Origin of the sequence: Streptomyces sp. NPDC046215 (genome assembly GCF_040646215.1) — a bacterium.
Taxonomy (GTDB): domain Bacteria; phylum Actinomycetota; class Actinomycetes; order Streptomycetales; family Streptomycetaceae; genus Streptomyces; species Streptomyces stramineus.
This window is the reverse complement of sequence record NZ_JBEYZW010000041.1, coordinates 1-57,671: the sequence shown is the minus strand read 5'-3', so window position 1 is coordinate 57,671 and position 57,671 is coordinate 1. Positions and strand designations below refer to the sequence as shown.

Annotated in this window: 44 protein-coding genes (1 of these 44 running past the window's edge); 23 read left to right on the top strand and 21 right to left on the bottom strand. The window is 74.1% G+C overall.

The features are described 5' to 3' along the window. The 3 genes from ABZ951_RS19290 to ABZ951_RS19280 all read left to right on the top strand — a co-directional run. Positions 1-1,103, top strand: the 3' portion of a protein-coding gene (locus ABZ951_RS19290) for a serine/threonine-protein kinase (RefSeq protein ID WP_344087607.1). Its footprint begins 340 nt before the window's first position; only the last 1,103 of its 1,443 coding nucleotides appear in the window; the start codon falls outside the window, past its left edge; it ends in the stop codon at positions 1,101-1,103. A 68-nt stretch (positions 1,104-1,171) separates the two neighbouring features. Then, a complete protein-coding gene (locus ABZ951_RS19285; protein WP_361280318.1) occupies positions 1,172-2,743 on the top strand; it encodes a DUF6777 domain-containing protein in 1,572 nt (523 codons plus the stop codon). 123 nt (positions 2,744-2,866) lie between these two features. Continuing rightward, positions 2,867-4,153 (top strand): TerD family protein, encoded by a 1,287-nt coding sequence (locus tag ABZ951_RS19280; protein ID WP_344087601.1) that lies wholly within the window; start codon positions 2,867-2,869, stop codon positions 4,151-4,153. 13 nt (positions 4,154-4,166) lie between these two features. Here ABZ951_RS19280 and ABZ951_RS19275 read toward each other — a convergent pair whose 3' ends face one another. Beyond that, a complete protein-coding gene (locus ABZ951_RS19275; RefSeq protein ID WP_344087598.1) occupies positions 4,167-5,387 on the bottom strand; it encodes a glycosyltransferase in 1,221 nt (406 codons plus the stop codon). Positions 5,388-5,403: 16 nt separating this feature from the next. Here ABZ951_RS19275 and ABZ951_RS19270 point away from each other — a divergent pair, with 16 nt between their 5' ends. The 3 genes from ABZ951_RS19270 (at position 5,404) to ABZ951_RS19260 (ending at position 7,658) form a co-directional block, all read left to right on the top strand. Beyond that, on the top strand, positions 5,404-6,201 hold the full coding sequence (locus ABZ951_RS19270) for an aspartate/glutamate racemase family protein (RefSeq protein ID WP_344087595.1): 798 nt from the start codon (positions 5,404-5,406) through the stop codon (positions 6,199-6,201). A gap of 80 nt (positions 6,202-6,281) precedes the next feature. Continuing rightward, positions 6,282-6,887 (top strand): hypothetical protein, encoded by a 606-nt coding sequence (locus ABZ951_RS19265; RefSeq protein WP_344087593.1) that lies wholly within the window; start codon positions 6,282-6,284, stop codon positions 6,885-6,887. Between the two features lie 237 nt (positions 6,888-7,124). Then, entirely contained in the window at positions 7,125-7,658 is a 534-nt protein-coding gene (locus ABZ951_RS19260) for an NUDIX domain-containing protein (protein WP_344087591.1), read from the top strand. Between the two features lie 46 nt (positions 7,659-7,704). Here ABZ951_RS19260 and ABZ951_RS19255 read toward each other — a convergent pair whose 3' ends face one another. From ABZ951_RS19255 to ABZ951_RS19235, 5 genes are all read right to left on the bottom strand, one after another. Further along, a complete protein-coding gene (locus ABZ951_RS19255; RefSeq protein ID WP_361280315.1) occupies positions 7,705-8,898 on the bottom strand; it encodes a GDSL-type esterase/lipase family protein in 1,194 nt (397 codons plus the stop codon). Between the two features lie 103 nt (positions 8,899-9,001). Next, positions 9,002-10,372: an erythromycin esterase family protein gene (locus tag ABZ951_RS19250; RefSeq protein ID WP_344087587.1), complete on the bottom strand. Its 1,371-nt coding sequence runs from the start codon at positions 10,370-10,372 to the stop codon at positions 9,002-9,004. Between the two features lie 67 nt (positions 10,373-10,439). Next, entirely contained in the window at positions 10,440-11,540 is a 1,101-nt protein-coding gene (locus ABZ951_RS19245; RefSeq protein ID WP_344087585.1) for an ionic transporter y4hA, read from the bottom strand. Positions 11,541-11,957: 417 nt separating this feature from the next. Beyond that, on the bottom strand, positions 11,958-12,194 hold the full coding sequence (locus ABZ951_RS19240; RefSeq protein ID WP_344087673.1) for a DUF5133 domain-containing protein: 237 nt from the start codon (positions 12,192-12,194) through the stop codon (positions 11,958-11,960). Positions 12,195-12,330: 136 nt separating this feature from the next. After that, on the bottom strand, positions 12,331-12,768 hold the full coding sequence (locus ABZ951_RS19235) for a hypothetical protein (protein ID WP_344087582.1): 438 nt from the start codon (positions 12,766-12,768) through the stop codon (positions 12,331-12,333). A 378-nt stretch (positions 12,769-13,146) separates the two neighbouring features. On the opposite strand from ABZ951_RS19235, the gene ABZ951_RS19230 reads away from it, so the two are divergent. After that, a complete protein-coding gene (locus ABZ951_RS19230; RefSeq protein ID WP_361280312.1) occupies positions 13,147-17,439 on the top strand; it encodes a HAMP domain-containing protein in 4,293 nt (1,430 codons plus the stop codon). A 277-nt stretch (positions 17,440-17,716) separates the two neighbouring features. After that, positions 17,717-20,068 carry a SpoIIE family protein phosphatase gene (locus ABZ951_RS19225; RefSeq protein WP_344087670.1) on the top strand — a complete coding sequence of 784 codons (2,352 nt, stop codon included), beginning with the start codon at positions 17,717-17,719 and terminating at the stop codon, positions 20,066-20,068. Between the two features lie 15 nt (positions 20,069-20,083). On the opposite strand, the gene ABZ951_RS19220 is transcribed toward ABZ951_RS19225, so the two are convergent. Both ABZ951_RS19220 and ABZ951_RS19215 read right to left on the bottom strand, forming a co-directional pair. Beyond that, the gene (locus tag ABZ951_RS19220) at positions 20,084-21,019 is read right to left on the bottom strand and encodes a sensor histidine kinase (RefSeq protein WP_344087576.1); all 936 of its coding nucleotides are present in this window, start codon (positions 21,017-21,019) and stop codon (positions 20,084-20,086) included. Further along, positions 21,016-21,363 carry an STAS domain-containing protein gene (locus tag ABZ951_RS19215; RefSeq protein WP_344087572.1) on the bottom strand — a complete coding sequence of 116 codons (348 nt, stop codon included), beginning with the start codon at positions 21,361-21,363 and terminating at the stop codon, positions 21,016-21,018. The genes ABZ951_RS19220 and ABZ951_RS19215 overlap by 4 nt, the downstream gene beginning before the upstream one ends. A gap of 88 nt (positions 21,364-21,451) precedes the next feature. Here ABZ951_RS19215 and ABZ951_RS19210 point away from each other — a divergent pair, with 88 nt between their 5' ends. Genes ABZ951_RS19210 through ABZ951_RS19200 form a run of 3 tightly spaced genes read left to right on the top strand, consistent with a single transcriptional unit; the run spans position 21,452 to position 22,802 of the window. After that, positions 21,452-21,793, top strand: a complete 342-nt coding sequence (locus tag ABZ951_RS19210) for a hypothetical protein (RefSeq protein ID WP_344087569.1) — start codon at positions 21,452-21,454, stop codon at positions 21,791-21,793. Then, positions 21,790-22,383 carry a PRC-barrel domain-containing protein gene (locus ABZ951_RS19205; RefSeq protein WP_344087566.1) on the top strand — a complete coding sequence of 198 codons (594 nt, stop codon included), beginning with the start codon at positions 21,790-21,792 and terminating at the stop codon, positions 22,381-22,383. Before ABZ951_RS19210 ends, ABZ951_RS19205 begins: the two co-directional genes overlap by 4 nt. Continuing rightward, the gene (locus ABZ951_RS19200; protein ID WP_344087667.1) at positions 22,383-22,802 is read left to right on the top strand and encodes a PRC-barrel domain-containing protein; all 420 of its coding nucleotides are present in this window, start codon (positions 22,383-22,385) and stop codon (positions 22,800-22,802) included. Before ABZ951_RS19205 ends, ABZ951_RS19200 begins: the two co-directional genes overlap by 1 nt. 63 nt (positions 22,803-22,865) lie before the next feature. Here ABZ951_RS19200 and ABZ951_RS19195 read toward each other — a convergent pair whose 3' ends face one another. Both ABZ951_RS19195 and ABZ951_RS19190 read right to left on the bottom strand, forming a co-directional pair. Then, entirely contained in the window at positions 22,866-25,211 is a 2,346-nt protein-coding gene (locus ABZ951_RS19195; RefSeq protein ID WP_344087564.1) for a glycosyl hydrolase family 65 protein, read from the bottom strand. Further along, positions 25,208-25,948 (bottom strand): beta-phosphoglucomutase family hydrolase, encoded by a 741-nt coding sequence (locus ABZ951_RS19190; protein ID WP_344087664.1) that lies wholly within the window; start codon positions 25,946-25,948, stop codon positions 25,208-25,210. The genes ABZ951_RS19195 and ABZ951_RS19190 overlap by 4 nt, the downstream gene beginning before the upstream one ends. A gap of 262 nt (positions 25,949-26,210) precedes the next feature. Between ABZ951_RS19190 and ABZ951_RS19185 the strand changes: the two genes are divergently transcribed. Continuing rightward, positions 26,211-26,756, top strand: coding sequence for a ferritin-like domain-containing protein (locus ABZ951_RS19185; RefSeq protein ID WP_344087562.1), 546 nt, complete (start codon positions 26,211-26,213; stop codon positions 26,754-26,756). Positions 26,757-26,771: 15 nt separating this feature from the next. Here the strand turns inward: ABZ951_RS19185 and ABZ951_RS19180 are convergent, their stop codons facing one another. The 3 genes from ABZ951_RS19180 to ABZ951_RS19170 all read right to left on the bottom strand — a co-directional run bounded on the left by ABZ951_RS19180 (position 26,772) and on the right by ABZ951_RS19170 (position 29,429). Continuing rightward, complete coding sequence (locus ABZ951_RS19180) at positions 26,772-27,536, bottom strand: SDR family oxidoreductase (protein ID WP_344087559.1); 765 nt, start codon at positions 27,534-27,536, stop codon at positions 26,772-26,774. A 161-nt stretch (positions 27,537-27,697) separates the two neighbouring features. Beyond that, a complete protein-coding gene (locus ABZ951_RS19175) occupies positions 27,698-29,146 on the bottom strand; it encodes a pyridoxal-phosphate dependent enzyme (protein WP_344087556.1) in 1,449 nt (482 codons plus the stop codon). A gap of 112 nt (positions 29,147-29,258) precedes the next feature. Then, on the bottom strand, positions 29,259-29,429 hold the full coding sequence (locus ABZ951_RS19170; protein WP_344087553.1) for a hydrophobic protein: 171 nt from the start codon (positions 29,427-29,429) through the stop codon (positions 29,259-29,261). A gap of 278 nt (positions 29,430-29,707) precedes the next feature. Here ABZ951_RS19170 and ABZ951_RS19165 point away from each other — a divergent pair, with 278 nt between their 5' ends. From ABZ951_RS19165 to ABZ951_RS19115, 11 genes are all read left to right on the top strand, one after another. Next, positions 29,708-31,330 (top strand): MFS transporter, encoded by a 1,623-nt coding sequence (locus tag ABZ951_RS19165; protein WP_344087550.1) that lies wholly within the window; start codon positions 29,708-29,710, stop codon positions 31,328-31,330. A gap of 295 nt (positions 31,331-31,625) precedes the next feature. Then, entirely contained in the window at positions 31,626-32,882 is a 1,257-nt protein-coding gene (locus ABZ951_RS19160; protein ID WP_344087547.1) for an MFS transporter, read from the top strand. Positions 32,883-32,937: 55 nt separating this feature from the next. Continuing rightward, positions 32,938-34,233, top strand: a complete 1,296-nt coding sequence (locus ABZ951_RS19155) for a non-ribosomal peptide synthetase (protein ID WP_361280307.1) — start codon at positions 32,938-32,940, stop codon at positions 34,231-34,233. An 83-nt stretch (positions 34,234-34,316) separates the two neighbouring features. Next, positions 34,317-37,421, top strand: coding sequence for an amino acid adenylation domain-containing protein (locus ABZ951_RS19150; protein ID WP_344087541.1), 3,105 nt, complete (start codon positions 34,317-34,319; stop codon positions 37,419-37,421). Continuing rightward, a complete protein-coding gene (locus ABZ951_RS19145; protein ID WP_344087538.1) occupies positions 37,418-38,584 on the top strand; it encodes an acyl-CoA dehydrogenase family protein in 1,167 nt (388 codons plus the stop codon). The genes ABZ951_RS19150 and ABZ951_RS19145 overlap by 4 nt, the downstream gene beginning before the upstream one ends. A 72-nt stretch (positions 38,585-38,656) precedes the next feature. Then, positions 38,657-40,495: an amino acid adenylation domain-containing protein gene (locus tag ABZ951_RS19140; protein ID WP_344087535.1), complete on the top strand. Its 1,839-nt coding sequence runs from the start codon at positions 38,657-38,659 to the stop codon at positions 40,493-40,495. 3 nt (positions 40,496-40,498) lie between these two features. Next, the gene (locus tag ABZ951_RS19135; RefSeq protein WP_344087532.1) at positions 40,499-42,379 is read left to right on the top strand and encodes a non-ribosomal peptide synthetase; all 1,881 of its coding nucleotides are present in this window, start codon (positions 40,499-40,501) and stop codon (positions 42,377-42,379) included. After that, positions 42,376-45,210 carry a condensation domain-containing protein gene (locus ABZ951_RS19130; protein ID WP_344087529.1) on the top strand — a complete coding sequence of 945 codons (2,835 nt, stop codon included), beginning with the start codon at positions 42,376-42,378 and terminating at the stop codon, positions 45,208-45,210. The genes ABZ951_RS19135 and ABZ951_RS19130 overlap by 4 nt, the downstream gene beginning before the upstream one ends. Before the next feature lie 221 nt (positions 45,211-45,431). After that, complete coding sequence (locus tag ABZ951_RS19125; protein WP_344087526.1) at positions 45,432-47,027, top strand: APC family permease; 1,596 nt, start codon at positions 45,432-45,434, stop codon at positions 47,025-47,027. Positions 47,028-47,175: 148 nt separating this feature from the next. Further along, a complete protein-coding gene (locus tag ABZ951_RS19120; protein WP_344087523.1) occupies positions 47,176-47,733 on the top strand; it encodes a PadR family transcriptional regulator in 558 nt (185 codons plus the stop codon). A 99-nt stretch (positions 47,734-47,832) separates the two neighbouring features. After that, the gene (locus ABZ951_RS19115) at positions 47,833-49,557 is read left to right on the top strand and encodes an acyl-CoA dehydrogenase family protein (RefSeq protein ID WP_344087520.1); all 1,725 of its coding nucleotides are present in this window, start codon (positions 47,833-47,835) and stop codon (positions 49,555-49,557) included. Positions 49,558-49,715: 158 nt separating this feature from the next. On the opposite strand, the gene ABZ951_RS19110 is transcribed toward ABZ951_RS19115, so the two are convergent. The 8 genes from ABZ951_RS19110 to ABZ951_RS19075 form a co-directional block, all read right to left on the bottom strand. Then, positions 49,716-50,954, bottom strand: a complete 1,239-nt coding sequence (locus tag ABZ951_RS19110; protein WP_344087517.1) for a cytochrome P450 — start codon at positions 50,952-50,954, stop codon at positions 49,716-49,718. A gap of 53 nt (positions 50,955-51,007) precedes the next feature. After that, a complete protein-coding gene (locus tag ABZ951_RS19105) occupies positions 51,008-51,535 on the bottom strand; it encodes a DUF6125 family protein (RefSeq protein ID WP_344087513.1) in 528 nt (175 codons plus the stop codon). A gap of 4 nt (positions 51,536-51,539) precedes the next feature. Then, positions 51,540-53,240 (bottom strand): AMP-binding protein, encoded by a 1,701-nt coding sequence (locus ABZ951_RS19100; protein ID WP_344087510.1) that lies wholly within the window; start codon positions 53,238-53,240, stop codon positions 51,540-51,542. Further along, entirely contained in the window at positions 53,237-53,485 is a 249-nt protein-coding gene (locus tag ABZ951_RS19095; protein ID WP_344087507.1) for a phosphopantetheine-binding protein, read from the bottom strand. Before ABZ951_RS19095 ends, ABZ951_RS19100 begins: the two co-directional genes overlap by 4 nt. A gap of 6 nt (positions 53,486-53,491) precedes the next feature. Beyond that, complete coding sequence (locus ABZ951_RS19090; protein ID WP_344087504.1) at positions 53,492-53,989, bottom strand: PaaI family thioesterase; 498 nt, start codon at positions 53,987-53,989, stop codon at positions 53,492-53,494. Between the two features lie 156 nt (positions 53,990-54,145). Continuing rightward, positions 54,146-55,351, bottom strand: coding sequence for a ferritin family protein (locus ABZ951_RS19085; RefSeq protein WP_344087501.1), 1,206 nt, complete (start codon positions 55,349-55,351; stop codon positions 54,146-54,148). A 29-nt stretch (positions 55,352-55,380) separates the two neighbouring features. Next, a complete protein-coding gene (locus tag ABZ951_RS19080) occupies positions 55,381-56,784 on the bottom strand; it encodes an MFS transporter (protein WP_344087499.1) in 1,404 nt (467 codons plus the stop codon). A gap of 479 nt (positions 56,785-57,263) precedes the next feature. Then, positions 57,264-57,488 carry a hypothetical protein gene (locus tag ABZ951_RS19075; protein WP_344087496.1) on the bottom strand — a complete coding sequence of 75 codons (225 nt, stop codon included), beginning with the start codon at positions 57,486-57,488 and terminating at the stop codon, positions 57,264-57,266. Between the last annotated feature and the right edge of the window lie 183 nt (positions 57,489-57,671).

Here is a 57,671-nt window from a genome sequence, read left to right as displayed (position 1 = left end):
CGCCCAAGGAGGCGGCCAAGGTCGGCGCGATGGTGCTGCGGGCACTGCGCAGCGCGCACGCCTCCGGAGTGCTGCACCGCGACGTCAAACCGGCGAACGTCCTGATCGAAGGCGACGGGCGGGTGGTCCTCACCGACTTCGGCATCGCCCTGGTCGAAGGCTCCGGCACCCTCACCCGCACCGGCGATCTGGTCGGCTCGCCCGACTTCCTCGCGCCCGAGCGGGCGGTGGGGGACCGCCCCGGCGCGCCGTCCGACCTGTGGTCGCTGGGCGCCACCCTCTACGCGGCGATCGAGGGCGTCTCGCCCTTCCGGCGCACGTCCGCGCTCGGCACGCTCCAGGCCGTCGTCCACGACGAGCTGCCCACGCCCCGGCGGGCCGGGCCCCTCACCCCCCTGCTCGAAGGGCTGCTCCGCAAGGACCCGCGGACCCGCATGGGCTCGGCCGAGGCCCAGCGGCTGCTCGACGCCGTCGCGGCCGGACACCTGACCACGCAGCCGGGGTGGGCCGGGAGCCGGGGCTACGTCCCCACCGAGGTGAGCGCGGGCCCGGCGCCGACACCGCCGCCCGCGCCCGCGGGGCCGTCCCCCGGCTTCGTCCCGGCACCCGGACCCGGACCGGCCCCGGGTGCCGGATCCGGCGCCGGGCTCGGGGCCGTGGCCGTCTCGGGCTCCGTGTCCGGGCCCGCGGTGCCGCTCTACGGCAGGCCCACGCACTCCGGCGCGTTCCCGGCACCCGGCGGCACGCCCGCCGCCACCGGGCCGAGCGCCGGATTTCCCGTGGCGCGCCCGGCTTCCGAGCCCGGCCGCCTGCGGACCAAAGTGATGCCGTTCCTCGGCCCGCTGCTGGCCCTGCTCCTCATCGCCGGCGGAACCACCGCCGCGATCCTGTCCGTCCAGGACGCGGGGAACGACCGGCCGGGGACCTCCGGCGGACAGTCCGGCGCGACGACATCGCCCACGGACGACGCCGCCGGACCCGACAGCGGCACCGGCCCCACGGCGAACCCCTCAGCAGGCACCGCCACGCCCGGCGGGGTACCGGCGGGCAGCACGCCGGGATCCTGCAACGGCGGCTGGCTGTCGACCTGCGGGCCCGAGTAGCGCACTGAACCTGAACCATCAGACAAACGGGGTAGATCACAACTTTCGGGGGTGCTTGTATGCGGCTGGTGTCTGTTCCGTCGGCGCGAGCGGTGCCTGAGCCCGGCACACCGGACGCCCGGCGGGCCCGGGTGCGGCTCCGTCGGCTCCGGCTCGTCGCGCTGCTCACCGTGTCCGTGCTGTTAGGGGGCGCGGCCCTCGCGGGGTGCAGCTCGGCGCAGAAGAAGAAGGCCGTCGAACTCATGCTGGAGGCGGCGGGGGTGATAGCCGCCAACCCGTTCATGAAGGCCCCCGACACCGACCTCCAGGGCGTCAACTCCGCCACCCGGGGCGGCGGCGAGCAGGCGGCCGACGCGCGCGGCGCCTTCGGCGGAACCCGCAGCACCACGCAGTGCGACAAGGCATTCCTGATCAAGGAGCTTGCCCGGGACGCGGTCAAGGCCCGGGCCTGGAGCCGGGACCGGGGCATCGACGAGAACCGGATCACCGCCCACATCGACAGCCTGACCTCGGTGATCCTCCTCCACGACACCCTGGTCAAGAACCACAACTACCAGGGCGAGGGGCGCTCGCTCGCCTACCTGTCGGTCCTGCAGGCGGGGGTGGCCGTGCTGGTCGACGCCTACGGGCGGCCGGCGGTCAAGTGCAACTGCGGCAACCCGCTGCGGCAACCGGAGACCCAGGTGGACCTCCAGGCGTCCACCTACAAGGGGACGCGCTGGGAGACCTTCCAAAAGACGGAGGTCACGGTCATCAAGGCCGTGCCCGAGAGCAAGGGCCCGATGAAGGAGATCCCGCTCGTCGACCCCTTCCAGAGCGACAAGGCGTTCAACCGCGGGGTCGGCACCGACGGCAAGCAGGACTCCCCGGCGTTCACGTGGGAGCCGCCGGCGCGCTCCACACCGTCGGCGACAACGGGATCCCGTCCCTCCGGCCCGCCCAGCTCCCCCTCCACGGCCACCGACCCGCCCACTGCTTCCGCGACGGAGACGGACGGATCCGCCGGGCCCGTGCCGCCGACAGGCGGCACCAAGCCCGCGTCGCCGCCGTCGACGCGTCCGGTGCCGCCGCCGACCACGGCCCGGCCGACGACGGCCACGGTCAGGCCACCGGCCACGACCAAGCCGCCCGAGGCCACGACGAAGCCACCGGTGGCCACGGTCAGGCCACCGGTGGCCACCACCCGCTCGTCGGCCCCGCGGACGGCCTCCCCGCGCTCTCCCGGCGTGCGCACGGCCGGGCCCGCCACCCGGCCGGCCGGCCCGTCCCCGGCCACCGAGGGCAAGCCGTCGTACGCACCGCCGCCGACGCGCGCCAGGTCCGCGCCGCCCGCCTCCTCCGCCGTGGTGAAGCCGGTACCGCCACCGGTCACGGCCAAGCCCCCGCCGACGGCCCCCAAGCCGGTGGAGCCGAAACCGGTGCCGCCGAAACCGGTGGAGCCCAAGCCGGTGCCGCCGAAGGCCACGGTCCCCAAGCCCGTAGAACCCAAGCCCGTAGAACCCAAGCCGGTAGAACCCAAACCTGTGGCACCCAAGCCCGTGCAACCCAAGCCCGTAGACCCCGAACCCGCGCAGCCCAAGCCCCTGCCGCCCACGGCGGCCGGCCCGCCGCCGGCTCCGCGGCCCGGTACCCCGGGCTGACCGAGGCGCCCCTCCACCCCTGAGCGGCCGCGCGCGGCGTCTCAATCCGCGTGAAGCCGGGACAAACGGCCGTCAGGGTACGTTGGTCCCCTGCAACCACGGGATTGTTCACAGGGGTGGAATATGGGGATGCTGAAAGGCACCAACGTCCGGATTCCGGCATCGGTGGTGCGCATCGAGCTGGGCTGGCGCGCCGGCCCCGGGATACCGGACGTCGACGCGTCCGCGCTGCTGCTGCAGGCGACGGGCAAGGTCCGCTCCGACGCGGACTTCGTCTTTTACAACCAGGCCGTCCACGGCTCCGGCGCGGTGCGCCACGAGGGCAAGCGCCCGGCCGGTGACACGGTGAGCGACACCCTCACCGTCGACCTCGCGGCCGTCGAGCCCGCGGTCGAGACCGTGGTCCTCGCCGCCTCCGCCGACGGCGGCGCCTTCGGCCAGGTCCCCGGGCTGCACATCCGGGTCCTCGACGCGGCCGGCGGCGCGGAGCTGGCCCGGTTCGACGCCACGGACGCCACGGTCGAGACCGCCTTCGTCCTCGGCGAGCTCTACCGCCGCCAGGGCGAGTGGAAGTTCCGGGCGGTCGGCCAGGGCTACAGCAGCGGCCTCGCGGGCCTGGCCACCGACTTCGGCATCAGCGTCGACGAGCCCCAGGACGCCCCTGCCGCCGCCCCCGTCGCTCCCGCCCCCGCACCGCGGCAGGCGCCGCCGGCTCAGCCCGTCGCCCCGCCGCCGCCCCCGCCGGCCGCACCGCCCGTCGCGCCGCAGCCGGTGCGCCTGACGAAGGTGACGCTCACCAAGGAGTCGCCGACCGTCTCCCTCACCAAGCAGGGCGGCACGTCCGGATCGCTGCGCGTCAACCTCAACTGGGAGGTGCGCAAGCAGTTCAAGGGCTGGCAGCAGAAGCTCGGCAAGGCCATGGCGCTCCACTCCGACCTCGACCTCGACCTCGGTGCCCTGTTCGAGCTCAGAGACGGCAGCAAGGGCGTGGTGCAGGCGCTCGGCAACTCCTTCGGCTCGCTCCACCAGCCGCCGTTCATCCACCTCGACGGCGACGACCGGACCGGCGCGGTGGCCTCCGGCGAGAACCTCACCGTCAACCTCGACCACATCGCCGACTTCAAGCGCATCCTCGTCTTCGTCACCATCTACGAAGGCGCCCGCAGCTTCGCCAACCTCAACGCCACCGTCACGCTCCAGCCGCAGCACGGCGCCCCCGTCGACTTCTCCCTCGACGAGTGCACCGTCCCATCCAACACCTGCGCCCTGGCCCTCATCACCAACAACGGCGGCGACCTCGTCGTCCAGCGCGAGGCCCGCTACCTCGTCCCGGACCGCGGCGTCAGCCCCCAGCGCACCCTCGACCGCGAGTACGGCTGGGGCATGAACTGGACACCCGGCCGCAAGTGATCCCCTGCCCGGCTCAGGGCGCGGCCTCCGGGCGGGCGTACGTCCGCCCCTTCCAGGCCGCGCCCCGGCCGCGGTAGTGCTGCACCGCCGAATCCACGGTCATCAGCAGATACAGCAGCGCCGTGAACGGCAGCACCACGGCCAGGGCCGGCGGCTGCCGGTAGTAGCGCAGCATCGGGACGAACGTGCCCGCCATCACCGCCCACGCGGCCGCCCCCGCGACCAGCGGTACGACGTCCCCCGTCAGCGCCCCCGCCACCACGGCCACCGGCGGCACGAGGTACACCACCGCCAGCCCCGCGACTGTCCCGGCCATCACCAGCGGACGGTGCCGCAGCTGCGCGTAGGCGCTGCGCGAGACCATCCGCCACAGCGGGCCCAGCCCCGGGTACGGCCGCACGCTGTGCACCCGGTCGGCGAGCCCCAGCCAGATCCGGCCGCCGGCGCGCCGCACCGCCCGCGCCAGCGCCACGTCGTCGATCACCGCCCCCCGGATGCGCTCCGGGACCCCGGCCCGCTCCGCCGCCTCCCGCCGCAGCAGCACGCACCCGCCCGCCGCCGCGGTGGTCCGCGCGCCCGGGCGGTTGATCCGGCGGAAGGGGTAGAGCTGCGCGAAGAAGTACACGAACGCAGGGACGATCAACCGCTCCCAGAAGGCCGCCACCCGCAGCCGCGCCATCTGGGACACGAGGTCCAGCTCGCCCGACCACGCCGCCGACACCAGCTCCCGCAGGCTGTCCGGCGCGTGGGCGATGTCCGCGTCCGTCAGCAGGTAGTACTGCGCGTCGGTACGGGCCCGGGCGAGCGCCATGCCGTGCCGCACCGCCCACAGCTTGCCCGTCCAGCCGGGCTGCGGCTCGCCGGGGGAGTCGACCGTCAGGCTCAGCCCGCCGTGCTCCTCGGCCAGAGCGCGGGCCAGCTCCCCGGTGCCGTCCGTACTGCCGTCGTCGACGAGGAAGATCTCCGCCCGGCCCGGGTAGTCCTGGGCGAGCAGGGACGGCAGGCTCGACCGCAGCGCCTCCGCCTCGTCCCGGGCCGGGACCACGATCGCCACCGACGGCCACTGCCCGGGCGGCACGCGAGGCGGCAGCCGTACGTCCGTACGCCAGAAGAGGCCCTGGCCGAACAGCAGCCACACCCACGCGGCCAGGGAACCGGCAGTGATCCAAGTCAGCGCGTCCACCCGCCGCAGTCTGCCGCACCGACACCGCTCGCGCGGGGGACCGACGCCCATCCATTAAAGTGACCGGGTGAAGATCGCGCTCATTGACTCCGGAATCGGCCTGCTGGCGGCGGCCGCCGCCGTGCACCGGCTGCGGCCCGACGCCGATCTCGTCCTCTCCTCGGACCCCGACGGCATGCCCTGGGGCCCCCGCACCACCGACGACATCGTCGCGCACGCCCTGGCCTGCGCCCGGGCCGCCGCCGCGCACCGGCCCGACGCGCTGATCGTCGCCTGCAACACCGCCTCCGTGCACGCGCTGGCCGCGATACGGGCCGAGCTGGAGCCCGGCCTGCCGGTCGTCGGGACCGTACCGGCGATCAAGCCCGCCGCGCTCGGCGGCGGCCCGGTCGCCATCTGGGCCACCCCGGCCACCACGGGCAGCCCCTACCAGCGCGGCCTCATCCGCGACTTCGCGGCCGGCGTCGAGGTCACCGAGGTGCCCTGCCCCGGCCTCGCCGAGGCCGTGGAGCGCGCCGACGCCGCAGCCATCGACGCCGCCGTGACGGCCGCCGCCGCCCTGACCCCGCCCGATGTAAGGGCCGTCGTCCTGGGCTGCACCCATTACGAGCTCGTCGACGAACGGATCCGGGCGGCCGTGCGGAGCCGGCTGCTCCCCTCGGCACCCCCCGTGGCCTTCTACGGGTCCGCCACGGCCGTCGCCACCCAGGCCCTGCGCCGCGTCGGCGCGGTCCCGGCCCCCGGCGCCGAGCCGTCGGGCGGTCTCACGGTGCTGCTGAGCGGCCGCGAGGAGAGCCTGGAGCCGGCCTTCCTGGCGTACCCCGAAGGGCGCTCGCTCGTCGCGGTCGGCGCCGCGCGCCCCTGACCCCCTCTCTCTCTACAGGTTCCGGTTCTGTCCGCGCAGCACCCCTGCCACGGTGGCGGAAGGTGAGTAGGCTGCCAGGTATGAGGGACCACTCCAAGGGCCCACAGGGCCACGCGGATGACGGGCACGACGGCGCAGCCGGATCACCGTCCCCGGCCGGGAACGGCACGGAGCTCGCGGTCTGGACGGGCCGGGCCACCAATCGCATCCAGTGGCTGCTGGCCGCCGTGGGCGCCGCGTGTCTGGCGCTGGGCGTCGAGCTGGCGGTCGACAGCGCGTGGACCTCCGGCCTGGCTCCCCTCGTCATGGCGGTCGTCGGGTGTGTCGCGGCGGGGCTGCTGATGCTCTACGGCACCCTCGCGTTCGTCCATGTGGCGGTACGGGTCGACACCGAAGCCCTTGAAGTGCGCTGCGGTCACATCGGGGTGCCGCGCACGCGCATCCCCCTCTCGCACGTGGTCGGCGCGGACTTCGCCCCTCGCGTGACCCCCCGGCAGTGGGGTGGCTGGGGTTACCGCTGGCGCCCCGAGCAGGGCACCGCCGTCGTCGTCCGCCGCGGCGAGGGCTTCGTGCTCCGCCTGGGGGACGGCCGCTCGTTCACCGTCACCGTCGACGACGCGGAAGCCGCCGTCCAGATGATCCGCAAGGGCCTCAGCCGGGCGGCGGGGCGCCGGGCGACGGCCTGACGTCGGCCTTCTGGTTGTGGGGGTGCACCTCCGCTGCCCGGCGGTGTCCTCAATCGCCGGACGGGCTGGTGGGGGCTGACCTCAGCCAAGACAGCCCGTCTGGGGGCACCTCCCAGCGGTAGCTGGGGGAGTTTGAGGACGCGCCCGCAGGGCGCTCGCCGCCGCAGGCGGCAACGACAGCCCGCCGCAGGCGACCCGCAGCCGAAAACCAACCGGCCAACCCCTAGGCTGACCCGCATGGCCACCCCCGACTTCATCCGAGAAATCCGCGCCTCCGTCGGCCACCACCTCCTGTGGATGCCCGGCGTGAGCGCCATCGTCCTCGACGAGGAGGGCCGGGTCCTCCTGGGCCGCCGCGCCGACAGCGGCGAGTGGTCGATCATCGGCGGCATCCCCGAACCGGGCGAGCAGCCCGCGGCCGCGGTGGTGCGCGAGGTGTTCGAGGAGACGGCGGTCCACTGCGTGCCGGAGCGAGTCCTCCTCGTCCAGGCCCTCCAGCGCGTCACCTACCCCAACGGCGACCGGTGCCAGTACATGGACATCTGCTTCCTCTGCCGCGCGGTGGGCGGGGAAGCGCGGGTCAACGACGACGAGTCGCTGGAGGTGGGGTGGTTCGAGGTGGACGCGCTGCCGCCGATGGAGGAGTTCGCCGTATCGCGCGTCAAACAGGCCACGGAGGGCGGCCCCACGTGGTTCGAGGGGATCGAGGACGGCCGCAGCGGCGGCCTCTGCGCCGCGCCGGGCGGCGTGCCGAGGCCGGCGGCGTCCTGACGGGCGCGCGGCCCCGGCCCCGGAAGGCGGCCCGCCGCCTCGCCGCTCAGCCGCCTCCGGGGGCGAGCGGGCCGCCGGCGGCGAAGGCCCGCTCGGCGAAGCGCTCGCCGATGCGGCGGTGGGCGGCGGAGTCCGGGTGGAGCCCGTCGGGCAGCGGTAGCTCGGCGAAATCCTTCTCGCCGTAGAGTTCGCGGCCGTCGAGGTAGTGCAGGTTCGGGTCGTCGGCCGCCCGTCGCGCGGTGATCCGGGACAGCTCGTCCCGGACGACGTTGAGCGTCAGCCGCCCGACGAGGCGGTCCGCCGGGTCACCGAGCGCCCGGAACCGCAGCTCGGTGGCGTCGAAGTCCGGTGCAACGGGCCCCGGGGTGTCCTCCTGGATGGGGCAGAGCAGGGGGGAGACGACCAGCAGCGGGGTGTCCGGATGCCCGTCGCGGATCGTGTCGAGGAAGCCGTGCACCGCCGGGACGAAGGCCCGCAGCCGCATCAGGTCGGTGTTGACGAGGTTGATCCCGATCTTGACGCTGATCAGGTCCGCGGGGGCGTCGCGGACGGTGCGCGCGACGAACGGGTCGAGCAGGGCGTTGCCGCCGAAGCCCAGGTTGACCAGCTCCACGCCGCCCCGGGCCGCGGCCACCGCCGGCCAGGTCGAGGTCGGGCCGTCGGCGTCGGCGCCGTGACTGATCGAGCTGCCGTGGTGCAGCCACACCTTGCGGCCGCGGTCCGGCGCGGCCTCGACCGGGGCGTCGGTGCGCAGGGCGATGAGCTCGGTGACCTCCGCCTGCGGCAACCAGATCTCGATGTCCTTCGCACCGTCACCGGCGCCGTTCTCGGCACCGGCGGGCAGCCCGGCGAACCGCGCGGTGCCGGGCGGGCCCGGCTCGGTGACCGCGGCCCAGGTCGCCATGTCGACGGTGTGGACGTTGCCACCGGTCGCGCGCGCCCGGCCTGCCGGCCGACCGTCGACGAGCAGGTCGTACACCCCGCCGTCAGGGGCGGGCGCGGCACCCTCGTAGACCGTCTTGGTGGAGAGGACGTCCAGCTCGACGACGGTGGCCCGGGTGCGGAAGGCCAGCCGCACGCCCGAGGGCTGGGCCTCGACCGTGCCCAGGTAGGAGTCGGGGAACTGCTTCCGGGCCCAGGCGGGCAACCGGTGCGGCAGCAGGCCGTGCGCGGTGCGCTCGGTATCGAGGGCACCGCGCAGGAGGTCCGGTGTGACGGGCGTGGTGATCCAGTCGGTCACACCGGCCTCCTGGTGGGGGTGGGGAGGTGCTTGAGCCGGGAGTTCATCACCAGAGCCTGCCCCCGGAAGCCCAACCCGCACCTGACTTCCCCGCGACCGCCCGTCAGCCCGCCGCGGGCACCGGGACGGACGCCCCTACCTGGTGCAGGTGCACCACGACGTCGAAGGCGCGCCCCAGCGCGAGCGGCGGCGTCGGCTGGTTGGGGTACCGGCCGGGGATGACGAACGTCGGGCGCGCGGTGTCCAGCCAGCCGCCCACCGCCGGATCGCGGCCCGCCGCGCGCAGGTCGACGTAGAAGTCGCGGTGGCGCACCTTGTCGAGGGTGTACTCGTTGCTGCCGGGCGCGGCCGGGCCGACGCTGTAGGTGCCCGCCTCGCCCGTCGCCGTCGTGGCGCGGTAGTCGCCCCCGTTCAGCGAGGTGCCGACGGCCAGGTACTGACGTCCCACGAGCTCGCGCAGGTCCGCGCCCATCGTGACCGGGTAGGACTCGGGCACCGCGGACTCGTAGGCGGCGTGCCCGTTGTGAGCCGAGACCACGAGCCGCCCGCCGGTCTGCCGCTGCCACCACACGGCTGTCTCCGCCATGGTCCGGTCACGGTGGCGGCTCGCGGCCTTGGCCTGGGCCGGGTCGCTCCAGTCGACGGTGTACTCCGTGGCCATGTGCGAGATGACGCGGGCCTCTTGCAGCACCCAGGGATCTTGCGTCCCGGCCTCGGACAGCAGCCGGTAGGCGGCCGCCGCGTCCTTCTCGATCGCCTTCCGGTCGCCGAGGGGCAGGGCGTTGTACGCCGCCATGCGGGCGGCCACGCCGGTGGGCAGGGCGCGCAGTGCGGCGTAGCGGCGGCGGAGTTCGGGCACGAGAGCGGGCTCGTTGCCCTGCGCCCAGGCGAGGATGTGCTCGTACTGCTCCGGGGCGGCGTCGGAGAAGTCCAGGCCCACGACGCGGACCGGCCGCGAACTGGTGCGGTTGTGCTCCCGCACCCAGCTGAACAGGTTCAGGAACTCCTGTGTGTTCAGCAGCCCGTACCCGTCCTGGAACTCCTCCCGCAGGATCTGCCGCAGGTCGCCCTCGCCGGTACGGACGTACGCGTCGATCCGGGCGGCCGCCGACCAGCTGATCTCCATGGCGAAGCCGGAGAACCCCTCCCGCGTCACCAGCTGTCTGAACAACCGGTCCTTCACGGTGAACAGCTCGTGCGAGCCGTGCGAGGCTTCGCCGAGCCCGACGATGTTCGCGCCCCGCGTCATCGAGGCGAACGCGGCCAGATCGGCTCCGGGCCCGCCGGGTTCGGTGGTACGCAGCGGGTGGGCGTACCGCTCCAGCCCGGTCACCACCCCGCGCTCCGGCGCGGTGCGGGCGGCGGCCGGGCCGGCCGTGGCCGTGGTGGCGGCCGGGCCGCCCAGAAGTGCCGCCAGAGCGAGCGTCAGGGCCGCTGCCCGCGGCGCGAGTCGGCGGGAAGATATATGCATCATGCACGACGTTATACAGGTGGGGAGGGGACGTCCGCCCGCCGAGGCCCCCGCGGGTGCCGGGCCCCGTTCAGGGGCTGACCGCGAGCACGATGTAAGCCGCCAGCAGGGAGAGGTGCACCCCGCCCTGGAGCGGGGTGGCGCGGCCCGGAATCACCGTCAGGGTGCCGACCACGAGCGTGAGGGCGAGCAGCACCATGTGCGAGGCGCCCAGGCCGAGCACGAGCGGCCCGTCCAGCCAGACCGAGGCCACCGCGACCGCCGGAATGGTCAGACCGATGCTGGCCATCGCCGAGCCGAGTCCGAGGTTGAGGCTCGTCTGGACGCGGTCGCGGCGGGCGGCGCGCAGGGCCGCGATCGTCTCGGGCAGGAGGACCAGCAGCGCGATGACGACACCGACCACCGAGGCGGGCAGCCCGGCGGCGGCCACCCCGGACTCGATCGTCGGCGAGACGCCCTTGGCCAGGCCGACCACCGAGATCAGGGCGACGGCGAGCAGCCCGAGACTGGTCCGGGCGACCCTGGCCGACGGCGGATCGGCGTGGTCGTCGGCGTCGATGACCTCGCCCTCGGCGGTCACCGGCAGGAAGTAGTCGCGGTGCCGGATGGTCTGGGTCGCCACGAACAGCCCGTACAGGATCAGGGAGGCGACGGCGGCGAAGACGAGCTGGGCCGGGGAGAACTGCGGTCCCGGGGTGCTGGTGGTGAAGGTCGGCAGGGCCAGACTCAGCCCGGCCAGCGCCGCCACCGTCCCGAAGGCGGCCCCGGTGCCCTCCGCGTTGAACACCGCCACGCGCCGCCTGAGCGCGCCCACCAGCAGCGACAGGCCGACGATGCCGTTGCAGGTGATCATGACGGCGGCGAAGACGGTGTCACGGGCCAGGGAACTGCTCTTGTCACCGCCGTCGGCCATCAGCGTCACGATGAGCGCCACCTCGATGATCGTCACCGCGACGGCCAGCACCAGCGACCCGAAGGGCTCGCCGACCCGGTGCGCGATCACCTCGGCGTGATGCACGGCGGCCAGCACCGCCCCGGCCAGACACAGGCTCACCACTGCCACCAGCCAGGCGGAGAGCGAGGCTCCCCAGGTCAGCGCGAGCACGAGAGCGGCGACGACGGGGACGAGGAAGGGCCAGCGCGCGACAAGCAGACGGAACCGAGAGCTCATGCGGAGATCTTTGCAGATTGCGCGTTAAATCCGATTCGTGACGGCTCTGGTGAGGGGCCTGTCGTGGGCGCTGCGTGCGGGGGGCATGGTGCGGTGGGGGAGTGGGCAGGGGGTCGACTGGGATCCCCGCATGCGCGGGGACCACTCGTTCGCGGTGGGGACCATCGACCAGCTCCTGGGAGCACCCCCGCATGCGCGGGGACCACGGGAGCCGACTTGCTGCTTTGCGGCGTGGTCGGCTGCCCTTGGAGCCTACCCGGAGGGTGGTGAGCGAGAGGGGTGGCGGGCGTCATTGAGAAGGGTGTTCATGAGTTCGAAAGCGGCGGTCATGGGGCGCACCCACGGCTCGCGGACCGTGCGCGATCACGGTGTTGCCAGGCCGCAGGCCGTTGCTCGCCCCGCCGCCAAGCCAACCCCTCACCCCGTTGCCGACAGCACGCTGTCGTCCGCCGGGCGGGCCCCCGGCAGGCGGTGGCGGGCCGCGATCAGCGCCGCGTCGATGTCTCGCGTTCCCGTCGAGACGCACAGGGTGTACGCGACGTCGGCCAGCTTCTGGCGTGTGGTCGGCTCCCCGGTGCCCGATATCAGGGCACGCTCCAGCTCCGTGTAGCGCTGGACGAGGTCGTCAAGGACAGCCGGGTGGGCCAGCAGCATGATCTGCTCCTCTGGTGCGGTGAACGATGCGGGGTCTGCTCCCCACTTGCCCCGGCGCTCCCGTCCCATGCCTTCCTCTACTCACGTCAGTTCACGGCAGTGCCGGAAGGGCATCCGTCGGCCACCGTCAACGCGCTCACTCCGGCAGGCCGAACACCGTCAGGATCACGGTCACCGGCGGCAGCAAGGCGCACCACGCGATGGCCCGGCGGGCCTTGGCGAACCGCATGCGGCGCGGCAGGACCCAGCTCGTCAGGAGCAGTGCGGGGGTGACGAAGAAGGTGGCGTACAGGCCACCGGTGACGAGCGAGAGGGCCCGGTCGAGGGCCGCTGAGCAGTTGTCGGGGCCGCAGCCGTCCGTGGCCATCGGGGCGAGGCCGCCGAACAGCAGGGTCACCGGGGCGAGCAGCACCGCGAGCGCCGTCGCCCAGAGGGGCGCTGACGAGGCGTTCTCGTCGTGGTCGGCGGGGCCGCCGGGGCGGACGGTGCGGGCATCGGCGGCCGCGTCGGCGGCGTTGGCGGCGGCCCACGCCCGTCGCAGTTCGCCGTCCGCGCGCACCTTTTGATCGTTCATGACGTCAGTGAAACGTCCGGGCCCGGCTGTGCGCCTCCGGGCGGCTACTCAGGAGGGGACCGTACAGATACTCATCCGTCGGATACCCATTCGCGCGGCTCCAGCCGCAAAAGCATGCGTCCGGGTGATGACGCCCGGTCAGCGCCACGCCCCGCCGCTGCCAGGGCTGTTTCCGGCCACTCGCCGGCCGGCACCCCGGGGAGCCAAGATCGCGTCTTGGTGCTGGTCACCTGCCTGAGCTAGCCTTTGGTGCATTTTCCGGGGGGCGACTGCGGTATGTCGAAGACGCTGTGTCGGGGCTGAAGCGGGTCACCTGCGGGGGCAGGCCGCTTCAGCCCCGGCTCCGCGTCCTGACCTGATGAGCGGAACGAGGTTGGCATGGCTGACACGACGGTTGACGGCTCGGTGCCCGCTCCGCGCGGCAGGGGCGCGCGGGCGGCCGGCAAGGTCGGCGAGCCCGAGCTGCGCCAGCTGCTGGCCGGTCTGACCGCGGTCCGGGACGGTGACTTCGGCACCCGGCTGCCGGACGGGGCCGACGGCCTGCTGGGGGAGATCGCCGAGGTCTTCAACGGCATGGTGGACCAACTGTCGCTGTTCACCTCCGAAGTGACCCGGGTGGGCCGTGAGGTGGGCAGCGAAGGTCGCCTCGGCGGCCAGGCGCGGGTCCCCGGCGTCAGCGGGGTCTGGCGGGACCTGACCGATTCGGTGAACTTCATGGCGGGCAACCTCACCGACCAGGTCCGCAACATCGCGCAGGTCACCACGGCCGTGGCGCAGGGCGACCTGTCCCAGAAGATCACCGTGGACGCCCGGGGCGAGATCCTGGAGCTCAAGAACACCATCAACACGATGGTCGACCAGCTGTCCTCCTTCGCCGACGAGGTCACGCGCATGGCCCGCGACGTGGGGACGGAGGGCATCCTCGGCGGGCAGGCCGACGTCAAGGGCGTCTCCGGCACCTGGCGGGACCTGACCGACTCGGTCAACTTCATGGCCGGGAATCTCACCGCGCAGGTGCGGTCCATCGCCCAGGTGGCCACCGCCGTCGCCAAGGGCGACCTCTCGCAGAAGATCACGGTCACCGCGCGCGGGGAGATCCTGGAGTTGAAGGAGACCATCAACACGATGGTCGACCAGCTCTCCGCCTTCGCCGGGGAGGTGACCCGCGTCGCCCGCGAGGTCGGCACGGAAGGGCGCCTGGGCGGGCAGGCCGACGTCAAGGGCGTCTCCGGCACCTGGAAGGACCTCACCGAGTCCGTCAACGTCATGGCGGACAACCTCACCGCCCAGGTGCGCTCCATCGCGCAGGTCACCACGGCCGTGGCGCAGGGCGACCTGTCGCAGAAGATCCGGGTGGACGCGCGGGGGGAGATCCTGGAGTTGAAGGAGACCATCAACACGATGGTCGACCAGCTCTCCGCGTTCGCGGACGAGGTCACCCGCGTCGCCCGCGAGGTCGGCACCGAGGGCAACCTCGGCGGCCAGGCCACGGTGCGCGGGGTGTCCGGCACCTGGGAGGACCTCACCGACAACGTCAACGTCATGGCCTCCAACCTGACCGGGCAGGTGCGGTCCATCGCCCAGGTGGCCACCGCCGTCGCCAGGGGTGACCTCTCGCAGAAGATCACCGTGGAGGCCAAGGGCGAGGTGGCCGCGCTCGCCGGGGTGATCAACACCATGGTCGACACGCTGTCCGCGTTCGCGGACGAGGTCACCCGCGTCGCCCGCGAGGTCGGCACCGAGGGCAGGCTCGGCGGCCAGGCGCGCGTCCCCAACGTCGCCGGCACCTGGAAGGACCTCACCGACAACGTCAACTCCATGGCCAACAACCTGACCGGACAGGTGCGCAACATCGCCCTGGTCACCACCGCCGTGGCCAACGGAGACCTCTCCAAGAAGATCGACGTGGACGCCCGCGGCGAGATCCTGGAGCTCAAGACGACCATCAACACGATGGTCGACCAGCTGTCCTCCTTCGCCGCCGAAGTCACCCGCGTCGCCCGGGAAGTGGGCAGCGAGGGCCGCCTCGGCGGCCAGGCCGAGGTCGAGGGCGTCTCGGGCACCTGGAAGCGGCTGACGGAGAACGTCAACGAGCTCGCCGGCAACCTCACCCGCCAGGTCCGGGCCATCGCCGAGGTCGCCAGCGCCGTTGCCGAGGGCGACCTGACCCGCTCCATCACCGTGGACGCCTCCGGCGAGGTGGCCGAGCTCAAGGACAACATCAACGCGATGGTGGGGTCCCTGCGCGAGACGACCCTGGCCAATCAGGAACAGGACTGGCTCAAGTCCAACCTCGCCCGGATCTCCGGGCTGATGCAGGGCCACCGTGACCTCGCCGTCGTCGCCGAACTCATCATGGACGAGCTCACCCCGCTCGTCTCCGCCCAGTACGGCGCCTTCTACCTGGCCGAGGACACCGGCGGCCACACCGAACTCTCCCTCATCGGCTCCTACGGCCGTCCCGCCGGCAGCAGCCCGCACCTCCGCTTCCGGCTGGGCGAGTCCCTGGTCGGCCAGGCGGCCCGCAGCCGCCGCACCATCGCCGCCGAGGGGGTGCCCGCCGACTACGTCACCCTCTCCTCCGGGCTGGGCCAGAGCTCCCCGGGCAGCCTGATCGTGCTGCCCATCGTCGCCGAGGACCAGGTCCTCGGCGTCATCGAACTGGCCTCCTTCACCCCCTTCACCCCCGTGCACCGCGCCTTCCTCAGCCAGCTCATGGAGACGGTCGGCGTCAACGTCAACACCATCGTCGCCAACGCCCGCACCGACGAGCTCCTGGGCGAGTCCCAGCGCCTGGCCGCCGAGCTGCAGGCCCGCTCCCAGGAGCTCCAGGTCCAGCAGGAAGAACTGCAGCGCTCCAACGCGGAACTGGAGGAGAAGGCCGCCCTGCTGGCCTCCCAGAACCGGGACATCGAGGCGAAGAACCTCCAGATCGAACAGGCCCGCCAGGAGCTGGAGGACCGCGCCCAGCAGCTCTCCCTCACCTCCAAGTACAAGTCGGAGTTCCTGGCGAATATGAGCCACGAGCTGCGCACCCCGCTCAACAGCCTCCTGATCCTCGCGCAGCTGCTGGCCCAGAACCCCGCCCGCAACCTGACTCCCAAGCAGGTCGAGTACGCCGGCATCATCCACTCCGCCGGCTCCGACCTCCTGCAGCTGATCAACGACATCCTCGACCTGTCGAAGGTCGAGGCGGGCAAGATGGACATCAACCCCGAACGGGTGCCGCTGCGCCGCCTCCTGGACTACGTCGAGGCCACCTTCCGGCCGCTGACCACCCAGAAGAGCCTCGACTTCACCATCACCAACGCCACCGGGGCCCCGGCCGACCTGCTCACCGACGACTCCCGGCTGCGGCAGGTCCTGCGCAACCTGCTCTCCAACGCCGTCAAGTTCACCGAGCGCGGCGGCGTCGAGCTGCGGATCGAGCCGGTGGCGGACGGTGAGCTGCCCGATTCGGTGCGCCCGGGCGGGCCGGCCGTGGCCTTCCGCGTCAAGGACACCGGCATCGGCATCCCCGAGCAGCAGCTGGAAACAATCTTCGGCGCGTTCCAGCAGGCCGACGGCACCACCAGCCGCAAGTACGGCGGCACCGGCCTGGGCCTGTCCATCAGCAGGGAGATCGCCTATCTCCTCGGCGGTGCCGTCACCGCGCAGAGCGTCCCCGGCCAGGGCAGTACCTTCACCCTCTACCTGCCCGTCCGCCACCCGGAATTCGAGGGCCACGCGGCGGCCGAGGCGGGGGCCGCGGCCGAGGCGGCCCCCGCCGGCGGGGCGCTGCGGCCGGCCGCCGCCGAGCCGGCGCCCCCGCGCAAGCGGCGCCTGCTGGTGATCGAGGAACGCAGCCGGGGGCTGCTGTCCCTCGTCGCCGAGAGTGCGGTCGCCGACCTCACCGGCGGCCGCGGCCTGGCCGACCCGCGGGACACCGTCGAGGTCGACGGGGCCGTCGGCGCCCAGGAAGCGGCCGCCGCCCTGGCGGCCGAGCCCTGCCACTGCGTCGTCCTGGACCTCGACATGCCCGGCGACGAGGCGCTGCGCTTCCTGGAGACCATGGACGGCGACGCCGGGCTGCGCGCCGTCCCCGTCCTCGCCCACAACAACCGCCGCATGGACCCGGCCCAGGAGCGGGCTCTGGAGGCCCGGACGGAGACCCAGCCGCTGGAGCTCCTCTCCAGCCTGGACGAGCTGCGCGAGCGCATCGCCCTGCACCTGTCCGCCGAGCAGCTGGGCGACGTCCTGCCGCTGGCCCGCCCGGAGGACTCCCGCGCACCCGCGCCCCGGGCCGTCGACGACGCGCTGGCCGGCCGCACCGTCCTCGTCGTCGACGACGACGCCCGCAACCTCTACGCGATCAGCGGCATCCTCGAACTGCACGGCATCGAGGTCCGGCACGCCGAGAACGGCCGCAAGTGCATCGAGACCCTCGCCCAACACCCGGAGATCGATCTGATCCTGATGGACGTGATGATGCCGGAGATGGACGGCTACGCGGCCACCGCCGAGATCCGGCGCATGCCCGCCCACGCCGGCCTGCCCGTCATCGCCGTGACCGCCAAGGCGATGCCCGGCGACCGCGAGAAGAGCCTGGCCTCCGGGGCCAGTGACTACGTGACCAAGCCGGTGGACGCGGACGACCTCATCGCGTGCGTCCGGCGCTGGCTGGCCACCTGAGCGCTCCGCCGGAAGCAGCGCGCGTCATCGGCGGGTGCGTTGTGGCCGGCCGCGCCCCTGCGGGCGCGGCCGCACCGCACAGGACTTCGTCAAGCCCCGCTGAGGACCCGCCCGGCACCGGACGCACCGGGCTCCCACCGTCCCTTCCGCTCTCTCGTACCCACCTTGGTGCATCACCCTCCGGCATCAGGTAAGGAGTTCCACCGTGCACCCTCCCCAGCAGCCGGGTGACCATCCCCCGCGCGCCGCGCGGCCCGCCTCCGTCCCGGGCGCGAGGCTGCCCGGTCGGGAAGAGCACGGCTCGACGGTCGGCCGGCTGGCCGCCACGGTGGAACGGCTGCGCACCGAGGTGCGGGCCGCGCACGCCGCGGCCGACGGCCGGGCCCTGGTCGAACTCGCCAAGGGCATCCTCATCGAACGCCTCACCTGCGGCCCGGCGGAGGCGGCCCGGCAGCTCGCCGCCCTCGCCGACCAGGCGGGCATGTCCCAGCTGGAACTGGCCGCCGACATCATCAACCAGGCGTCCCAGGACCGGCTCTCGCAGGCGGCCGGCGAGTTCCTCGCCCGCACCGGCCGGCCCGCCGAGGCCCCGGCGGACGCCCCGCCGTCCGCCGCCATCAGGCTGCGCACCGCCGAGAGCGCCGCCCTGGCCGCCGCCGACACCCAGGCGGTCGCCGCGTCCCTCCTCGCCTACGCCCTGGGCCCCCTGGGCGCGACCGCCGTCGCCATCTGGGCCGCCGGCCACGACGCCTCCCTCACCCTGACCGGCCACGCCGGGTTCACCGCCGAGGAAGCCGGCCGCTGGTGCTACGTGCCGCCGGGGGTGGCCACCGTCGCCCGGCACGCGCTCAGCGAGCGCGCGGCGGTGTGGTTCCCGGCCCTGTCCGAGGCCGACCCTCCCTCGATCGGCACCCGGGACGCGGCGTGCGGCCGGGTGGCCGTCCCCGCCGGCACCGGCGGCCGCATCGTGGGCGTGCTGGAGATCTGCTGGCCGCACCCCGTCGCCCCCCAGCCGCCCCAGATCCAGCGGCAGATCGAAGCCCTGGCCGAGCTGTGCGCGCACACCCTGGAGACCCGGCCCGTCACCGGCACCCGCACCGACAGCGCGCTCCACCGCGATCTGGACGAGCTCGTCGACCTCGCCGACGGCCTCCACGACCCCGCCCTCGTGCTGCTGCCGCACCTCGACGCCGACGGGAACCTCACCGACTTCCGCATCCGCCACACCAACCGGCGCTTCGTCGATCCGGCCGGCCGGCCCCGTACCGCCGTCAGCGGTGCCCTCCTGCTGGAGGCGTACCCCATGGCCGCCGGGGACAGCAATCTGTTCGAGGCCGTGGAGCGGGTCTACGCCACCGGCGAACCGTTCCGCGCCGAGCGGATGACCCTCACCGCCCTCGTCGACCAGGTGCCCCTGGCGGCGGTCGCCGACATCAGCATCAGCCGCTGCGGCGGCAGCGTCCTGCTCCTGTGGCGGATCGAGGACGAGGCGGCCCGCCTCGCCAGCCTGTTGCAGCACGCCCAGCGCCTCGGCCGGATCGGCGGCTTCGAGGAGAACGTCCTGACGGGCGAAGTCACCTGGAACCGTCAGCTGTTCACCCTCCACGGGCTGCCGCCCACCGCGCGGCCCGTCCCCCTGGAGGACCTGCCCGCGCACGCCCACCCCGACGACGCCGTCGCCCTGGGACGGTTCCTGCGGACCCTGATGCACCACCGGCGGCCCGCTTCCACGGCCTTCCGCCTCCACCGGCCCGACGGCATCATCCGCCACGTCCGCCTTGTCGCCGAGCCCGTGCTGGACGCCCACAGCCGGCTGCTCGCCCTGCGCGGCGCCTACCAGGACATCTCCGCCCAGCACTGGACGGAGGTCGCCCTGGCCGCCACCCGTGACCAGCTCGCCCACACCGAGCAGGAGTCGGCCGAACGCAACCGGCTGGCCCTGCAGCTCCAGCACGCGATCATGCCGCCCGCCCGGGCCCCCTTCAACGCTCCCGGCCTGAACATCGCCGTGCGCTACCGGCCCGCGGAGACCGATCACCTGGTCGGCGGCGACTGGTACGACGCGGTCACCCTGCCGTCCCAGCAGATCCTGCTGTGTGTGGGGGACATCGCGGGCCACGGCATCGAGGCGGCCACCAGCATGATCGTCCTCAGGAACGCCCTACGCGGCCTCGCCGTCACCGGCGCGGGCCCCGCCCAGCTCCTGACCTGGCTCAACATCGTGGCCCACCACCTGACCGAGCGGATCACCGCCACCGTGGTCTGCGGCCTGTACGACCCCGTGGCCCGCACCCTGCGCTGGGCCCGCGCCGGCCACCTCCCGCCCGTCCTGGTCAGTGGCGACCGGGCCGTCACCCTGCCCCTGCTCAAGGGGATGCTCCTGGGCGCCCTCGCCGACGCCGTCTACGAGGAGGGCGAGGTGCGGCTGGCGAGCGGGGACACGCTGCTGATGTTCACCGACGGGCTGGTCGAGCGGAAGGGCTCGCTCCTCCAGGATTCCCTGGACCACCTGATGGCCACCGCGAAGGTGCCGACCGTCACGCTGGAACAGCGGCTGGACCGGCTGCTGACCCACAGCAGGGCCGACACCGACGACGACACCTGCCTCGTGGGCGTCCAGGCGGTGTGAGCGCCGCCCCCGCCGCTACCGCCGCAGGTAGCAGCGGATGGTGGTGCCCTGGGCGCGGGTGTGCGTGCGGACCAGGTCGGTGAGGCAGTGGACGAGGAGCAGCCCGCGGCCGCCGGGGCGGCCGGGCGGGACCGGGTGGCGGCCGGCCAGGGGGTCGCCGAGGTGCCCGCGGTCCTCGACCTCGTACACCACGTGACCGTCCTCGCCCCAGATCCGCAGAGTGCCGGTGCCGCCGCCGTGCACCACGCTGTTGGTGGTCAGCTCCGCCACGGACAGGGCCAGGTCGTCCTGCCGGTCCGGGGGCAGGCCCAGGCCGGTGGCGAGCCGGGTCGCGAAGTGCCGGGCGTCCGGGAGGGTTTCGGCGTCGAAGGCGAAGGCGGCGGCGCCGGGCGCGAGGGGCAGCGGCCGGTTGCAGGCGGCGATGATCTGATCCGGTGCGTAGGAGGCGCTGGGCCGCTCCTTGCCGGCGTCGATGATCACGGGGTGGGTGGCGTGGGCGTCGTCGAGGGCGGCCGCGCTCAGCCGGCTGGTGTCGTAGGGGCAGACGATGGTGACGTCGCGCCCCGTGAAGGCGTGGTTGATCAGTGCCTCGTGCTGGACGCAGGCCGGGTACTCCGCCGGGCTGCGGCCGGCCCACACCGGTTCGCCGATGATCCGCACGTGGCCGCCCTGGTGGGCGTCGGCGAAGGCGCGCAGCACGCGGGGGATGATCCGGCCGGGGTTGCGCCCGGCCTGCTCCATGTCGATGAGCCGGACCGCGCCGGCGGCCTCGGCCCCCAGGGCGTCCCGCAGGAGGGCGAGCTGCCGCCCGGGGACGGCCACCGCCACGGGCTCGCCGGCGGCCAGCCCGTCCAGGACGAACGGCACGGTGCCTGCCAGGTACTCGGCCTCGTCCCGGTAGAACAGCGCCGGGTGGACGAACACCTCGGCCGCGGCGGTCTTGCCCGTCACCCCGTCACCTCGATCGCGCTCAGGTCGGACCAGAACATCTCCAGCGTGCGGCGCAGCGACGACGGCGGCCGGTCGATGACGATCCGTCTGCCGTCGGCACCCATCCGCTGGGCCGTCAGCGCCAGGGCGGACGTGCCGGCGACATCGACGAACGTGACGGCCGACAGCTCCAGGTAGGCGTCCCCGTCGTGCTGGAGCAGCCGTTCCAGCGCGCCCTGCCACTGGCCGCGGGTCGTCAGGCCGACCTCGCCGGAGGCGCGCACACCGGACCGGTCCGTCAGCGGACGGATGTCGAGGGCGCACCCGTGTGGCGGTCCCGTGGCCGCTCCTGTCGCATCTGGCATCCGCCGACCTCGCTTCGGTTGCTGTGTGGCGAGGGCCAGTATGGCCCACCGCGTGCCCTCGGCGTGAGGCGCCGTCGGGAGGGGCCCGGTGACCTGCGGCCGGGAGCGGCCGGCCCGCGCGCCCGTGGCAGGGGGCGCCCGCTCCGGGGCGTGCCGTTCCTCCTTCACCACCCCGGGGGAGGGCTTCGGCGGGGGAGCGGCGGGCATACGGAAGGACACCGGGACCGGCCGCCGCGGCGGGGACCGGGGCAGGAATCCGACGACGGACCGGGAGGTGGCCATGGTCTGGTGGGGGTGGCTGATCGCCGTGATCGCGGTGCTGCTCGTGGCAGCCGCCGTGACAGCAGGGATACAGGCGCGCCGGCGGGCCGGCACCGTCATCGCGGTGCAGCGCGGACGCCGGCCCGGCACCGGGGGAGGGACACCGTGAGCAGCACCCTGACGCTCGCCTCCGCGCTGGCCAAACGGCCGGTGGTGACGCTCGGCGGGGAGGCCGTCGCCCGGATCAAGGACACCGTCTTCGACGGTCCGGCCGGGCAGGTCACCGGCTTCACCCTCAACGGTCTCGGCCTGCTGGCCGGCCCGCTCAAACAGAGCCTGCCCTGGTCGGGGGTGCACGCCGTGGGCCCGCACGCCGTGCTGATCCCCGGCCGGGAGGTGCTGGCCGAGTCCGCCGCCGTCGTCGCCTCCGGTGAGGCGTCCCACGGTGTGGTCCTGGGGGTGCGGGTCCTCACGGACGACGGCACGGAGATCGGCACCGTCCTCGACGCCGTCGTCGACGGCGGCGGCCGCGTCGTCGGCTTCCGCATCGACGCCGCCGAACCGCTCGACCACCGGGGGCGCAGCGTCTTCATCCCCCGCGGCGAAGCCCTGGCCGTCTCCGGTGAGGCCCTCGTCGTCCCGGCGGACGCCGGCGGCTTCACCGCCGAGGACCTGCCCGGTTTCACCGCGCAGGTCGAGCTCTTCCGCGCCCGGCAGAGCGCCGGGCGGGGCCGGCCGGTAAAGGGGAACCCGTGGTGATGCTCTTCTCCCGTACCCGCGGCCTGCCGGTCGTCACCGCCGAGGAGGCGGCCGAGCTGGGCACGGTCAAAGCCCTGACGGTCGATGCCACCGACCGGCGGGTCGGCCACCTCTTCCTGTCCGGTGGCAGGTCCGGCGGCCCCGGTGCTCTGCCCTGGAGCCGGGTGCGGGCGGTCGGGCCCGACGCCGTCATCGTCCACTCCGCCGTCGCCGCGCACCCCGAGCCCGCCCCGGTCCGCGCCGAGGTCCTGGGCAGCCGGGTGCTGACGGACGGGGGCGAGGAACACGGCACGGTCGAGGACGTGGCCTTCGACCCCGTGACCGGCCGCATCGACACCGTCCACACCACCCGCGGTGCCGTCCCCGGCGACCGCCTGATCGGGCTGGGCGAGTACGCCCTCGTCGTCCGCGCCGGCTGAGCCCTTCGCCCCGGCGGGTGCCGGGTGCCCCCGTGGCCGCGGCGGCACCCGGCCGTTCTCGTGTCAGCTCCGGGGTTCCGGCCGCCGGCCCGGCGGCTGCTCCGGCTCCGGGCGGGGCTCCGGCAGGACGACCGGGCAGGTGACGGGCCGGTCCCGGGCGACGGTCACCGGCCGGTCCTCGTGGCGGAGTTCGAGCGGCTCGCCCTCCACCAGCGTGTAGGTGGCGGAGGTTCCGGCCACCTCCACGCGCAGCCGGCGGCCCCGGACCTGGACGCTGAAGGCCAGCCGGGTCAGCTTCTCGGGCAGTTTCGGCGCGAAGCTCAGGACGCCGCCGGCGTGCCGCATCCCGCCGAAGCCCGCGACGAGGGCGAGCCACGTCCCGGCGAGCGAGGCGATGTGCAGCCCGTCGCGCGTGTTGTTCTCCAGGTCCTCCAGATCCATCAGGGCCGCCTCGCCCAGGTAGGCGTGGGCGAGGTTGAGGTGCCCCACTTCGGCGGCCATCACCGCCTGGCAGCACGCGGACAGTGAGGAGTCCCGGACCGTCAGCGCCTCGTAGTAGGCGAAGTTGCGGGCCTTCTGCGCCGCGGTGAAGGCGTCACCGCGCTTGTACATCGCGAGGACGAGGTCGGCCTGCTTGACCACCTGCTTGCGGTACAGGTCGAAGTAGGGGAAGTGCAGCAGCAGGGGGTACTGGTCGGGCCGGGTGCCGGCGAAGTCCCAGACCTGGTGGCCGGTGAACCCGGCGGACTGCTCGTGGACGCCCAGCTTGTCGTTGTACGGCATGGCCATCGTCGCGGCGGCGTCCCGCCAGGCGGCGCTCTCCTCGTCGCCGGCCCCCAGCGCGGCCGCGGCCCGCGGGTGGCGCCCCGCCGCGTCGGCGGCGGCCCGCAGGTTCTGCTGGGCCATCACATTGGTGTAGAGGTTGTCGTCCGCGACCGCGCTGTACTCGTCGGGCCCGGTCACCCCGTCGAGGTGGAAGGTCCCGTGCGGGTCGTGGTGGCCGAGCGACATCCACAGCCGGGCGGTCTCCACCAGCAGTTCCACGCCGGTCTCCCGCTCGAACTCCTCGTCGCCGGTGGCCTCCGTGTACCGGACGACGGCGTCGGCGATGTCGGCGTTCACGTGGAACGCGGCGGTGCCGGCCGGCCAGTAGGCCGAGCACTCCGCGCCGTCGACGGTCCGCCAGGGGAAGGCCGCCCCGCGCAGCCCCAGCTGCCCGGCCCGCTCCCGCGCGGCCGGCAGGGTGCTCTGCCGCCAGCGCAGCGCCTCCGCCACGGCCTCCGGCGAGGTGTAGGTGAGCAGCGGCAGCACGAAGCTCTCGGTGTCCCAGAAGGAGTGGCCGTCGTAGCCGGAGCCCGTCAGGCCCTTCGCCGGGATGGCGCGCCGCTCGGCCCGGGCGCCGGCCTGGAGCACGTGGAAGAGCGCGAACCGCACGGCCTGCTGGATCTGCGCGTCGCCGTCGACCTCGACGTCGGCGCGGGCCCAGAAGTCGTCGAGGAAGGCGCGCTGCCCGTCGGCCAGCCCCCGCCAGCCCGTGTCGGCCGCGCCGGCCAGCGCGGCGTCCACCTGGTCGCGCACGGCGGGCAGGGAGCGGACGCCCGACCAGCCGTAGGCGACCAGCTTCTCCAGCCGCAGCGTCTGCCCGGCCGCCAGCTCCGAGGTGACCGTGAGCCGACTGACGTCCTCCCCGCTCTCGCCGGAGGTGCTGGTGCCGTCCGGGCCCGTCACCGTGTGGTGCGCGGCGGCCGCCACGCGCAGGCCGCTGCGCCGGGTGCGGTGCACCAGCCGCAGCCGGGTGTCCGAGGCGAAGTGCTCCTCCGGCTCCAGCGGGGACGCCGGCGCCGCCGCGGCCCGGGGGTCGCCGGAGCCGGCCGGGAGCTGTTCGTTGGCGACGAGTTCGGACTGGACGACGACCCGGGCCGGCCCGTCCAGCGGCTGGACCTCGTAGGCGACGGCGGCGACGGACCGCTGGGTGAAGGAGACCAGGCGGGTGGAGCGCACCCGCACCCGGCGGCCGGCCGGGGAGGTCCACTCGCAGGTGCGGTGCAGCAGCCCGGTCCGCAGGTCGAGGGTGCGCTCGTGGGAGTGGACCCGCCCGTAGCGCAGGTCGAAGGGCTCGTCGTCGACGAGCAGCCGGATCAGCTTGCCGTTGGTGACGTTGATGACGGACTGCCCCGAGGCGGGGTAGCCGTACCCCGCCTCGGCGTAGGGCAGCGGGTGGAGTTCGTGCACCCCGTTGAGGTAGGAGCCGGGCAGGCCGTGCGGCTCTCCCTCGTCGAGGTTGCCGCGCCAGCCCACATGGCCGTTGGACAGGGAGAACACGGACTCGCTCTGGGGCAGCACGTCCAGGTTCAGCCGGGACTCGCGCAGGGTCCACGGCTCGACGGCGTAGGAGGAGTGGGTGATCACGCGCGGCCCTCCAGTGCGGCGAGGTCGGTGACGACGGTGTCCGCGCCGTGCTCGCGCAGGGCGGCCGCCTGGCCGGTCCGGTCGACGCCGACGACGTACCCGAAGCGGCCGGCCCGGCCGGCGTCCATGCCGGCGAGGGCGTCCTCGAAGACGGCCGCCTGCCCGGGCTCGACCCCCAGGTCGCGGGCCGCGGCGAGGAAGGTGTCCGGGCGGGGTTTGCCCGGCAGGCCCCGCTCGGCGCTGACCACGCCGTCGATCCGCACGTCGAAGTGGTCTTCCAGGCCGACGGACCGCAGCACGTCGCGGCAGTTGGCGCTGGAGGAGACCACGGCGGTCCGCAGCCCCGCCTCCCGCACGGCCGCCAGGTAGCGGACGGATCCCGGGTACGCCTCGACGCCGTCGTCACGGATCCGCCGGAGCAGCAGCTCGTTCTTGCGGTTCCCCAGGCCGTGCACCGTCTCGCGCTCCGGGGGGTCGCCGGGGGCGCCCTCCGGCAGATCGATGTCCCGTGAGGCGAGGAACGTGCGCACGCCGTCGGCGCGCGGCCGCCCGTCGACGTACCGGCTGTAATCGGCGACGGGGTCGAAGGGCCGGAAGCCCGCGCCGTCACGGCGGCGCAGGAAGTCGTCGAACATCTCCTTCCACGCGGCGGTGTGGACGACGGCGGTCTTGGTGATGACACCGTCGAGATCGAACAGACAGGCGGTGATCGTGTCGGGGAGCCCGGTCGTGGTCAGGTGTGGAGAGGTCATGGAGGGCCGCTTTGCCCCCGGTGGCCACCGCATACCGGTGTGCGGGTCTCCCGTGGTGTGGAGGACTTCACACCCCAAATGTGCCCCGGAGGGGTTTGGGGCGGCGGAGCGGGCCGGGGCGGGCGCGGTGCCGGCTGGGGCGAACCGGTCAACTTGGGCCCGCTCGTGTGGTGCGGGCCGCCGCGCGGGGAACCTCTTGCGTCCGAGGGCTCCCGCGGGCGGGGCCACGGACGGGAGAGGGCCGGGCATGGGCGACGACTTCGTGCTGGACACCACCAGGATCCGCGAGGACGCGCGGCGGAAGATGGAGGAAGGGCCCGTCACCGACTCCTACGGGCTCGACCGGGAACGGGTGGTCGCCGTCCTCAACGACGTGATCGCCACGGAGGTGGTGTGCTGGCTGCGCTACACCCGTCACGCCATCTCGGCGACCGGCATCGACCGGGCGCAGGTGGCGTCGGAGTTCACCGAGCACGCGGCGCAGGAGATGCAGCACGCCCTGCGGGCCGCCGAACGGGTCTCCCAGCTCGGCGGCGAACCCGACTTCGACCCGGCGACGCTCGCCCGGCGGGCCCACACCGACTACACCACCCCGTCGCCGGAGGACCTGGCGGCGATGCTGCGCGACAACCTGCTCGCCGAACGGATCGTCATCGCCGGCTACCAGGAGATCGTGCGCTGGCTGGGCGACGGCGACCCGACCACGCGGCGTCTGCTGGAGTCGATCCTGGAGGAGGAAGAGGAACACGCCGACGACCTCCTCGACCTGCTGGGGGGCCGGCCGGGCGGGTGACCGCCCGGCGGGGCCTCAGGACAGCGGGGCGCCGCCCGGGGCGGCCGGGCTCATCGACTCGAAGTGGAAGGCGCTGATGTAGCAGTCCCGCGGCTGCCCGATCGCGAAGGTGACGCAGTCCAGCACCGACTGCGCGGTGAGCGGGTCCCCGGCGCCGCGCGGGGCGGCGTCCCACTCCGGGGACAGGGGGTCGCGGCTGCTGTCGAAGTCCGGCGGGAAAAGGGAGATCACGCGGACGCCCTGGGGGCGCAGCCGGTGCGAGAGGGCTTCGGTGAAGCCCCGCTGGGCGTGCTTGGCGGCGTAGTACGCCTCGTGCGCGACGGCGTGCCGGGTGCCGGGAACCCCGCAGTTGGACACCATCGTGACGATGTCGGGGTGCGGTGAGGCCAGCAGCAGCGGCAGCAGGTTCTTCGTCACGAGGACGGTGCCGGTGCCGCCCGAGGCGAGGGTGTCCACCACGTCCTCGTCGGTGACCGACAGGAGGTCGGGTCCCTCCAGCCAGCGGGCCGCGTTGTTGACGAGGACGTCGATGTGGCCGGTGCTCCGGCCGAGCGCGCCGGCGAACGCGCGGACCGAGGCGGGGTCGGACAGGTCGCAGGCGAAGGCGTGCACCCGGTCGTGGCCGCGCCCGGCTATTTCGGCGCGGGTGCGCTCGGCCGCCTCCAGGGTGCGCGCGGTGAGGAAGACCTCGGCTCCGAGGCCGGCGAAGTGGTGGGCGAGCGCGCGGCCGAAGTCGCGGCCGGCTCCGGTGATGACGACACGGCGGTCGGTGAAGTTCATGGCGTTCCTCGGGTCGGGACCGGCTGGGCGGACGGGGAGGCGGACCCCTGGCGAGGGGCCGGGGCCGGAAGAGGCTCCCGGGACCGCCTTAGTGATCATGCCTCAGCGGACGGGCCCCGGTCTTCCCCCCTTCGCGGGTTCCCCGGGGCGGCCCGGACGGCTCAGCGCGTGGCCGGGGCCCGCGGTGGCGAGGGGAGGCCCGCCAGGGCGGCCCGCAGGCGGGACGAGGTGATCAGGGCCATCGCCTGCCCGTCGCGCAGGACGACGGCCGTGTCCTGCCCGCACCCGTCCAGTTCGGCGAGGACCGCGGAGGCCGGCTCGCCGTAGCCGAAGTGCGGCAGGGGCGGCCCGGGCCGCTCCCCGACGGCGGCGGTCAGGGTGGTGCCGCCGTCCCGCACCGCCGCTTCCAGGCCCTCCAGGGTCACCGACCCCGTCAGCTCGGGGGCGGTGGGACGCCGGCCGGGGCCCACCGGGCACGGTCCGGTCGGCAGCACGGCGGGGGCGTCGCCGTCCCGCCCGGCGCGGAGGGCCGCCAGGGCGTCGGCGACCGTGGTGCGCGCGGGGAGGTACGGCAGTGGCGGGGCGCTCTCGTCCGTCGTGACGGTGTCCGCCAGCCGGGTGCCGTCCTCGTCGCCGTCGAGGAAACCCATGCGCAGCATCCAGGCGTCGTCGAAGTACTTGGAGAGGTAGTGCCTGCCGGAGTCCGGGAGGACGACGACCACGACGGCGCCCGGGCCCGCGGCGGCGCCGACGCGCAGGGCCGCGGCCAGCGCCGTGCCGGAGGACCCGCCGGCGAGCAGCCCCTCCTCGCGCGCCAGCCGGCGGATCGACAACAGCGCATCCCGGTCCGTGACCGGCAGGACGCGGTCGACGACGTCCTGGTGATAGGAGCTCGGCCAGGGGTCGTCGACGGTCTCGGGGTGGCGGAAGTGCCCGGCGGCCTCGATGAAGTACGGGCGGCCGTCGCCGCCGGAGTAGACGGAGGACGCGGGGTCGGCGCCGACCACCTCGACAGTGCCGCCGCTGACCTCCTTGAGGTAGCGGCCGGCGCCGCTGATCGTGCCGCCGGTGCCGACACAGGACACCAGATGGGTGACCCGTCCGCCGGTCTGCCGCCAGATCTCCGGGCCCGTGGTCAGGTAGTGCGCCTCGGGGTTGGCCGGGTTGTCGTACTGGGCGGCGAGCCAGGCTCCCGGTGTCTCCTCCGCGATCCGCGCCGCGGCGTTGACCGGGTGATCCGGGTGCTCGCGCGGCAGCCCGCCGGGACAGACCACCACCTCGGCGCCGAAGGCCCGCAGCATGGCGAGCTTCTCCCGGCTGATCCGGTCCGAGACGACCACGACGGCGCGGTAGCCCTTCCGCGCGGCCACCATGGCGACAGCGATGCCGGTGTTGCCGGACGTGGCCTCGACGACGGTCCCGCCCGGGGACAGCAGTCCGTCCCGTTCCGCCTTCTCGATCATGCGGAGACCGATCCGGTCCTTGGAACTGCCGCCGGCGCTCGCGAACTCCACCTTGGCGTAGACGGCCGCGGAGCCGCCGGCGGGGGTGCGCAGGCGCACCAGGGGGGTGCCGCCGATGAGTTGGAGCACCGACTCGTGAACATCCATCAGCGCACCCTTACCAGGCGGGCCGCACGGTAAACGGCCCGGTGGCATCGCGCGAGCGGGCCGGGCCGCCCCGTGGGGGGACGGCCCGGCCCGGGCGGCCGGTCGGGTCAGGTCACCATCGGTACCAGCGACCGCGTCCACCGCTGGGGCCGGTGGAGCGTGCGACGAAGCCGAGGAGCCAGACCACGAGGACCACGACCGCCACCCACCACAGGACCTTCACCGCGAAGCCGGCCCCGAAGAGGAGCAGGGCGAGGAGCAGAACCAGAAGCAAGGGAACCATGTCATCCACCTCCGAACAGGCGTGTGCCCTGCGAAGCGCCGCTCACGCCTGGCGAATTCAGTCGTCGTCCGGTGCGGGAGGCCGGCCGGGGGCGGAGCTTTCCGTACGCGTCGGTGAGCAGCGCGTCCAGCGGTCTGACCTGGCGGCTGCTGCGCCGCGTGACGATCCGGCGGTCGGTGCGCGCGGGTGCGGACGCTGTGGCCGGACGGTTCGAGGCGGTTGGCCCCATGCCGCCCCGAAAGGGCTTTATGGTGAAGATGTATCCCCGTGGAGGTACCTTGAGCGGCGTCGCACCCTCCCCTTCCCCGCGCCAGTGGTGGGGCGTCATCGCCGTATCGCTGGGCGTGGCCCTGATCGTGGTCGACTTCACGATCGTCAACGTGATCCTCGCCCCCGTCGTCGAGGACCTCGCGATCGGCTCGGCGGGAGCCCAGTGGTTCCAGGAGTCCTACGCCATCGCCTTCGCCGCGCTGCTCCTGCTCGCCGGACGCCTCAGTGACCTGCACGGCGCCCGCAGGGTCTTCCTGATCGGCCTGGCCGTCTTCGGCGCGACGAGCCTGCTGGCCGCCGCCGCGCCCGACGGCGGCCTGCTGATCGCGGCGCGGTTCCTGCAGGGCGTCGGCGGCGCCATGGTCCTGCCGACGTCCCTGGCCCTGGTCAACGCGGCGTTCACCGGCACGGCCCGGGCCCGGGCGTTCGCCGTCTGGGGGTCGACCATCGGCGCCGCCGCGGCCGCCGGCCCGCTGCTGAGCGGCTGGCTCGCGGACTTCTCCTGGCGCTGGGCGTTCGGCGTCAACATCCCCCTCGTCGCCCTGATCATGGCCGGGACCCTGCTCCACCTGCCCACCTCCCCCCGCACCCGGGGCCGTGTCGACGTCCGGGGCGCGCTGCTGTCGGCGGCCGGGCTGGGGCTGCTGGCGGTCGCGCTGATCGAAGGGCGCACCTACGGCTGGCTGTTCACCACCGAGCCGCTGACCGTCGGCGGTCTGTCGTGGAGCGGCGGCCCTTCCCCGGTCCTCGTCGCGTTCGCCGTGGCGGCGTCGGCCCTCTTCGCGTTCTGGCGCCGGCAGGCGGCGCTCGGCCGCGCGGGAGAGGAGCCGCTGATGGACGTACGGCTGTTCGCCATCCCCTCGTTCCGCAACGGCAACATCGTGACGGTGGTCGTCGGCCTCGGCGAGTTCGGCATCATCGCGGTGCTGCCGCTGTGGCTTCAGTTCGCCCTGGGCTACAGCGCGTTCCAGGCGGGTCTCGCGCTCGCCGCCGTCGCCGTGGGCAGCTTCTTCGCGAGCGGCGTGAGCTTCTCGATGGCCGCCTCGGTCCCGGCGGCCGTACAGGTGCGGATCGGCCTGCTCGTGGAGGCCGCCGGACTCGCGGCACTGGGGCTGATCGCCGCTACCGACAGCTCCTGGTGGCTGATCGCGGTCGCGCTGTTCGGGTACGGCGTCGGCGTCGGATTCGCCACGGCGCACGTCACCAGCATCGTCCTCGCGGACGTGCCCGCCCGGAGCGCCGGGCAGGGCTCGGGCATCCAGAGCGCGGCCCGCGAGCTGGGTTCCGCGCTCGGCATCGCCCTGCTCACCACCCTGTTCTTCAGCACGCTCACCTCCGGGGTGCGGGACCGCCTCGCGGACGCCGGTCTCCCGGCGGCGGAGGCCGGACGGCTCGGGCAGGTGGTGACGGAGAGCGCCGGATCGGTGATCCCCGCCCTCGCGGCCGACCCGCGCACCGCGACGGCCGCCGACGCCGCCCGTGAGGCGATGGCCGCCGGCGTCGCCCTGGCCGGTTATGTCTGCGCCGGGCTGCTGGTGCTGGCGCTGGTGGCCACCTGGTGCGTCCCGTCCGGTACCGAGACCGCCGCCCCGGAGCGCGAGCCGGCCCGGCGCGAGCCCGGACCGCCCTGACGGCTCGCCCGCCGTCAAGCCGGGCACGGGCGGGGCCGCTTCGGCCTCATGGCCTCCCTCAGGCACCGATTGTCAGGAACAGAGCATCGATTATCGGACGTTCGAGCGAATCGCCCCCGCGACGAATAAAGATCACGGGTGCCCCTTCCGTCGCAGGCCACCACCTTGCGGCGACCCTCCGGGTGCGGGATGCGTGGCAGATCTTGAGAGGGGTGCTGTTCGCGAAATGATCGAGTCTGTCCAGATAGCTCCGCTGGCTTTGACTTAACCGCCCACATAGTCAAATGTTTGCCAAATGTCCGTAACGCAGCAGTACAAGGGGACCAGCCCCTTACGGAACCGAGATTTCCGATTACTCCTGTCCGGGGCCACCGTCAGCCAGGTCGGTACACAAGTGACCCTGGTGGCCCTGCCCTTGGTCGCCGTCGTCGAACTCCGGGCGTCGGCACCCGAGGTCGCGTTGCTGACCGCCGCCGAGACCGCCGCGTTCCTGCTGATCGGCCTGCCCGCCGGCGCGTGGGTGGACCGCATGCGGCGCCTGCCCGTGCTCATCCGCGCCGACCTCGTGCGCGCCGCGGCGATGGTGAGCCTGCCCCTCGCCGCCTGGGCCGGCCTGCTGACGATGACCCAGCTCTACCTCGTCGCCCTGATCACCGGCATGGCCACCGTCTTCTTCGACGTCGCCCACCAGAGCTACCTGCCCGCCCTCCTGCCCCGGGAAGGGCTCGTGGCGGGCAACGGCGCGCTGGAGACCGCCCGTTCCTCCGCGCAGGTGGCCGGCCCGGGCCTGGGCGGCGCGCTGGTGCAGATCCTCGGCGCGCCCTTCGCCCTCCTCGCCGACGCCGTCGGCTACCTCGTCTCCGCCCTCTTCCTGCGCGGCATCCGCACCCGCGAGGCACCCCCCGAGCCCACCCCGGGCACCCCGCTGCGCTCCCAGGTCGCCGAGGGGCTCGCGTTCGTGCTCCGGCACCCGGTGCTCCGCGTGATCGCCGCCGCCACCGGGGTCGCGAACTTCTTCTCCGCCATGCTCCTGTCCGTGCAGACGGTGTTCCTGGTGCGCGTCCTGGACCTGCCGCCCGGCGTCCTCGGCCTGATGCTCTCCGCCTCGGCCGTCGGCGGCCTGGCGGGCGCGCTGTGCGCGGGCCCGATCGCCCGCGCCGTCGGCCAGGCCCGGACCATCTGGCTGGCCCCCGTCGCCACCGGCCCGTTCGCCGTCCTGTGGCCCCTGGCCGGACGCGGACCCGCGGCCGTCTGGTTCGCCGTCGCCTCCGCCGCCGTCTTCTTCGGCGCCGTCGTCTACAACGTCGCCCAGGTGAGCTTCCGGCAGCTGCTCTGCCCCCCGCGGCTCCTCGGGCGGATGAACGCCACCCTGCGCTTCATGGTCTGGGGCACCATGCCGCTGGGCGCCCTGCTCGGCGGGGCCGTGGCGGGGGCCGCCGGGCCCCGGGCCGCGGTCTGGGTCTGCGCGGCGGGCTTCCTCCTCGTGCCGGTCCCCCTTCTGCTGTCCCCGCTGCGGCGCCTGCGGGACCTCCCCGCGCCCGCCGCGGTCTGAGCCGCCACCACGCCGCCCACCAGCCCTCACGCCACCCGTGCGTCCGGAGGAACCCGTGCAGCACCGCACCATCACCACCCAGTACCTCGACCGCTTCCGCGACGTCGCCGGGACCGCCGGCGAGCTGCTCCCCGTCACCGGCGCGCAGCGCAGGTTTCTGCTCGCCCGGCGCATGGACCCGAGCGGGCGCGCCGCCGTCGTCCCCCTCTTCTTCACCTTCCCCCGCGGCTCCGTCGACCTGAGCCGCCTCCGGTCCGCCGCCGGGTACCTCGCCGCCCTGCACCCCGCCCTGCGGGCCCGCCCCGTGACCGTGCGCGGCGTCCCGGCCTTGCGCGCCGCCGACGCCGGGCCCCGGGCGGACCGGGTGGTACCGCGCCCCGGCGAGAGCGCGGCCGACGCCCTGCGCCGCACCCTCGCCGACTGGCCCGCCGAGGGCCCGCCCCTGCGGCTGTTCCTCGCCGCGGAAACCGCGGGCGCCGAGGGCCGGGAGATCCTGGCCGTCGCCATGGACCACGCGGCCTGCGACGAGGCGTCCCTCGGCCGCGTCCTGGCCGGGCTCACCGACGCCTACCGCGACGCCCTCGGCCCGGGGGACGTCACCGCGGTCCGCGCGGCCGGCGAACTGGACTCCTACCGCGAGGCCGTCCACCTGCAACTCGCCGCGGAGGCCCGCGCGTCGGGCCCCGGCTCCCTCGCCTACTGGTCCGCGCGGGCCGCCGCCCTCCGCCCGGCCCCCGCACCCCGCCCGGCCGGCTCCGGCACGGGCACCGGCGCCGCCCGGCACCGGCTGCCCCTCGCGACGGACGACTCCCGGGCCACCGCCTTCCCCGTCCTCCTCGACGCCTGCGCCGCCGCCGCGCGCACCCTCCACGGAGCGGACCTCGTCCCGCCCCTGGGCTACCCGTGGGGCGGCCGGCCCGCCGGGGCGCCCCCCGCCCTGGGTTGCTTCCTCAACACCGTCCTCCACCCCGCCACCGCCGAGGGGCTCACCGAGCGGACCACCTCCTGGTGGGACGACCTCGACCACGCGGACACCCCCTTCGACGAGGTCGTCCACGCCGCCCGCACGGCGGGCGCGGCCTGGCCCGGGCGGCTCGACGGCCTGCTCACCTTCGAAGACCTCACCCACCGGCCGCCGCTGCGGCTCGGCGACGCCACCGGGTGCGAGACGCACCTCGACGGCCGCCCGCTCCAGGCCCCGTTCGCCGTGTCCGTCTCCTACGGGTCCGACCTCCTCGTACGGATGGCCTGGGACCGGAACCGCTTCGCCGACCACCTCGCCGAGCACGCCTTCGACACCCTGCTCGCCACCTTGCGCACCCACACGGCGACCGCCGTACCGGTGGGCTGACACCGCTTTCCGCACCACCCGGTTCCCGCCACCACCCCCCGCGGGACACCGGCCCCTCCACCACCTCACGGAAGGGTTCGACCATGTTCCCGCTCTCCTCCTCCCAGGAGATCGTCTGGCTGCACGAGCAGATGCTGCCCGGCAGTCGCGCCTACAACTTCACCGCCACCATCGACCTCTGGGGCACCCTCGACGAGGACGCCCTGACCGAAGGGCTCGCCACCGCCCTGGCGCGCCACCCCGGGCTGCGGCTCGAACTCGTCGCCACCGCCGAAGCCCTGCCCGGCCAGCGGGTGCGCGAGGAGTGCGCCCCCCGCCTGCGGACGGTGGACCTCCGGGGCGAGCCCGACCCCGGCGCCGCCTTCGACCGGCTGCTGAGGACCGAGGCCGAGACGCCCCTCGACGTCTACGAGGCCCCCCTGCTGCGCTGGTGCCTGGTGCGCCTGGGCGAGGGCCACCACCGGATCGTCCACGTCGAGCACCACCTCATCCACGACGGGCACTCCTTCGCGATCCTGCTGCGCGACGTGTTCACCGTCTACCGCGCCCGCGTGCTCGGCGAAACGGCCGAACTCCCCCCGGCCCGCTCTTACGAGGAGCACGTACGGGCCGCCGCCGGCCGGCAGCGGGAGGCCGGTCTGGCCTACTGGCAGCGCGAGCTCGACGACGCGTCCTTCGACGTGCCCCTGCCCGGCCTCGCCCGGCCCGGCGCCCGGCGCCGCCACGCGGGCGGCCAGCTGCGCCGGCCCATCGGCGCCGACCTCGCCGAGCGGCTACGCGCCCACAGCCGCGCTCAGGGACACACCCCCTTCTCCACCCTGCTCGCGCTGTTCGCCGAACTCCTGCGCCGCCACAGCGGACACGCCGACCTCGTCATCGGCACCGCGGTCGGCAACCGCCCCGAGGGCTTCGAGCAGACCACCGGCATGTTCGTCAACACCATCCCCCTGCGCCTGCGCCTCGACCCCGAGGCGGGGGCCGACGCCGTGGTCGACGAGGTCACCGACAGCCTCATCCGCGCCCTGCCGCACCAGGACGTACCGGTCCAGGTCCTCACCCGCGCCCTGGGACTGCACACCACCGGCGCCGACAACCCCCTGTTCAACGTCATGTTCAGCGCCCACGACGCCACCCTCCCCGAGGTCGAGGTACCGGGCCTGGAGGTCTCGCTGTACGAGGGGTTCAACACCGGCACCACCCGCTTCGACCTCGACCTCGTCCTGCTCCCCGACGACCGGCGCGTCGTCGGCCCGCGGCAGGGCCCGGCGGGCATGACGCTGGTGTGGGACTACGACCGGGACCTGTTCACGGAGGACACCGCACGGCTGTTGGCGGACCGCTTCCTGGACCTCCTGCGCGCCTACCTCGACGCCCCCGCCACCCCGCTCGCCTCCCTCGCCCCCCAGCCGCAGCCCGCCCGCCCGGCCGCGCCCGCGATCGCCCCCGAATCGGCCCTGAACCCCCTGGCCGGGCAGGAAGCGGGACGCGCCGCCGTCGTCAGCGGAGCCCGGACGATCACCTTCGGAGAGCTCGACCAGCAGGTCGACGCGCTCGCCGGAAAGCTGCGCGCGGCGGGCGTGACCGAGGGGCAGCCGGTGGCCGCCGTGCTCCCGCGCGGCGTCGACACCCTGGTCACCCTCCTCGCCTGCCTGCGCCTGGGCGCCGTCTACTGCCCCCTGTCGCCCAACGACCCCGCCGCGCGCCTGGAGACGCTCCTGCACCGGCTGCGCCCGGCGCTCGTCCTGGCCACCCGGGACAGCGCCCTCGCCCTGCCCGCCGAGGGGCTGCCCCTGGCCCTGCTCGACGGGCCCGCCTTCCCCGCCGCCGAACCGGCCGGGCGCCTGGCCGGGGCCGCCTACGTCATCCACACCTCCGGCTCCACCGGGCTGCCCAAGCCCGTCGTCGTCGGCCGGGCCGCGCTGGCCCACCACGCCACCGCCGTGGCCGCGCGCTTCGCGCTGACCACCGAGGACCGGGTGCTGCTCTTCGCCCAGCCCTCGTTCGACGTCGCACTGGAGGAGGTGCTGCCCTCGCTGCTGGCCGGGGCCACCCTCGTCGTCCCGCAGCGGGAGGTGCCGACCGGCACGGAGCTCGTCGCCGTGCTGGCGTCCCGCCGGGTCACCGTCGCCAACCTGCCGACGAGCTACCTCCTCGCGGTGCGCCAGGAGCTGTGCGAGGCGCTGGGCGACGGCCGCTGGAGCCCCCGGCTGCTGGTCCTCGGCGGCGAACGGCTGCCCGCCGACGCCCTCCGCGAGCTGCTCGGCGCCACGGACGCCACCGTCCTCAACGCCTACGGCGTGACCGAGGCGACCATCACGTCCACCGTCCACGAGCTGGACCGCGCCGCGCTCGCCGACGGCACCGAGGTGCCCCTGGGCACCGAGCTCCCCGGCGTGCGCGTCCACGTCCTGGACCCGGGCTTGCGGCCCCTGCCGGACGGCGCCGTCGGCGAACTCGCCCTCGCCGGCGCGGGCCTGGCCGACGGCTACCTCCACGCCGACGACACCACCGCCGAACGCTTCGTAGCCGTGCCGGCCCTCGGCGGAGCGCGCGTCTACCGCACCGGCGACCTCGGCCACCGGGGCCCGGACGGCCTCGTGCACTTCCTCGGCCGCCGCGACAACCAGATCAAACTGCGCGGCTACCGCATCGAACTGGAGGAGATCGAGGCAGCCGCCTCCCACGAGCTCGGCGGGCGCTCCTGCGCGGTCGTCCTCGACGAGAAGGCCCCCGGCGGCCCCCGCCTGATCGGCTTCCTCGAAGGCGGCGCCGAACCCGACCAGCAGGCCCTGCACACGGCCCTGTCCCAGCGGCTGCCCACCGCGCTCGTCCCCGCCCGGTGGATCCGCCTCGACGCCATGCCGACCCTGCCCGGCGGCAAACCGCACCGCACCGCCCTGGCCGCCGCCGCGGCCGCCCTGCCCGGGGCCGACGCCGCCGGACCGCAGGCCACCGAGGACCAGGACCCGGCCGTCGCCCTCCTGGCCGAGGGCTGGCGGGAGGTGCTCGGCCACGACCGCTTCGCCCCCGACTCCCACTTCTTCCAGGTGGGCGGCCACTCCCTGCTGGCCGCCCAGCTCGCCGCGTGGCTGGAGCCCCGCCTCGGCCAGCGCCCGGCCCTGCGCGTCCTCTTCCAGAACCCCGTCCTCGCCGACCAGGCCCGCGCCCTGGGGGAGGTGGCCCGATGAGCACCGCACCCTCCTCCGTCCTGGAGACCGGCCACCGCGAACTCGTCGACTCCTTCGAGTCGTTCATCCGCCGCGAGCTCGTCCCCCTGGCCGCCGAACTCCCCGAGGCCACGGACCAGCCCCCCGCAGACCTGCGCGCCTACGTCCGCACCCGCTCCGCCGGGCTCGGCTTCTACGCCGGCGACCACCCCGAGGAACTCGGCGGCTCCGGCATGCCGTTCACGGCCGTGGTGCTGCTGCACCACGCCGCCGGGCGCAGCGGCTGCCCGCTGGCCCCCTACGCCCTGGCCGGGTCCGACGGCCCCAGCCCGCTGCTGCGCCAGGGCACCGAGGAACAGATCGAGCGGTACCTGAAGCCCCTGGTCCGGGGCGAGGCGACGCGCTGCCTGGCGCTGACCGAGCCGAACGCCGGGTCGGACGCCTTCCACCTCACGACCACCGCCACCCGGCAGCAGGACGGCGACTGGGTGCTCTCCGGCCGCAAGACCTTCGTGAGCAACGCCGGACACGCCGACTTCGCCATCGTGGTCGCCACCACCGACGACGGCGCGGGCGGGGCGACCGCCTTCCTCGTCCCCATGGACAACCCGCGGCTGCGCATCGGCCAGCGCTACGACGGCATGTCCGGCGAACCCCTCTCGGAGCTGCTGCTGGACGAGGTGCGGGTGCCCGCCGACGCCGTCGTCGGCGGCGAGAAGGGCATCGGCGCCGCCCTGGGCAACGGCATCGACAGCCTCTCCCGGGGCCGCCTCGTCGTCGCCGCCCAGTGCAACGGCGTCGCCGAGCACGCCCTGCGCCTGGGCGTCGAACACGCCCGGGAGCGGCGGGCGTTCGGGGAGCGGATCGGCGCCTACCAGCACGTCCAGGAGCACCTGGTGAGCAGCCGGGCCGAGATCGAGGCGGCCAAGCTGCTGACCCTGGCCTGCGCGCGGCTCGTCGACGACGGCGTGGAGACGCCCGAGAACGCGGCCCTGGCGAAACTGACCGCCTCGCAGACCGCGATCCGCGTCGTGGACCGGTCCCTTCAGGTCCACGGCGCCACCGGCTGGGTCCGCGGCCACCCCCTGGAATACCTCTACCGGTATGTCCGGATGATGACGATCATCGAAGGGACGTCGGAGATCCAGAAGGTGATCATCGCCCGGTCCATGGGCCTGGGCTGAGCCCCCTTCCGCCGCCCCCGCACGTCCACCACGACTTCCGCGCACCGCGCGGCACACCTTGACCGAGGAATCATGACCACTGCACTGAACGAGGCACGTCCGCCGGCACCGGACGGCACGGACACCCTCAGCGTCGCGTACGGCCGCACCGGCAGCCCCGCCTGGGACGTCCTCGCCCGCTACGACCACTGGGTGCGGCACACCCCCGACGCGCCCGCCGTCGAGGACGCGGGAACGACCTTCACCTACGCCGAACTGGACGCCCTCGCCGCCCGGTTCGCCCGGACGCTGGGCGAGCGGGTGCGCCCCGGCGACCTGGTCGGCGTGTGCCTGGACCGCTCCGCCGCCCTGGTCGCCACCGCGATCGCCCTCGCCCGGCTCGGAGCGGTCTACCTCCCGCTCGGCCCGCGCCCCGGCGACCGGCGCCTCGCGGCCGTCACCGAAGGGCTGGGCGTCGCCTGCCTCGTCGGGGCCCCCGGCGCCCTGCCCGCCGCCTACCGCGCCGCCGACCACGTGGCCCTGCCCGCGGCGGACACCGTCGCCGCCTTCGCCGGCGAGGCCGGGCCGGGGCGCGCCGACGCCTGCTACGCGGTCCTCACCTCGGGTTCGACGGGCACCCCCAAGGCCGTCGCGGTCGGCGCCGCCGCCCTCGGCGCCCGGGTCCGCTGGTACCACGAGCGCACCCGGTCGGCGCCGGGCGACCGGCACAGCCTGTCCATCGGTGTCTCCTTCGACCCGCACGTCCTGGAGCTGTGGGCCGGCCTCTGCACGGGCGGCATCCTGAGCGTCCCGCCGGAGGAGGCACGCTGGGAGCCGGCCGCCCTCACCGACTGGTGGCGGGAGGCGGGGGTGACGGTCGCCATCCTCCCGACCCCGCTCGCGGAGCTGGTCCTCGAACGCCCCTGGCCCGAACTGCCCCGGCTGCGCCACCTCTCCGTCGGCGGCGACCGGCTGCGCCGGTGGCCCGGCCCGGACGTCACCGCGCGCGTCGACAACGCCTACGGGCCGGCGGAGGCGACCGTCATCACCACCGCCCACCTCCTGGCCCCCGCCGGCGAGCGGAGCGACACCGCCCCGCCGATCGGCCTGCCGGTCGACGACACCGTCGTGTGCGTCGCCGACGAGGCAGGGCGCGTCGTGCCCCGGGGCGAGCCCGGCGAACTGCTCATCGGCGGCCCGGGCCTGGCCGCCGGCTACCTGGACGAGGAGCTGACGGCCCGCCGGTTCGTCACCCCGCCCCCCGGAGTGACCGGCACCGACCGGGTCTACCGCAGCGGTGACCGGGTCCTGATGCGCGCGGACGGCGTGCTGGAATTCCTCGGCCGCCTGGACGACCAGGTCAAGGTCAGCGGGGTCCGCGTCGAGCCGGCCGAGGTCGAGGCCGCCCTCGAACACGACCCGCGCGTCCGGCGGGCCGTCGTCGCGGTGCGGACCGGTGCCGACGGGGCCGCCGCCCTGGCCGCGTTCGTCCAGCCCGTACCGGGCCGGCCGGCACCGCCCGTACCGGAGCTGCTGAACACCGCCCGCGACTGGCTGCCTGCACAGGCCGTCCCGGCCGTGGTCCGCTACGTCGACGCCTTCCCCCTCGACGCCAACGGCAAGGTGGACCGCGCCGCCCTGGTGGCGGCGGAAGACCGGCGCCCGGCCGGCGGGCCGCCCGCCGGGGGCTCGCCCACCGAGGAACTGGTGCTGCGGCTGTGCCGCGCCCTCCTCGACAACCCCGGCCTCGGCCCGGCCGACAACTTCGCCGACTCCGGCGGCACCTCCCTGGCCGCGGCCCGGCTCCTCGCCGCCCTCGAAGAGGAGTGCGGCGTACGGCTGAGGGCCCCGGAGCTGCTGCGCCAGCCCGACCTGCGCCGCCTGGCCGCCCTCGTGGAGTCCCGGACGGCCACCGCGAAGGGAAGCGCCTGAGCCATGACGAACTGTCAGAACGAAAAACCCGCGCCCACCGATGGTGTCCTCGGCCTGCTGGCCGGCCACGCCGCCACCGCCCCCCGGTCCCTGGCCGTGACCGACGGCGACACCACCCTCACCTACGCCGAACTCCTCACCGCCGCCCAGCGGCTGGCCCGGGTGCTGCGCGCCCGGGGAGTGCGGCCCGGCAGCGCCGTCGGACTGCTGCTGCCGCACTCCGTGGCCGTCGTCGTCGCCCAGCTCGCCGTCTGGTGGGCGGGAGGCCACTACGTCCCCCTCGACCCCGCCTACCCCCGCGCCCGCACGCGGCTGATGCTGGCCGACGCCCACGTCACCCTCACCCTGGGGGAGAAGGACCTCCTCGCGGAGGCCGGCATCCCGGCCGGGCAGGCCCTGGCCCTCTCCGGCACCGACCCGGCGGACCTCTTCGGCGCGGACCTCTCCGGTGCGGGCACCGCCGGCCCCGGACCCGCGGCGGACGAGGTCCCCCGCGCCCCCTACGACCCCGACGCCGTCGCCTACGTGATGTACACCTCGGGCTCGACCGGGCACCCCAAGGCCGTGGCCCTCACCCACCGCGGCGTGGACGGCCTGGTGCGCGCGCCGCACTACCTGACGATCACCCCGCGCGACCGGGTCCTCCTGCACTCCCCGCTCACCTTCGACGCCTCCGCCTTCGAAGTGTGGGCCCCGCTCGCCAACGGCGCGGCCGTGGCGGTCGCCACCCCCGGCAGGCTCTCCCTGGAGGCCCTGACCCGGGACGTGGAGCGCCTGGGCGTGACCGTGGTGTTCCTGACCACCGCGCTGTTCCACTTCCTCGCCGACCGCCGCTCGTCCCTGTTCTCCGTGGTGCGCGGCGTCGTGACCGGCGGTGAGCAGCTCTCCGCACGGCACGCGCGCGCCGTGCTGCGGGCCCACCCCTGGCTGGAGCTCGTCAACGGCTACGGGCCCACCGAGAGCACCACGTTCGCCACGACCCACCGGGTCACCGACGCCGACTGCGACGGACCACCCCCCATCGGCCGCCCCTTCGGCGGGACGACCGCGCACGTCCTCGACGCCCACGGCGAGCCCGTACCGGCGGGCGGCCGCGGCGAGTTGTGGCTCGGCGGGCCCCGGCTCGCCCTCGGCTACCTCGGCCGGCCGGAGCTCACCACCGAACGCTTCACCGACCACACCGCGCCGGGACGCCTCTACCGCACCGGCGACCTCGTCTCCGCCCGCCCGGACGGCACGCTGGACTTCCACGGCCGCGCCGACGACCAGTTCAAGGTGCGCGGCTTCCGGATCGAACCGGGCGAGATCGAACACGCCCTGCGCGAGCACCCGGACGTGGCCGACGCCGCCGTGGTCGCGCGGCGGCCCGCACCGGACGACACCCGCCTGGCCGTCTACGTCGTCGCCGCGGGCACCGCCCGGCCCGACACGGGCGCCCTGCGCGCCCACCTGGCCGGCCTGCTGCCCGCCCACCTGGTCCCCGACGAGTGGACCACGGTGGACGCGCTGCCCCTGACCGGCGCCGGCAAGGTCGACCGGGCGGCACTCTCCGGCCCGGCCGCCCCCGACACCGCCGCCCCCGACACCGCCACGCCCGCCGAAGCACCGAGCGAGGAACTCTCCCCGCTCCAGGCCGTCGTGGCCGCGGCGTGGAGCCGCGCCCTGGGAGAGGACGTCACCCACGCCGCGGCGGACTTCTTCGACCTCGGCGGCCACTCGCTGCTCGCCCTGGGCATCGTCGACGACCTGAGCGAGGACCTCGGCGTGGAACTGACCCTCGCCGCGTTCTTCGAGACCCCCACCGTGGCCGGGCAGGCCGCCCTGCTCGGCCGGGCCCTGGCCGCCGTCCACGACGCACCCCCGGAAGGCGGCGAGACGCGATGACCACCCCCTCGAACCCACCGCACGCCTCCCACGAGGCGGAACTGCTCCGCCGCGCCCGGCAGCGCACCACCCGCCCCCGGCCCCCGGGGCGGCCCGCGGCGACGACCGGCCCCGCCCCCCTCTCCCACGCCCAGCACCGCATGTGGCTGATGGACCGCCTCGGCCAGGGGGGCGCCCGCTACAACGTGCCCTTCGCGACCCGGCTGCGCGGCCCCCTCGACCTCGACGCCCTCACCCGCGCCCTCACCGGCCTGGTGCGCCGCCACACGGTGCTGCGCACCCGCTACGGCCACCGCGGCGACGAGCCCTTCCAGGAGGTGACCGCCCCCGTCCCCGTGCCCGTGCGGCTGGTGGACCTCACCGGACCGGCCGCGGCCCCCGCCGAAGACCCCGGCCGGCTGCTGCGCGAGGAGGCCGCCAGGCCCTTCGACCTGGCCGCCGGACCGGTGCTGCGCGCCCTGTGCGTCCGGCACGCGCCCGAGGACCACACCCTTCTGCTGACCCTCCACCACATCGCGGTCGACGGCGGCTCGCTCCCCGTGCTTGCCCGCGACGTGGCGGACCTCTACCGGGCCGCGCTGGAGGGCCGCGAGGCGGACGGGACGGATCCCGCCGCCCGCGTGCCGCAGTACGCGGACTTCGCCCGGCGGGAACGGGCGGACAGCGCCGCCCTGGACACCGGGCTCGCCTACTGGACCGGCCGGCTCACCGGCGTCCGGCCCGTGCCCCTGCCCGCCCCGCCGGGCGGCGGCGCCCACGGCGCGGGCCACGTCCTGTCCGCGCCCCTGGCCCCGCGGACCCTGGCCGGACTGCGGGCCGTGGGCCGCGCGCACCGCGCCACCCTGTTCACCGTCGTCCTCGCCGGGGCGTTCGCGACCCTCCTCGAAGCCACCGGCGCCGAGGACTTCGCGATCGGCTGCGCCAGCAGCCACCGCGACCGCGCCGGGACGCGCGACCTGGTCGGCCTCTGCGTCAACACCCTCGCGATCCGCCCGGACCTCTCCGGCGCCCAGGACTTCGCCACGCTCCTGACGCGCGTCCGCGGCGCCCTGCTCGAAGCGCAGGAGTACCGCCACACCCCGTACGACCTCGTCGTGGAGCGCCTCGGCGGAGCGGTCCGCGACCGGTACGGCACCGCGCTGACCGGCGTCACCGCCGACGTCCTGACCCCGCCCGTCGCGCTCGGCCTGCACGGCACCCGGGGCGAGCCGGTCGACATCGACCTGGAGACCGCCAAGTTCCCTCTGGGCTTCTACGTCGAGGAGGCCACGGAGACCACCGGGCCCCGCTGCCTCGTCCAGTACGACCGGGGCCGGCTCGACGAGGGAACCGCGCGCGAACTCCTGCGGTCCTTCGCGGACCTCCTCGCCGCCGTGGCCACCGACCCCGGGCGGCCCCTCGCCCGGCCCGCGCGCCACCCGGCGGAGACGCTGCTGCGGGAGCGCCCCGAGGTCGCCGAAGCCCTCCTCCTGGAACGGGAGGGCCTGCCCCCGGCCGCGTACGTCGTGCCCAGCGGCACCGGCACCCTGGTGCGCGAACAGCTCGTCTTCCTGCTGCGGGAGCGGCTCGACGCCTCCGAGGTCCCCGCCACGGTCACCGTCCTCGACACACTGCCCCGCTCGGCCGACGGAACCCCGGACCCCGCCCGGCTGCCCGGAAGCCCGAAGACCCCCGCCCGGCCCCTGGGGGAGCGGGGCCGGGAAGTCACGGCGGCGTTCGCCGACATGCTGGGCGAGACGCCCGCGCCGGACACCGACTTCTTCTTCCTCGGCGGCCACTCGCTGCTGGCCGTCCGCCTCGCCGAGCGGCTGCGCGAACGCCTGCGCGTGCCGGTGACCGGCCTCGACGTGATGGAACACCGCACACCGCGCGCGCTCGCGGCGGTCCTCGACGCGCGCGCCGCCGAGCAGCGCGCCACCCCCTCGCCCCGGGCCCGGCGGGCCTGTGCAGCGGAGGGAACGGTCCTGGTCACCGGCGGCACCGGCGGCGTCGGGGCGTTCGTCATCCGGGAGCTGACCGCCCTCGGCCGCCCCGTCCGCGCCCTGGCCCGGCCCGAGTCCGCCCACCTGGTGAGCGCCGACGGGGTCGAGGTGGCCGAAGGCGACCTCGGCGACCCCGACAGCCTGCGGGCGGCCGTCTCCGGCGGGGTGAGCGCCGTCGTCCACGCCGCCTGCACCTTCACCGACCCCGCGACGGACGTCGCGGCGATGCGGGCGCTGCTGGACGGCTGGACGCGGGGCCCGTTCGTGTTCGTCAGCAGCGTGGACGCCTACGGCCGGCCGCCCGGCCCCGAGGTCGGGGAAGGCGAGGCGGCCGTGCGGCCCGTCAGCGCCTACGGGCAGGGGAAGCTCGACTGCGAGCGCCTGCTGCTGGCGGCCGCGGGCACCCGGGGCAGGGGCGGGGCGAGCGCGGTGCGCGCCCCCCTCGTGTGGGGGCCGCACCCCAGGTTCCGCGACCAGCTCCGCTGGGGCGCCACCGGCGAGCTGTTCCGCACCGTCCGCGCCGGGGAACCGGTCGACCTGCCCGGCGACGGCTGGTACGGGACGCCCTGGATCCACGCGGCCGCCCTGGCCCGGGTTCTGGTCAGCCGCCTCGACCACCCCGCGCACGGCGTGGTGAACGCCGTCGGCGGCCATGTCGGCTGGGCGGAGTTCGCGGCGGAACTGATCCGCCTCCTGGGCAGCCGCAGCGAGCTGCGCACCCCCGCCGAGGCCCGCGACCCCGAGCTCCTGCGCCGCCTGCGCTACCGCGCCGACGCGCTCGCGGACGAGCTGGCCCCCCGGCCGGGGGAGGAGTGGCGGACGGTGCTCGCCGAGATGCTGCGGGAGTGACGGCCCGCCGACTACCGCTGGGAGGTGTCCCCGTCAGCCCGTCCGGCGATTGAGGACACCGCCGCGCGGCGGTGGTGCACCCCATGATCCGCTGGTGGGGCCCGGAGGCCGGCGTACGCCCATACGGATGCTCACGCGCGTCCGGCACCCCCGCCGTGCCCCGCCCGTCCGCCCTCCCGATGGAATGGCCCCATGCGGAACAGGAACGAGGAGGCCATCTCATGACGGACCGACAGGCCGGGGGCGGGGCCGCCGCGCCGACGGTGCTCGCCCAGGAGCGCCGTCTGCACCGGCACCTGGGGTTCTGGGGGCTGACCGCGATCGGCTTCTCCAACATCGTCGGATCGGGCTGGCTCTTCGCCGCCATGTACGCCGCCCAGGTGGCCGGCCCCGCGGCGCTGCTGGCGTGGATCGGGGCCGGGCTGCTGTGCGGGCTCGTCGCGCTCGTCATGATCGAGCTCGGCGCCTCCCGGCCGGAGGGCGGCGGCACGGTCCGCTGGCCGCTCTACGCGAGCGGCCGCCTGGTGGGCACCCTCATCGGCTGGTCCGTCCTGCTGTCGGTGGGCGGCACCGCCGCGGAGATCAGCGCGATCATGCAGTACGCCGACCACTACCTGCCGGACATCTACCACGGCCACACCCTCAGCGCGTTCGGCCTGGGCGTCGCCGTGGCGCTGAGCGTCGTGCTGACGGCCCTGAACTGGTTCACGGTGCGGGCCTTCGCCCGGCTGAACAACCTCGTCTCCGTGTTCAAGATCATCGTGCCGGTGGTCACCGTCGCCGCGTTGTTCGCCTCCGGCTGGCACTCCGGACGCCTGACCGACCACGGCGGCTTCGCCCCCTACGGCTACGCCGCCTGCCTCTCCGCGCTCGCCGGCGGCGGCATCGTCTACTCGGTCAACGGCTTCCAGGCCCCGCTGGACTTCTCGGGGGAGACGCGCAACCCCCGCCGCACCCTCCCCGCGGCGGTGCTCACCGCCATCGCGCTGGCCGTGCTGATGTACCTGGCCCTGCAAGTGGCCTTCCTCTTCACCGTCCCCGAGAACCTGCTCGCGGGCGGCTGGAAGGGCGTCGACTTCGAGTCGCCCTTCGGCCAGCTCGCCCTGATCCTCAACCTCCACTGGCTCTCCAGCCTGCTGTACGCGGACGCGGTGGCCTCCCCCGGCGGGTCGGCGTACGTCGGCGTGGCCCTCAACGCCCGGCACACCTACGCCCTCGCCAAGAACCGCACGCTCCCACGGGCCTTCATGCAGGTCAGCAGCCGTTACGGCATCCCGCACCGGGCCCTGCTGCTGAACCTCGCCGTGATCGTGGTGTTCCTGCTGCCCTTCGGCGGCTGGCAGAGCATCGTCAGCGTCATGGGGGACATGTACCTCCTGATCTACGCCGCCTCCGCCGTGGCCGTCGCGGTCTTCCGGGCCGGCCCCGGCCGCGCGACGATGGCCGGCTGGGTGCCCGGCCTGGGCTGGATCGCCCCCCTCAGCTTCGTCGTGGCCAGCGAGTTCGTGTACTGGTCGGGCTGGCACGACCTGCGGCTGGCCCTGCCCCTCGTCCTGGCCGGCCTGCTGATCTTCCTGGTGATGTGGCGTACCGGCCACAACCCCCGCTCCCTGGCCGCCGAGCTGCGCACCGGCGCCTGGCTGATCGTCTACCTGGTGACGCTGACCGCGCTGTCGTGGCTCGGCACCTTTGAGGGCTCGGGGCGGCTGCCCGCGCCCTACGACTCCGTCGCGGTCGGGGCCGCGGCGCTCGGCCTCTTCTTCTGGGCGGTCCGCTCGGGCGCGCGGCAGCTGGATGCCCCGGGCGCCACGACCTGACCCCTGCGGGGCCGCCGGGGCTCCGCCCCGGGCCCCGGTCCTCACACGCCGGACGGGCCGGCAGAGCCGGCCCGTCCGGCGTGAATCACATCTCACCGGCTGCCGTGCCTCTTGCCTATGAAACGAGTTGCATAGCAGGATCCCGGATATGGCGCTCGACCACGCGATCCTCGTCTCGCTGCTGGAGCAGCCCGGCTCCGGCTACGAGCTGGCCCGGCGGTTCGAGCGGTCCATCGGCTACTTCTGGACCGCCACCCACCAGCAGATCTACCGCGTCCTCAAACGCATGGAGGCCGACGGCTGGATCGACGTCCGCGAGGTGGCGCAGCAGGGCCGGCCGGACAAGAAGGAGTACTCCGTCGCCGCCCTCGGCCGCGATGCCCTGTCCCGGTGGCTGCACGAGCCGATCCAGCCCGAGAGCGTCCGGCACGACCTCGCCGTGAAGATCCGCGGCGCGGCCTTCGACGACCCGGCCGCGCTGATCCGCGAGGTCGAGCGGCACCAGCGGGCGCACGCCGACCGGCTCGCGCACTACCTCGCGGGCGAGGTGCGCGACTTCACCGGGCCCGGCGCCCCCGCGCCGCCCGACGCCGGGCAGGAGCTCCAGCACGTCGTCCTGCGCGGCGGCATCGCCTACGAGCGGATGATGCTCGCCTGGCTCGACGACGTCCTCGCCACCCTCCACCGGCTCCGCCCCGAGCGCTGACCCGGGGCGCCCGTCCGCCCCGCCCCCTGACCTCTTTCCCGCACCTCCCGCACCTCCCTTGATGTCCCGAGCTTCACCGAGCCGGAAAGGCGACCACCCATGGCCGACCCGTTGCTGTTCAACCCCCGCACCTACGACCCGGCGCACTTCGACCCCGAGACCCGCAGGCTGCTGCGCGCCACCGTCGACTGGTTCGAGAACCGCGGCAAGCGCCAGTTGATCGAGGACTACCGCTCCCGCGCCTGGCTCGCCGATTTCCTCGCGTTCTCCGCCAAGGAAGGGCTGTTCGCCACCTTCCTCACACCGGCCTCCGCCGCCGGGCACGAGGACCAGCGCTGGGACACCGCCCGGATCGCCGCCCTCAACGAGATCTTCGGCTTCTACGGGCTCGACTACTGGTACGCCTGGCAGGTCACCGTCCTCGGCCTCGGCCCGGTCTGGCAGAGCGACAACGCCGCCGCCCGCGCCCGCGCCGCGGAACTCCTCACCCAGGGCGAGGTGTTCGCCTTCGGCCTGTCCGAGAAGTCCCACGGCGCCGACATCTACTCCACCGACATGCTGCTGGAGCCGGACAGTGACGGTGCCGGCGGCTTCCGGGCCAGCGGCTCCAAGTACTACATCGGCAACGGCAACGCCGCCGGCCTCGTGTCCGTCTTCGGCCGCCGCACCGACGTCGAGGGCCCCGACGGCTACGTCTTCTTCGCCGCCGACAGCCGCCACCCGGCGTACCACCTGGTGAAGAACGTCGTCGACTCCTCGAAGTACGTCAGCGAGTTCCGCCTGGAGAACTACCCGGTCGGCCCCGACGACGTCCTGCACACCGGCCGCGCCGCCTTCGACGCCGCCCTCAACACCGTCAACGTCGGCAAGTTCAACCTCTGCACCGCCTCCATCGGCATCTGCGAGCACGCGATGTACGAGGCCGTCACCCACGCGCACAACCGCGTCCTCTACGGCCGCCCCGTCACCGCCTTCCCGCACGTGCGCCGCGAGCTGACCGACGCCTACGTCCGCCTGGTCGGCATGAAGCTCTTCAGCGACCGCGCCGTGGACTACTTCCGCTCGGCCGGCCCCGACGACCGCCGCTACCTGCTCTTCAACCCCATGACGAAGATGAAGGTGACCACGGAGGGCGAGAAGGTCATCGACCTGATGTGGGACGTCATCGCGGCCAAGGGCTTCGAGAAGGACACCTACTTCGCCCAGGCGGCCACCGAGATCCGGGGCCTGCCCAAGCTGGAGGGCACGGTCCACGTCAACCTCGCGCTGATCCTCAAGTTCATGCGCAACCACCTGCTGGACCCGGCCGACTACGCGCCCGTCCCCACCCGCCTCGACGCGGCCGACGACGCCTTCCTCTTCCGGCAGGGACCGGCCCGCGGCCTCGGCTCCGTCCGCTTCCACGACTGGCGCACCGCGTTCGACACCTACGCCCGGGTGCCCAACGTCGGCCGGTTCCGGGAGCAGGCGGACGCGCTGTGCACGTTCGTCACCACCGCCGCCCCCGGCGAGGAGCAGAGCCGCGACCTGGACCTCCTGCTCGCCGTCGGCCAGCTGTTCGCGCTGGTCGTGCACGGCCAGCTGATCCTGGAGCAGGCGAGCCTGACCGGCCTCGACGAGGACGTCCTCGACGAACTGTTCGCCGTCCTCGTCCGCGACTTCTCCGCGCACGCCGTCGAGCTGCACGGCAAGGACTCCGCCACCGCCGACCAGCAGGAGTGGGCGCTGGACGCGATCCGCCGCCCGATCGTCGACGAGGCCCGCTCGGCGCGCGTCTGGGAGCGCGTGGAGGCGCTCTCCGGGACGTACGAGATGGCCCCGTAACCACCGCGGGCCGGCCCCGCCCGCACGGGCGGGGCCGTGCCCCGGGGGGCTCGCACGCCGGTCACCTTCCGCACCCGGTGGTCGCCGCAGTCGGTGACGTACAGGGCGCCCGCGCCGTCCAGCGCGAGGCCCCGGGGCTGGTCGAGCGCGCTCCGCGCTCAGCCCCGCGAGAGCAGGACCGGCAGGCTGCCCGAGCTGTTGCTGACGATCGACGGCAGCGGGCGCAGCCGCTCGGCCGGCTCCGCGAGGGCCAGGCCGGGGAAGCGGTCGAACAGGGCCGGCAGGGCCAGCTCCGCCTCCAGCCGGGCGAGCGGGGCGCCCAGGCAGAAGTGCGGGCCGTGGCCGAACGCCAGGTGGCGCGAGGACGCGCGGGTGACGTCGAAGCGGTCGGCGTCGGGGCCGTGCACCGCCTCGTCCCGGCCGGTGGCTCCGTACGCGGCGAGGATGGCCGCGCCCTTCGGGATCACCGCGCCGTCGACCTCGATGTCCTCCGTGGCGAACCGCAGCGGGAAGCGGCCCACGGGAGCGTCCCAGCGCAGCGTCTCCTCGGTCACCGCGCTCCACGGCCGCGCGCCGTCGCGGACGAGGGCCAGCTGGTCGGGGTGGGTGAGCAGGGCGCGTACGGCGTTGGTGAGGAGGTTGAGGGTGGTGTTGTGGCCCGCGACGAACATCAGCAGCAGGGTGCCGACGAGCTCCTCCTCGCTCAGCCGGTCGCCCCGCTCCCGGGCGGCGATCAGATCGCTGGTCAGATCGTCACCGGGGGACTCCCGCTTGAGGGCGATCAGCTCTCCCAGCCCCGCGTACATCGAACGCTGCACCTTCAGGACCCCCTCGGGGGCCATGGTCGTGTCCGTCATGACGGCGGACAGCGCGTGCAGTTCCTCGCGCCGTTCGTCGGGGATGCCGAGCAGCTCGCAGATCACCCCGATCGGCAGCGGGTAGGCGAAACGTTCCCGCAGGTCCACCGGGCCGGGCGCGTCGGCGGCGAGCCCGTCGAGCAGCTCCCCGACGATGTGCGCGATCCGAGGCCGCAGGGCCTCGATCCGGCGGGCCGTGAAGCCCTGGGCCACCAGCCCGCGCAGCCGCCGGTGGGCGTCCCCGTCGGTGGCGGTCATGGCCCGGACCGTCACGAAGCTCAGCATCGGCCAGCTGTCGGGCACCTCCCCCCGGGCCCGCGCGGCCCAGTGCTCGACGCCCTTGACGACGCGCGGGTCACCGAGGAGCCGCTGCAACTCCTCGTGGCGGGTGATCGCCCAGGCGGTGACACCGTCCGGCAACTCCACTTCCACCGCGGCCCCGAGCGCCCGCAGCCGGGCGTTCTCGCCGTGCTGGTCGAGCCCTTCCGGCGAGAGCCGGACGGGTACGCGGTCGGCGGGCATCCGCCCGGACTCACCCATGAAAACCCCCAGTTCGAGCAGTTCGAGCGATCACCCGTCACCGCCGCCGGACCTCAGGGCCCGGACGGCGTGACGATCTTGAGGCGGTACGAACAACTGCCGGTGTGGGCCATCTGGCACAGCCCCACGCCCGGGTCGAGCGCCGTCGGCATCTCCATGGCCAGCAGCCAGCCGGTGAGACGCTCACCGGGGCCGCAGTGGTAGAGCTTGTCGATGCCGGCCTTCTGCACCCCCTTGTGCGCGAAACAGACTTTGACGTCCATGGTGTGCGTGTCGCCGTCGAACGTCTCCTCCGCCGAGAACAGCGAGCCGAGGTAGAGGTCCACGGCGGTGCTGAAGAGCGTCCGGTACTGCTCGGCGGTCTCGACCCGGGAGATGCCGAGGCTGCGCATGAGCCGCCGCATCTCCTGGCGGCCGAATTCCCGGACCACCTGGATGTTGGCCTCGTTGGCGCCCTCGATGCCGCGCGCCTGGGCGGTCTGGTAATACCAGAGGCCGTCCGTGGCCATCCACGACCTGCGCAGGAGTTCTTCTCTCTCCGTGGCCGTCAGCTGCTCCGGGCTCTTGTGGTCTGCGTCCATCGTTCTACTCCACGGTGACTTGACCGGCGGTGAGGGGTGCCTTTGTGCCCGCCGCGGCCGCGGCCCACTGGTGATAGACGGCCTCGGCTCCGTGCCGCAGCAGCTTTCCGCTCGACGTGCGGGGCAGCCGCCCCTTCCGGACGAGGAGGACATCCCGGGGGGTGATCCCCAGCTCGCTGGAGACGGCGTACCGCACCTGCGCGGCGAGTTCGGACCGAGCGTACGGCTCGGACTCCTTGGTTTCCACCATCACCACCAGACCGTCACCGTCGGTGAAAGGGACGGTGGCCGCGAGCACGCCGTGGTGGGACACCCCGGGCAGCCGGCCGACGACGGCCTCGATGTCCCCGGCGTAGTAGTTCTGGCCGAAGACAATGATCATCTCCTTCTTCCGGCCCGTGACGAACAGTTCACCGCCGGAGCGGAAACCGAGGTCGCCGGTGGACACCCAGCCGTCGTCGCTCACGGTGGCCCGCGTCGCCGGCTCGTTCGCCTCATAGCCGCGCATCACCGACGCGCCGCGGATCTGGATCTCGCCCACGGCGGCCTCCGGGTGCGCCGCCGTCCCGCCGTCCCCGACGAGCCGGACCTCCGTCCCGGTGACCGGCACCCCCACCGAGACGACCTCCCGGCAGAGCCCGTCGTCCCGGCCGCCGGGCTCCACGATCCCTTCGCCGAGCAGGTCGCGCCGCACCCACAGGCTGCGCGGCTCCCGGCCGGTGGGCGGGATGGTGACCGCGAGGGACCCCTCGGCGAGCCCGTAGACCGGCAGGAAAGCGTCCCGGCGGAAGCCGGCGGGCGCGAAGTGCGCGCAGAACCGGCGCATCAGATCGGCGTCCACCGCCTCGGCGCCGTTGAGCGTCAGCCGCCAGCTGGAGAGGTCGAGCTCCCGCACGGCTTCGGCGGGCACCTTGCGCAGGGCGTGCAGATAGCCGGAGTTGGGCGCGGCGCTCAGCGTCACCCGGTGCCGGCTGATGAGCCGCAGCCACCGCCCCGGGTCCCGCAGGAAGTCCTCCGGCGGCATCAGCAGGATCTCGGCGTCGTTGAGCACCGAGGACAGCAGCGCCCCGATCAGCCCCATGTCGTGGAACAGCGGCAGCCAGCAGCAGCCCACGTCGGCGTCGGTGAACCCCACGCCCTTGGTGATGGCCTCCACGTTCGCCAGCAGGTTGGCGTGGGTGAGCACCACGCCCTTGGGGTCCTCGCTCGTGCCGGAGGTGTACTGGACCAGCGCCGGCGCGTCGGGGGCGACGTCCGTGTAGACGGCGGACGCGGCCGGTGTCGTGGCGACGTCCAGGACCCGGAACTCCCCGCCGGCGCCCGCCAGCGCCGGCCCCAGGAGGCTGCCCAGCGCCTCGTCGGAGAGCACCACGCGGACGCTCGACTGGCGCATGGCGATGACGATGCGCCGCAGGTGGATCTCCAGGGACGCGAACCGGGCCGGCGGCGGCACCGGCACGGGCACCGCCCCCGCCGCGAGCACCCCGAAGAGCGCGCGGGCGAAGTCGACCGAGGTGGGCAGCGCGATCGCCACCCGCTCGCCCGGCCGGACCCCGCGCTCCAGCAGACCGCACGCTAGCCGGCCCGCCTGGGAGTACAGCTCGTCGAAGCCGGTGCGCTCCCGCTCCTCCTCGCCCCGGAACAGGCGGATGCCGTGCCCGGTGCGGCGCTCCGCCACGGCCCCCAGCGCGGCCGTGAGGTTCACGTGGCCGCTCCCTGCCGGGCGAGCCGCTCCACCAGGTCGTGGAATTCGCCGACGGTCTGGAGCCGGAAGGTGGCGTCGTCGTCGATCTCGATGCCGAACGCCTTCTCCGTCTCCAGGATGATCTGCAGGATGCGCATCGAGTCGACGTTGGGCAGGGCCCGGAAGTGCCGTTCCGGGGTGAGCTCCGCCTCGGGTACGTCCAGCTGCTTGCTGATGATGGCGCGGGTGCGCGCACGGGTGTCCACGATTGATCATTCCCCCTGTGGTGCCGGCCCGTTGGCGGACCGCAGCACCTTGATGAGTTCCGCCGGAATGCCCTCGGCGTTGCGCCCGAGGGCTTCCTCGGTCAGTAGGTAGAACGTGCCGTCCGCCGCGGCGATGGTCTCCCCGGCGGCCGTGTCGATCCGGCCGGTGGCCCGCACCGAGAGCTCGTCACGCCTGACGATCTCGGCCCGGGCGGTGTACTCGGCGTCGGTCTCCATCGGCCGCGCGTAGCGGATGCGCAGGCCCGTGGTGAAAGCGGACACGCGACCGGTCCGGTACACCACCTGGGCCAGGGTCTCGTCCAGAATCGTCGCGACGATACCGCCGTGGACGACCCCGGGAAAGGACTCGTAATCCGTTCCCAGTTTGACGCGCGCGGTGAGCGTCTCACCGTGGCGTGCGAAATCGAGCCGGAGCCCGATCGGATTTCCCGGGGCGCACCCGAAACAATGGGACGCGGCCTCGGCTGTCAGCGAATCGGGCATGGTGTGCTCCTCACGTCGGCTGGGTCGTGCGCGGGGTCGACGAGAAGAACCGGGACAGCGAGAACCCTCCGGCCCCCCGCCCGAGGGGGCCGTGTTCTGGTATCCGATCGTGCTTCCCCCGTCGGAACCGCCCGGCAGTGCCGGGACGGCGCGGCGCTAGATGAGTGTGCGGAGCTTCCGCTTGATGTCCCGCGAGGACTCGATGCTGTCGTCCTCGACCAGCCGCCGCACCATCGACAGGACCTTCTCGTCGGCGGCGTCCGTGGCCCCCGCCTCCACCGCTTCGATCCGCCGGATGCCCTGGGCGGAGGAGGAGTGCGGGTAGAAGTGGCCGGCCGGGTGCTTGAGGCCCTCGCTGCGGTCGGCCAGCCAGACGTAGGCCATCTTCAGCGCCGCGACCTTGCCCGCCCTGCTGCCGTCGCACAGCTCCTGGGTGAAGACGTAGAACGCGCGGGCGTGCCGGGACTCGTCCCGCCCGAGCAGCTTCCAGACCCGCTTGACGACGGGCTCGGTGGTGTCCGCCGCCAGCGCCTTGTACAGCTCGGCGGCCCGGCACTCGGAGATGATGTTCATCATGAGCGTGCCGGCGCGCGTGTCACCGATGGGGTAGGGCTCCCGCTTGTACAGCGCGTGCTTGGAGCGGACCTTGACGCCCAGCCGGTCGAGGCAGCGGGCCTGCACCAGGGAGTGCCGGGCCTCCTCGGCCCCCCACATCAGCGCCCAGGAGGAGAAGCTGGTCTCCCCCTCCCACTCGCGCAGGAAGTTGTGGGCGCCCGGCAGGGTGCCGAACTCGATGATGGCGGCCTCGGTGAGGAAGTCGATCTCCTCCGCGTCCAGCATCTCGGGCCGCATGTGGTCCAGGTCGAGCTCCTTCCAGTCCCACCGGGTGGTCTCGAACCAGTCGAAGATCTTGTTGTACGTCATGTCCAGGTAGTAGTCCGTGTAGTTCTCGTCCTGGACCAGCGAGTGGTAGGCGCGCATCCCGATCTCGGCCCGGTCGGCGAACCCGTACCCCTCGAAGGCCGACGGCGCGAGGATGTCCTCGACGTCCAGCGTCTCGGCCCAGCCGGGCACGCGCCCGCCGGAGCCTTCCCCGACGACGTACGCCCGGGTCTTGGCGAACTTCTTGTGGCCGCGCAGCTTCCGCACGGCGTCGGGGGCGGCGAAGGCGCCGCCGCCGACGAAGACCGCCGCGAGGACGTCGTCCTCCCCGAGTTCGTGCAGATAGCGTTCGAAGGTGTCCGGCCGGGTACGGTCGACGGTGATCTCGCCGAACCGGGCCAGCGACAGCCGGCCGTCGGGCGCGGTGCCGGGCAGTTCGGGCAGACAGTCGACGCAGGCTATTCGGGCAGTACCGTTCATGAGGTTTCCCCCTCCACCTCGGATGAGCTCTATTCGGCGCGCAGTTCGGAGTGCGGGACCGCTCGCTCCACCGGGGTGGAGCGGGCCGACATCCCCAGGGCGGTCACGGCGCCCGCGAGCATGAAGAGGCCGATGGCCGTCCAGGCATGCCCGAAGGCGCGGTGGGTGTCGTCGTAGGTTCTCGGGCTGCCCAGCAGCGCCACCAGCAGGCTGATGCCCAGGACGGTGCCGATCTGCCGGCTCATGTTGACCACGGCGCTGCCGGTCGAGAAGCGCTCCGGCGGCAGGTCGGACGTGGCCGTGGACAAGATGGTCGGCAGGGCGAGCCCCACCCCGGCCCCGCCGACGAGCCAGCCCGGCAGCAACGCCCCCGCGTAGTCAGGCTGTTGCCCCAGCTGACGCCACATCAGCACCACGCCGACGACGCACAGCAGGCAGCCCAGGGCCGTCAGCCTCCCCGGCCCGACGCGGCGGCCCAGTTTGCTCGCGACAACGGCGCCCAGCGGCACCATCAGCGGCCCCGGCGCGATGCCCAGGCCCGTGCGGAGCGCCGAGTACTGCCAGACGTTCTGCATCCACAGGATCGCGCACAGCAGGTTCGCCGCGAACGCGGCGCTGAAGACGATCGCCGTGGCGTTGGACCAGACGAACACGGGCACCTTCAGCAGCGCCGGCTCGATCACCGGCGACGGGTGGCGCCGGGAGCGCAGCCAGAACCCGGCGATGCCCGCGGCCGCGAGCGCCAGCACGGCGGCCACCCGCCCCGGGGACCAGTCGTCGATCTTCACCAGGCCCAGGGCCAGCAGCCCGACGGCCACGGTCAGCACCGCCGCGCCCGGCAGGTCCGGCATCCTCGACGGGCTCTCGTCCTTGGAGGACGGCAGGTGCCGGGCCGCCACCACCAGGGTCAACAGGCCGATCGGCAGGTTCACCAGGAACACCCAGCGCCAGGAGGCGCTCACCAGCAGCCCGCCGAACACCGGGCCCGCGGCGGCGGCGAGCGCGGCGCTCGCCGACCAGATCCGCACCGCGCCCGCCCGCTTCTCGGGCGGGAAGACCGACAGCAGCAGCCCCAGGCTCGCCGGTGTCAGCAGGGCCGCCCCCACGGCCTGGAGCACCCGGAAGGCGACGAGCACCCACAGCGAGTTCGACGCGGCGCAGGCCCCGGACGCGATCGTGAACACGGCGACGCCGAGCAGGAAGCCTTCCTTGCGCCCGTACCGGTCGGCGAGCCGCCCCATGGGCACCAGCAAAGCGGCAAAGATGATCGCGTAACCGTTGAGAATCCAGGAGAGATTCGCCAGGGGCTCGCCCTGGAAGTCCTTGCCGATGTCATCAAATGCGACGTTGACGATGAAAAGGTCGAGCCCTGCCATGAACGCGGCGATCGAAAGAATCGATAACAGTAAGCGGGATTTACCCGGCGTCAGCATGGCTGGGATGCTAGTTGACCCGGCAGTAAGATCACAAGTTTCGCCACCGGGCGTCTGGTTGGGAAATTTACGGAGGGGTATATTCACCCACCGCCTGAAATGGAGGTGAGCTTTCCGCGGGTGCGCGGCGCTCGCGCGCGGCCCCCTGCGGCGGGCTCGCGGCGGCGGGGGAGCGGGCGGGCGGCGGCGGACGCGCGGGGCGCCGCGCCGGTTCCGGGCGCGCCCCGGGAGGGCTCCCTTTTCCCGTGGCGGCACGTTCCGGATTCGGCGTGGCCGGGCCGGGGAAATTCCATGGCCCGGCATTTGTCTGCGAATTGACGTCCGGTCAGATACGGACGAGCCGTGCGTGACGCCCGGGAATACGTCAGCCATATGCTCGCCGGCCATTTCGCCAACATTCCGGAAAAGGCCCGCGGGCGCACGAAAGGGCCGGAGCGGTCGCCGCTCCGGCCCGGGCCGTCAGGAGGATAAGACACGCCCTAGCAGGGGCCGCCCGGATACTCGTCCGTCTCGTACGCGCCCGCCTCGCGCATCCTGCGCAGGACGTCCCGCAGGGTCGGCTCGTGGTCGATGTACTCGGGGCGGTTCGTCGCCCGGTCGAAGATCATGCTGCCTTCGGGCGCGTTCCAGATGACCCACCGGTACGAGGCCGCCGACCACAGGTGCGCGTAGCGTTCCGCACTCTCGTCCCGCACTGTGCTCATGGTGAGTCCCTTTCTGTCGCGGCCCCGCCGAGGCCCGGCTGTGGCCTCGGCGGGGTCGATCGGCAGGCCCGGGGGGGGGGCGGCGGGCGGCCGCCGGGGGGCGGGGGCCCACCAGGGGGGGGGGGCGGGCGGGGGGCTGGGGGGGGGCGGCGGGGGGGGGCGCGGGGGCGGGGCGCCCCCCCG

What these genes read in the sequence shown, in the direction of transcription:
- ABZ951_RS19280 (WP_344087601.1), top strand. Translation starts at nt 2,867, where the DNA reads ATGGGGATGCTGAAAGGCACCAACGTCCGGATTCCGGCATCGGTGGTG.
- ABZ951_RS19275 (WP_344087598.1), bottom strand. Translation starts at nt 5,387, where the DNA reads ATGGGCGTCGGTCCCCCGCGCGAGCGGTGTCGGTGCGGCAGACTGCGG.
- ABZ951_RS19265 (WP_344087593.1), top strand. Translation starts at nt 6,282, where the DNA reads ATGAGGGACCACTCCAAGGGCCCACAGGGCCACGCGGATGACGGGCAC.
- ABZ951_RS19260 (WP_344087591.1), top strand. Translation starts at nt 7,125, where the DNA reads ATGGCCACCCCCGACTTCATCCGAGAAATCCGCGCCTCCGTCGGCCAC.
- ABZ951_RS19250 (WP_344087587.1), bottom strand. Translation starts at nt 10,372, where the DNA reads ATGATGCATATATCTTCCCGCCGACTCGCGCCGCGGGCAGCGGCCCTG.
- ABZ951_RS19245 (WP_344087585.1), bottom strand. Translation starts at nt 11,540, where the DNA reads ATGAGCTCTCGGTTCCGTCTGCTTGTCGCGCGCTGGCCCTTCCTCGTC.
- ABZ951_RS19240 (WP_344087673.1), bottom strand. Translation starts at nt 12,194, where the DNA reads ATGCTGCTGGCCCACCCGGCTGTCCTTGACGACCTCGTCCAGCGCTAC.
- ABZ951_RS19235 (WP_344087582.1), bottom strand. Translation starts at nt 12,768, where the DNA reads ATGAACGATCAAAAGGTGCGCGCGGACGGCGAACTGCGACGGGCGTGG.
- ABZ951_RS19230 (WP_361280312.1), top strand. Translation starts at nt 13,147, where the DNA reads ATGGCTGACACGACGGTTGACGGCTCGGTGCCCGCTCCGCGCGGCAGG.
- ABZ951_RS19215 (WP_344087572.1), bottom strand. Translation starts at nt 21,363, where the DNA reads ATGCCAGATGCGACAGGAGCGGCCACGGGACCGCCACACGGGTGCGCC.
- ABZ951_RS19200 (WP_344087667.1), top strand. Translation starts at nt 22,383, where the DNA reads ATGCTCTTCTCCCGTACCCGCGGCCTGCCGGTCGTCACCGCCGAGGAG.
- ABZ951_RS19185 (WP_344087562.1), top strand. Translation starts at nt 26,211, where the DNA reads ATGGGCGACGACTTCGTGCTGGACACCACCAGGATCCGCGAGGACGCG.
- ABZ951_RS19180 (WP_344087559.1), bottom strand. Translation starts at nt 27,536, where the DNA reads ATGAACTTCACCGACCGCCGTGTCGTCATCACCGGAGCCGGCCGCGAC.
- ABZ951_RS19175 (WP_344087556.1), bottom strand. Translation starts at nt 29,146, where the DNA reads ATGGATGTTCACGAGTCGGTGCTCCAACTCATCGGCGGCACCCCCCTG.
- ABZ951_RS19170 (WP_344087553.1), bottom strand. Translation starts at nt 29,429, where the DNA reads ATGGTTCCCTTGCTTCTGGTTCTGCTCCTCGCCCTGCTCCTCTTCGGG.
- ABZ951_RS19160 (WP_344087547.1), top strand. Translation starts at nt 31,626, where the DNA reads ATGTCCGTAACGCAGCAGTACAAGGGGACCAGCCCCTTACGGAACCGA.
- ABZ951_RS19150 (WP_344087541.1), top strand. Translation starts at nt 34,317, where the DNA reads ATGTTCCCGCTCTCCTCCTCCCAGGAGATCGTCTGGCTGCACGAGCAG.
- ABZ951_RS19145 (WP_344087538.1), top strand. Translation starts at nt 37,418, where the DNA reads ATGAGCACCGCACCCTCCTCCGTCCTGGAGACCGGCCACCGCGAACTC.
- ABZ951_RS19140 (WP_344087535.1), top strand. Translation starts at nt 38,657, where the DNA reads ATGACCACTGCACTGAACGAGGCACGTCCGCCGGCACCGGACGGCACG.
- ABZ951_RS19135 (WP_344087532.1), top strand. Translation starts at nt 40,499, where the DNA reads ATGACGAACTGTCAGAACGAAAAACCCGCGCCCACCGATGGTGTCCTC.
- ABZ951_RS19130 (WP_344087529.1), top strand. Translation starts at nt 42,376, where the DNA reads ATGACCACCCCCTCGAACCCACCGCACGCCTCCCACGAGGCGGAACTG.
- ABZ951_RS19125 (WP_344087526.1), top strand. Translation starts at nt 45,432, where the DNA reads ATGACGGACCGACAGGCCGGGGGCGGGGCCGCCGCGCCGACGGTGCTC.
- ABZ951_RS19120 (WP_344087523.1), top strand. Translation starts at nt 47,176, where the DNA reads ATGGCGCTCGACCACGCGATCCTCGTCTCGCTGCTGGAGCAGCCCGGC.
- ABZ951_RS19115 (WP_344087520.1), top strand. Translation starts at nt 47,833, where the DNA reads ATGGCCGACCCGTTGCTGTTCAACCCCCGCACCTACGACCCGGCGCAC.
- ABZ951_RS19110 (WP_344087517.1), bottom strand. Translation starts at nt 50,954, where the DNA reads ATGGGTGAGTCCGGGCGGATGCCCGCCGACCGCGTACCCGTCCGGCTC.
- ABZ951_RS19105 (WP_344087513.1), bottom strand. Translation starts at nt 51,535, where the DNA reads ATGGACGCAGACCACAAGAGCCCGGAGCAGCTGACGGCCACGGAGAGA.
- ABZ951_RS19090 (WP_344087504.1), bottom strand. Translation starts at nt 53,989, where the DNA reads ATGCCCGATTCGCTGACAGCCGAGGCCGCGTCCCATTGTTTCGGGTGC.
- ABZ951_RS19085 (WP_344087501.1), bottom strand. Translation starts at nt 55,351, where the DNA reads ATGAACGGTACTGCCCGAATAGCCTGCGTCGACTGTCTGCCCGAACTG.
- ABZ951_RS19080 (WP_344087499.1), bottom strand. Translation starts at nt 56,784, where the DNA reads ATGCTGACGCCGGGTAAATCCCGCTTACTGTTATCGATTCTTTCGATC.
- ABZ951_RS19075 (WP_344087496.1), bottom strand. Translation starts at nt 57,488, where the DNA reads ATGAGCACAGTGCGGGACGAGAGTGCGGAACGCTACGCGCACCTGTGG.